The sequence below is a fragment of the Mucilaginibacter gracilis genome (assembly GCF_003633615.1).
Taxonomy (GTDB): Bacteria; Bacteroidota; Bacteroidia; order Sphingobacteriales; family Sphingobacteriaceae; genus Mucilaginibacter; species Mucilaginibacter gracilis.
The window spans coordinates 5,247,575-5,305,245 of record NZ_RBKU01000001.1 but is presented as its reverse complement, the minus strand read 5'-3'; the positions used below and the strand labels follow the sequence as shown (position 1 = coordinate 5,305,245).

39 protein-coding genes, 1 tRNA gene and 1 pseudogene (2 of these 41 running past the window's edge) are annotated in these 57,671 nt (G+C 42.6%); 21 read left to right on the top strand and 20 right to left on the bottom strand.

Translation table 11 applies throughout. The features are described 5' to 3' along the window. Nucleotides 1-854 carry the 3' portion of a beta-galactosidase GalA gene (galA, locus tag BDD43_RS23450; RefSeq protein WP_121200291.1) on the top strand. Its footprint begins 1,576 nt before the window's first position, so the window shows 854 of its 2,430 coding nt (coding positions 1,577-2,430); its start codon lies beyond the left edge, outside the window; the stop codon is at nt 852-854. Between the two features lie 226 nt (nt 855-1,080). On the opposite strand, the gene BDD43_RS23445 is transcribed toward galA, so the two are convergent. Continuing rightward, nucleotides 1,081-2,523 (bottom strand): glycoside hydrolase family 28 protein, encoded by a 1,443-nt coding sequence (locus tag BDD43_RS23445; protein WP_121200289.1) that lies wholly within the window; start codon nt 2,521-2,523, stop codon nt 1,081-1,083. Nucleotides 2,524-2,997: 474 nt separating this feature from the next. Between BDD43_RS23445 and BDD43_RS23440 the strand changes: the two genes are divergently transcribed. From BDD43_RS23440 to BDD43_RS23435, 3 genes are all read left to right on the top strand, one after another. Then, nucleotides 2,998-3,690: an OmpW/AlkL family protein gene (locus BDD43_RS23440; protein ID WP_121200287.1), complete on the top strand. Its 693-nt coding sequence runs from the start codon at nt 2,998-3,000 to the stop codon at nt 3,688-3,690. A 249-nt stretch (nt 3,691-3,939) separates the two neighbouring features. Beyond that, the gene (locus BDD43_RS30425) at nt 3,940-4,152 is read left to right on the top strand and encodes a hypothetical protein (protein WP_211339723.1); all 213 of its coding nucleotides are present in this window, start codon (nt 3,940-3,942) and stop codon (nt 4,150-4,152) included. A gap of 6 nt (nt 4,153-4,158) precedes the next feature. Beyond that, nucleotides 4,159-5,925, top strand: a complete 1,767-nt coding sequence (locus BDD43_RS23435; RefSeq protein WP_211339722.1) for an alpha-L-arabinofuranosidase C-terminal domain-containing protein — start codon at nt 4,159-4,161, stop codon at nt 5,923-5,925. Between the two features lie 147 nt (nt 5,926-6,072). Here the strand turns inward: BDD43_RS23435 and BDD43_RS23430 are convergent, their stop codons facing one another. The 4 genes from BDD43_RS23430 to BDD43_RS23415 form a co-directional block, all read right to left on the bottom strand. Beyond that, nucleotides 6,073-6,747: an SCO family protein gene (locus BDD43_RS23430; protein WP_246001760.1), complete on the bottom strand. Its 675-nt coding sequence runs from the start codon at nt 6,745-6,747 to the stop codon at nt 6,073-6,075. Then, nucleotides 6,704-7,264, bottom strand: coding sequence for a toxin-antitoxin system YwqK family antitoxin (locus BDD43_RS23425; RefSeq protein ID WP_121200285.1), 561 nt, complete (start codon nt 7,262-7,264; stop codon nt 6,704-6,706). The genes BDD43_RS23430 and BDD43_RS23425 overlap by 44 nt, the downstream gene beginning before the upstream one ends. Beyond that, complete coding sequence (locus BDD43_RS23420) at nt 7,264-8,739, bottom strand: multicopper oxidase family protein (protein ID WP_121200283.1); 1,476 nt, start codon at nt 8,737-8,739, stop codon at nt 7,264-7,266. The genes BDD43_RS23425 and BDD43_RS23420 overlap by 1 nt, the downstream gene beginning before the upstream one ends. A gap of 219 nt (nt 8,740-8,958) precedes the next feature. Further along, nucleotides 8,959-11,862, bottom strand: a complete 2,904-nt coding sequence (locus tag BDD43_RS23415; RefSeq protein WP_121200281.1) for a helix-turn-helix and ligand-binding sensor domain-containing protein — start codon at nt 11,860-11,862, stop codon at nt 8,959-8,961. A 570-nt stretch (nt 11,863-12,432) separates the two neighbouring features. Between BDD43_RS23415 and BDD43_RS23410 the strand changes: the two genes are divergently transcribed. The 6 genes from BDD43_RS23410 to bglX all read left to right on the top strand — a co-directional run bounded on the left by BDD43_RS23410 (nt 12,433) and on the right by bglX (nt 23,575). Further along, nucleotides 12,433-15,540: a SusC/RagA family TonB-linked outer membrane protein gene (locus BDD43_RS23410; protein WP_121200279.1), complete on the top strand. Its 3,108-nt coding sequence runs from the start codon at nt 12,433-12,435 to the stop codon at nt 15,538-15,540. Between the two features lie 24 nt (nt 15,541-15,564). Further along, nucleotides 15,565-17,082: a RagB/SusD family nutrient uptake outer membrane protein gene (locus BDD43_RS23405; protein ID WP_121200277.1), complete on the top strand. Its 1,518-nt coding sequence runs from the start codon at nt 15,565-15,567 to the stop codon at nt 17,080-17,082. Between the two features lie 21 nt (nt 17,083-17,103). Further along, the gene (locus tag BDD43_RS23400) at nt 17,104-19,215 is read left to right on the top strand and encodes a hypothetical protein (RefSeq protein ID WP_121200275.1); all 2,112 of its coding nucleotides are present in this window, start codon (nt 17,104-17,106) and stop codon (nt 19,213-19,215) included. 19 nt (nt 19,216-19,234) lie between these two features. Next, nucleotides 19,235-20,134, top strand: coding sequence for a hypothetical protein (locus BDD43_RS23395; protein WP_121200273.1), 900 nt, complete (start codon nt 19,235-19,237; stop codon nt 20,132-20,134). Nucleotides 20,135-20,202: 68 nt separating this feature from the next. Continuing rightward, complete coding sequence (locus BDD43_RS23390; protein ID WP_211339721.1) at nt 20,203-21,228, top strand: family 16 glycosylhydrolase; 1,026 nt, start codon at nt 20,203-20,205, stop codon at nt 21,226-21,228. Between the two features lie 76 nt (nt 21,229-21,304). Next, entirely contained in the window at nt 21,305-23,575 is a 2,271-nt protein-coding gene (gene bglX / locus BDD43_RS23385; RefSeq protein ID WP_121200270.1) for a beta-glucosidase BglX, read from the top strand. Nucleotides 23,576-23,602: 27 nt separating this feature from the next. Here the strand turns inward: bglX and BDD43_RS23380 are convergent, their stop codons facing one another. Both BDD43_RS23380 and BDD43_RS23375 read right to left on the bottom strand, forming a co-directional pair. Then, nucleotides 23,603-23,824: a DUF6965 family protein gene (locus BDD43_RS23380; RefSeq protein ID WP_121200268.1), complete on the bottom strand. Its 222-nt coding sequence runs from the start codon at nt 23,822-23,824 to the stop codon at nt 23,603-23,605. Between the two features lie 127 nt (nt 23,825-23,951). Continuing rightward, complete coding sequence (locus BDD43_RS23375) at nt 23,952-25,226, bottom strand: Hsp70 family protein (protein ID WP_121200266.1); 1,275 nt, start codon at nt 25,224-25,226, stop codon at nt 23,952-23,954. Nucleotides 25,227-25,722: 496 nt separating this feature from the next. Here BDD43_RS23375 and BDD43_RS23370 point away from each other — a divergent pair, with 496 nt between their 5' ends. Together BDD43_RS23370 and BDD43_RS23365 are read left to right on the top strand one after the other, a co-directional pair. Then, nucleotides 25,723-26,361, top strand: coding sequence for a redoxin domain-containing protein (locus BDD43_RS23370; RefSeq protein ID WP_121200264.1), 639 nt, complete (start codon nt 25,723-25,725; stop codon nt 26,359-26,361). 63 nt (nt 26,362-26,424) lie between these two features. After that, nucleotides 26,425-26,495: transfer RNA gene (locus BDD43_RS23365), tRNA-Cys, on the top strand. Nucleotides 26,496-26,553: 58 nt separating this feature from the next. On the opposite strand, the gene BDD43_RS23360 is transcribed toward BDD43_RS23365, so the two are convergent. Together BDD43_RS23360 and BDD43_RS23355 are read right to left on the bottom strand one after the other, a co-directional pair. After that, entirely contained in the window at nt 26,554-27,801 is a 1,248-nt protein-coding gene (locus BDD43_RS23360) for a sensor histidine kinase (RefSeq protein ID WP_121200262.1), read from the bottom strand. Continuing rightward, nucleotides 27,798-28,475 (bottom strand): response regulator transcription factor, encoded by a 678-nt coding sequence (locus BDD43_RS23355; RefSeq protein ID WP_121200260.1) that lies wholly within the window; start codon nt 28,473-28,475, stop codon nt 27,798-27,800. The genes BDD43_RS23360 and BDD43_RS23355 overlap by 4 nt, the downstream gene beginning before the upstream one ends. Before the next feature lie 152 nt (nt 28,476-28,627). Here BDD43_RS23355 and BDD43_RS23350 point away from each other — a divergent pair, with 152 nt between their 5' ends. Then, nucleotides 28,628-29,305: a cytochrome b/b6 domain-containing protein gene (locus tag BDD43_RS23350; RefSeq protein ID WP_121200257.1), complete on the top strand. Its 678-nt coding sequence runs from the start codon at nt 28,628-28,630 to the stop codon at nt 29,303-29,305. A 69-nt stretch (nt 29,306-29,374) separates the two neighbouring features. Here BDD43_RS23350 and BDD43_RS23345 read toward each other — a convergent pair whose 3' ends face one another. After that, complete coding sequence (locus tag BDD43_RS23345; RefSeq protein WP_211339720.1) at nt 29,375-30,064, bottom strand: VIT1/CCC1 transporter family protein; 690 nt, start codon at nt 30,062-30,064, stop codon at nt 29,375-29,377. Between the two features lie 403 nt (nt 30,065-30,467). Here BDD43_RS23345 and BDD43_RS23340 point away from each other — a divergent pair, with 403 nt between their 5' ends. The 7 genes from BDD43_RS23340 to BDD43_RS23310 are packed head-to-tail and all read left to right on the top strand — an operon-like array spanning nt 30,468 to nt 39,011. Then, complete coding sequence (locus BDD43_RS23340) at nt 30,468-31,715, top strand: efflux RND transporter periplasmic adaptor subunit (protein WP_121200253.1); 1,248 nt, start codon at nt 30,468-30,470, stop codon at nt 31,713-31,715. A 1-nt stretch (nt 31,716) separates the two neighbouring features. Next, nucleotides 31,717-33,192, top strand: coding sequence for a TolC family protein (locus BDD43_RS23335; protein ID WP_121200251.1), 1,476 nt, complete (start codon nt 31,717-31,719; stop codon nt 33,190-33,192). Nucleotides 33,193-33,202: 10 nt separating this feature from the next. Next, nucleotides 33,203-33,868, top strand: coding sequence for an ABC transporter ATP-binding protein (locus tag BDD43_RS23330; RefSeq protein WP_121200249.1), 666 nt, complete (start codon nt 33,203-33,205; stop codon nt 33,866-33,868). Nucleotides 33,869-33,876: 8 nt separating this feature from the next. Next, nucleotides 33,877-35,112: an ABC transporter permease gene (locus tag BDD43_RS23325; protein ID WP_121200247.1), complete on the top strand. Its 1,236-nt coding sequence runs from the start codon at nt 33,877-33,879 to the stop codon at nt 35,110-35,112. Nucleotides 35,113-35,143: 31 nt separating this feature from the next. Beyond that, nucleotides 35,144-36,331, top strand: a complete 1,188-nt coding sequence (locus BDD43_RS23320; RefSeq protein ID WP_121200245.1) for an ABC transporter permease — start codon at nt 35,144-35,146, stop codon at nt 36,329-36,331. Between the two features lie 24 nt (nt 36,332-36,355). Continuing rightward, nucleotides 36,356-37,729, top strand: a complete 1,374-nt coding sequence (locus BDD43_RS23315; RefSeq protein ID WP_121200243.1) for a sigma-54-dependent transcriptional regulator — start codon at nt 36,356-36,358, stop codon at nt 37,727-37,729. Continuing rightward, nucleotides 37,710-39,011, top strand: coding sequence for a sensor histidine kinase (locus tag BDD43_RS23310; protein ID WP_246001758.1), 1,302 nt, complete (start codon nt 37,710-37,712; stop codon nt 39,009-39,011). The genes BDD43_RS23315 and BDD43_RS23310 overlap by 20 nt, the downstream gene beginning before the upstream one ends. Before the next feature lie 208 nt (nt 39,012-39,219). On the opposite strand, the gene BDD43_RS23305 is transcribed toward BDD43_RS23310, so the two are convergent. Further along, entirely contained in the window at nt 39,220-40,266 is a 1,047-nt protein-coding gene (locus tag BDD43_RS23305) for a glycoside hydrolase family 43 protein (RefSeq protein WP_121200239.1), read from the bottom strand. A 60-nt stretch (nt 40,267-40,326) separates the two neighbouring features. Next, on the bottom strand, nt 40,327-42,279 hold the full coding sequence (locus tag BDD43_RS23300; RefSeq protein ID WP_121200237.1) for a sialate O-acetylesterase: 1,953 nt from the start codon (nt 42,277-42,279) through the stop codon (nt 40,327-40,329). Nucleotides 42,280-42,721: 442 nt separating this feature from the next. Here BDD43_RS23300 and BDD43_RS23295 point away from each other — a divergent pair, with 442 nt between their 5' ends. After that, a complete protein-coding gene (locus BDD43_RS23295) occupies nt 42,722-43,564 on the top strand; it encodes a hypothetical protein (protein WP_246001756.1) in 843 nt (280 codons plus the stop codon). Here BDD43_RS23295 and BDD43_RS23290 read toward each other — a convergent pair. The 8 genes and pseudogenes from BDD43_RS23290 to BDD43_RS23255 form a co-directional block, all read right to left on the bottom strand. Further along, a complete protein-coding gene (locus BDD43_RS23290; RefSeq protein WP_121200235.1) occupies nt 43,547-44,782 on the bottom strand; it encodes an exo-alpha-sialidase in 1,236 nt (411 codons plus the stop codon). The two genes, BDD43_RS23295 and BDD43_RS23290, sit on opposite strands and share 18 nt — an antisense overlap. Before the next feature lie 6 nt (nt 44,783-44,788). Further along, nucleotides 44,789-46,900, bottom strand: a complete 2,112-nt coding sequence (locus tag BDD43_RS23285) for an alpha-L-fucosidase (protein ID WP_121200233.1) — start codon at nt 46,898-46,900, stop codon at nt 44,789-44,791. 2 nt (nt 46,901-46,902) lie between these two features. After that, nucleotides 46,903-49,209, bottom strand: a complete 2,307-nt coding sequence (locus tag BDD43_RS23280) for a family 20 glycosylhydrolase (RefSeq protein ID WP_246001754.1) — start codon at nt 49,207-49,209, stop codon at nt 46,903-46,905. Then, complete coding sequence (locus BDD43_RS23275) at nt 49,206-51,050, bottom strand: glycoside hydrolase family 35 protein (RefSeq protein ID WP_121202093.1); 1,845 nt, start codon at nt 51,048-51,050, stop codon at nt 49,206-49,208. Before BDD43_RS23275 ends, BDD43_RS23280 begins: the two co-directional genes overlap by 4 nt. A gap of 10 nt (nt 51,051-51,060) precedes the next feature. Next, on the bottom strand, nt 51,061-52,482 hold the full coding sequence (locus tag BDD43_RS23270; protein ID WP_121200231.1) for a glycoside hydrolase family 125 protein: 1,422 nt from the start codon (nt 52,480-52,482) through the stop codon (nt 51,061-51,063). 39 nt (nt 52,483-52,521) lie between these two features. Then, nucleotides 52,522-54,441: pseudogene (gene nagB / locus BDD43_RS23265) on the bottom strand (glucosamine-6-phosphate deaminase); the annotation flags it as partial. A 28-nt stretch (nt 54,442-54,469) separates the two neighbouring features. Continuing rightward, nucleotides 54,470-57,136 (bottom strand): glycoside hydrolase family 2 protein, encoded by a 2,667-nt coding sequence (locus tag BDD43_RS23260; RefSeq protein WP_121200227.1) that lies wholly within the window; start codon nt 57,134-57,136, stop codon nt 54,470-54,472. A 48-nt stretch (nt 57,137-57,184) separates the two neighbouring features. Beyond that, nucleotides 57,185-57,671 carry the end of an ROK family protein gene (locus BDD43_RS23255; RefSeq protein WP_121200225.1) on the bottom strand. It continues 743 nt past the right edge of the window, so only the last 487 of its 1,230 coding nucleotides appear in the window; the start codon falls outside the window, past its right edge; the stop codon is at nt 57,185-57,187.

Genomic DNA, 57,671 nt, shown 5'->3' with positions numbered 1-57,671 from the left:
GCATTTATGTTAAAGATACGGTGCGCGCTTACGTGCCCGATTATGATGTTACCTTCCCCTCGTGGGCATCAACAGCCGAAACCTGGTGGAAAATTGCTGATGCAAGGCCGTGGTTTATGGGCGGTTTTGCCTGGACCGGTTTTGATTACCGCGGCGAGCCAACACCATACCGTTGGCCCAACATCAATTCGCATTTTGGGATTATGGATATGTGCGGTTTTCCTAAAAACGTTTATTACTACTATCAATCCTGGTGGACAGATAAAGACATACTGCATATTGCACCACATTGGAACTGGAAAGGAAAAGAGGGCAAACCAATTGATGTTTGGGTAAATACCAACGCCGATGATGTGGAGCTTTACCTTAATGGCAAAAGCCTCGGGAAAAAAGAAATGCCCCGTAACAGCCATTTAGTTTGGACGGTTAATTATGAGCCCGGTAAACTTGTTGCCGTTGCACATAAAAAAGGAAAGGTAATTACCGCTAAAGTTGAAACTACCGGGGCACCTTACAGCATTGTGCTTTCGCCATCTAAAAAGATATTAACCGCCAATGGCGAAGATGCAGTGGTTATTAATGCGAGCGTGGTTGATAAAAACGGACGCGAAGTACCCGATGCCCTGAATATGCTGCATTTTGACATTAAGGGTGATGCGCAGATTATTGGCGTTGGCAATGGCGACCCGAGCAGCCATGAGGCCGATAAATGTTTACCGGGCCAATGGCAACGCAGTTTATTTGGTGGTAAGGCGCAGCTAATAGTACTATCGGGCATGCAAGCCGGTAGCTTTACTGTGGTTGCTTCGGGCGCGGGTATCAAATCTAACCAATTGCCGATAATCCAAAAATAAAAGCATTGCTGTAAATACTTTTGGTATTAACATCACTTTTGAGGTTAATTAATTTATAGGTGCCCCGTTGGGCATGCAGCGCAAACCCCAGTCAAACTGCGCACATTGTGGCGCAATATCCGGACTGGGGTTTTCATCTGTTTGTGGTGGGCACAGCAGTTATTACCTTGTTGCACCAGGTAGCAACAATATTAAAATAAGGTAACAAAAACGCATATTTGAATAGCTATTTTAAAATTTGAACATCTGTTTTTCCGCTAAAGGCTGCAACGGCGTTTACGCCGGTTAATTTTAATTGTTTAACGCCGTGGCTTTCTATGCCATGAACAAAGTAAGGCGCACGGTTTGTACCCCAGTTTACCGAACAGTTATTTATAAAAATGCCTGTAGCATTGTCCAGGTAAAAGCCTGCGGTGTTGGCTTTTACCAAGCCCTCCACGTTGCTTGGTCGCCTGTCGTTAACGCCACCTGCAAAGCCGGTAGTTTTGTTTATTTCCACATCAATATTATCCAAATAAATATGCGAGATTTTATTGGCTGTCTCGGCACTAATATAAACCCCGTTTTCGCTGCGGCACTTAATGTTGTTAAAATATATGCGCTCTACAACACCTACCTTGCCTTCTTTTTGCCCCGTTGGTAACCGCCAGCCCGCATCTTTGTTATTGGCTGTAGCGCGGCGGTAGGCAGTTACGTAAATTGGCTCGGCCTTACCCCACCAAACATCCGAGAAAAAGTGCGAATCGATGAGGATATTTGAAAACACAACATCGCTTACTGTGCCCTCGTCGCGGTTTTGAATGCCCAGCCCCCGGTTACTGTTTTTTATAATACAGTTGGTTACCACAACATGGCTTATCCGGTCCATATTTTCCGATCCTATTTTAAAGGCGCATGAACTCGATGTCATAATACAGTTGCTTACCGTAATGTTTTCACAAGCGCCAAATTCCTCATATTCGCGCCTGTTTTTCAGGCAAATACAATCATCGCCCGATTCGATATAACAATTATTTATCCTTACGTTTTTGCTATGATCTAAATCAATTCCGTCACTATTTCTAACTTTTACGCTGTTAAGTAAAGTTATGTCGGTTATCGCAACATCGTTACAGCCTACTAAATGCACCGTCCAATAAGCAGAGTTTTGTATTTTTACACCGCTTATGCGCACCTGTTTACAATTAATGAGCGTTAGTAAATGTGGTCGCGGGTCGGTTTTATCAAAGGGTTTTAATTCATAGGAGTCTTGTAGTTCCTTACCCATAAAGGCAATTCCATTGCCGTCAATTATTCCGTGGCCGCTTATACTTACCTGTTGCAGGTTTTCGCCGCCAATCCATATGGTGCCCTCGCCCTTATTGGCTCTAAATGCGCTTTCTGTATATAGTTCTTCGTTGCTGCTGGCCAATATTTTTGCACCGGGCTCCACATGTAACTCCACAAACGACCGCAGTTTGAAAGGCCCGCTAACAAATATTCCGCCAGCCGGAATAATAACCCGGCCACCACCCGCCGCCGAGCAGGCATCAATTGCTTTTTGAATAAACGGCGCGTTATTGGTTTGGTTATCATTAATAGCGCCATAAGCGGCAATATTATAGCTGTTTAGCTGGGCGTTTGCCGCAGTAAACTGGAGGAGGAACGGAATTATGATTAGATATCTCATCGTTAATTATTGTTGTGCAATTAAATGGTAACTCAAGCCTTTCTGAGCCTTAAAAGTAAGCCGGTACATAGGGCCAACCTTTACATATTTTACATTTAATATTTGTATGGCCAATTTATTTTTAGAACTAACCTGGCATAAATTAATCCGGCACATTTTATTGAGCTTTTTTGTTAACGGAATGAGATGTGACAAGCCGGAATTATAAGTTTAAACCCAGGCACCATTTTGCTTTTAAGTGTTAAATATAAAGTAAAAACCAATAGCGCAAAACAGCGCAATATAATGTTAGGGAAATCGCCTTAAAAATGTGATGTGCGCACATATGCGGTTGTGATCCTCATCACACTTCAATTAATCCTTGGTTATTTTTGCCAATCTCGCAATGATAAATATCAATTATTGCGCTGTTTATTGTCATTTCAACCGGCTTAGCGCCCGGATATATTTGTGCCATAATTAAAAAATGATAGTATGAAAAATTTAAAACTCTTTGTATTAGCGCTATGTTTATTTAGTGGCGTAACCAGCTTCGCACAAGAAAAAAATGAATGGGATATCCGCCTTAGGGCGATTGGGGTACTACCGCAGGAAAGCGCGACCATCGGCGTAATCGGCGGAGGTATTAATATCAGCAATGCTTATATACCTGAACTGGATATTACCTACTTCTTTGCCAAAAACTTTTCGGCAGAACTTATACTCGGCACCTCTAAGCATAACATAAAAACCAAGGGGTCAAACTTATCAGCCATTGGTGGCGGCACTTCTGCCGATGTTGATCTGGGTTCGGTTTGGTTGTTACCGCCAACGCTTACCTTACAGTATCACTTGCCCACAGGCACGGCATTTAAACCATACATTGGCACTGGTGTAAACTACACTATTTTCTACAATGCAAGCCAGGGCCCGGTTGTAGCCAGTGTAGCCTACAAAAACAAGTTTGCATTTGCCGCGCAGGCGGGGATAGATTATGATATCAGTGAAAAGTTTTTCCTGAATGTGGATCTTAAAAAGCTATTGTTATCCACCACCGCTACTGTTGATGCTTCCAACCTCACCCCGGCAAGCAGTCCCGATTTGGCTCCGGTGTTAAAAAGCATCAATGCAGAAACCAAGATCAACCCGTGGATAATTGGTATTGGAGTTGGTTACCGGATAAAATAATTAAATGCCCGGCTGGTTAATGTTAATTGGTTGAAACAATTGCAACGCCAAATAACAAATCCGTATTCTTTAACACTAATATTCTTACAACCTTTTTAAAAGCTGCCACCTCTTAAAATATAGGGGTGGCAGCTTTTTTTTTAAGCGGCAATTATTAACTTTAATATTGCAACTGCAATGCGCCGCTTGTATATTTGATTCGTAATTGCGGCTTCAAAATAATAACTATCCAAAAATAAACCCTTTAAAATGTTAAAGAAATACATTGTCCTTTTATCACTTTCAATATGCTGTAAAATAAGTGTAGCTCAGGTTATCAACAATAAGCAAACCTATACCATTAGTGCCAATGTTGTTAAGGCCCATGTTGAGCCTACCATGTATGGGATATTTTTTGAAGATATTAATTTGGCTGCCGATGGAGGGGTTTATGCCGAACTGATTAAAAACCGTTCGTTTTAGTTTAACATGCCGTTAGCCGCCTGGACAGAGCATAAAAAAGATGGTGTAGAGGGTAGGATAGAAGTGATAAACCGAGCTGTTGAGCGGCCCGAAAATGCGCATTTTATTAAAGCAAATATAACAACGGATGGTGGCGCGTATGGGCTATCAAACGAAGGGTTTCGTGGAATGGGCATTACCGCTAACGAGGACTACAATTTTAGTGTAATGGCCAGGCAAACTGCCGGGAGCCCAGTAAAAATGGTTATTGAACTGCATGGCGATAACGGCAATGTAATAGCCAAGACCGAGATTACACCAACCGGAAATGAATGGACAAGGTATGCAGCAAAATTTACAGCCACAGCCACGGCAAAAAAAGCACAGCTATATGTTTGGCTGAGCGGTAAAGGGGTTATAGATATAGATATGGTATCGCTTTTTCCGCAACATACCTGGAAAAACAGGCCAGGCGGCTTACGGGCAGACCTTGTGCAGAAACTGGCCGATATGAAACCGGGTTTTTTGCGTTTCCCCGGCGGTTGTATTGTGGAGGGCCGCGAATTAAATAACCGCTACCAGTGGAAAAAAAGTATAGGTGATATTGATAAGCGCGAAACTATTATTAACCGCTGGAACACGGAGTTTAAGCACCGCCTTACGCCCGATTATTACCAATCGTTTGGGTTGGGCTTTATGGAGTATTTTTTAACTGCCGAAGATATTGGCGCCTCGCCGCTGCCCATTTTAAATTGCGGTATGGCCTGCGAATTTAATACGGGAGAATTGGTGCCTTTAAACAGTCTGGATCCTTATGTTCAGGATGCGTTGGATTTGATAGAATTTGCCAATGGCGATAGCAACACCAAATGGGGTAAACTGCGTGCCGATTTGGGGCACCCGGCTCCGTTTAATTTAAAAATGATTGGGGTTGGCAACGAGCAATGGGGCGAGCAATATATTGATAGGTGGAAGGTTTTTACCAAGGCCATCAAAAGTAAATATCCTGCTATAAAAATCGTTTCGGCATTGGGGCCCGATCCGGGTGGCGAAAAATTTGATCTGCTTAACAAAACATTCCGAAGTTTAGGAGCCGATATTTTAGATGAGCATTACTACGCGGTGCCTAAATGGTTTAGAGATAATGCTACACGTTATGATAATTACGACCGCAAGGGGCCCAAGATATTTGCAGGCGAATATGCCGCCCAAAGCATATCAACCGGTAACCCCGACAATAAAAACACCTGGGAGTGCGCGCTTGCCGAAGCTGCCTTTATGACGGGCCTGGAGCGTAATGCCGATGTGGTTAACATGGCTTCGTATGCGCCGTTATTTGCCAGTGTTGATGGCTGGCAATGGACACCCGACCTGATTTGGTTTGATAATTTACGCTCATACGCCACGCCCGATTATTATGTGCAACAGCTGTACTCGTTAAACAAAGGTAACGATGTTGTGCCACTGCAATTAAACAAACAGCCTGTTACCGGCCAAAACGGAACCTTTGCAACGGCGGTAATTGATAGCCAAACCAAAGAATTGATTATAAAATTTGTTAATACCACACCAAAGCCATTAAACAGCGATTTTTTAATAAACGGCCAAAAGATAAAAAAGCAGGAGGGTGTTTTAACAACCCTGCAAAGTGATGATATTCAACAGGTTAATTCGCTGGATAACCCAGCTGCGTTAAGCCCTGTGCAACAGCAATTGCCAATTTTAGGTAATAACATAAGCCTGCTTATTAAGCCCTACTCGTTTACCATATTACGCATAAAAATGGCCAATTAACGTATTGAATAATAGGGTTTTTGATATTGAATTTGTTGAATTTGCCGGGCTGCTTTAGTTTGATATAGCTATTGTAGCTATGTTAAAGGTTGTTTTGCGTTATAAAATAACTTTAACTTTTGGGCCGTATTGAGAAAGCTTATTCGGCTATTTTTCTTTCAGCAAAATATAAATGTCGGCAATAACTCTTTTTATCTGGCCGGTATCTGTGGCGGTGTATATACCGCGGATGCGGCTCTTTTTGTCTATCAACAACATCGATTCGGTATGCAAAAAAGCACTATTATCTTTACCTAAGCCTGCTTTTTTTTCCGAAAAGTACGATCGGCGGCCCAGGTTGTATATTTGGTTTTGGTTGCCGGTTAGCAGGTACCACTGGTTGTTGTTTATATGATGTATGGAGGCATAGTCATGCAATTGCTTCACATCATCGCGCCAGGGCATCACGCTAAACGATACTAATTTCACTTCGGGGTTATCGGCAAACTGGTGCGATACCTGCTGTAGGTTACTCATCATTACAGGGCAAATACTGGGGCAGGTACTAAAAAAAAAATTAGCAACATACACATGCCCGGTAAGCGAATCTTTATTAATACCGTGGCCCAACTGGTTTTGGAGCGCAAAATTATCAATGGTATGTATGTTGGCGTATGCGGGGTCGCTTTTGCTTATCCATTCGGCTGTAAAGTCGGCCGTATTATAAAATGGCAGGGTATCGGTATTACTACGGCATCCGCATAAAAGCAGTAAAAACAATGCTGCAATTGGCGGCATATTAATGCCCCGTTGGTAAACAGCTTTTAACTTTAATAATTCCATATAGTGTACCGTTTTTTATGGTATAGTTTGATAATAGCGACCCATTGGCTGCCCACTGGCGTTGTATACCCTCTTCTTTACCATCTAAAAAATTACTTTCCTGCCTATGTTTCCCGTTTGGGTAAAAAACCATTTGCCGGCCATCCATTTTATCGCCTTTGTAATTAAATAAGTAGTGCAGGTTACCGTTGGGCCACCATTGCTCAAAAGAGCCCTCCTTTTTTCCGTCTTTAAAGTTTCGCAGCATCAGCTTTTCGCCGGTATTAAAGCGGCCAAATGCCTGGCCCTGCTCTTTGCCCTCAATAATAGGTAATTTGTATAGTATTGAGTTGTCGCGGTCAACCTCAATCATATAGCCGTTAAAGGCTTTGCCCTTGTAAAACCAGCCGCTATCGGTATGCAGCAGGTTGGGGTCAAAGTTTTTAACCAAAAGTTGGGGCGGCTTGTTGCCTGCCGGCGGTTTACAAGCGGCAAGCAACAAAATGCCCGCTATTAATAAAACAACAAAACGCGGCATTAAGGAGTTACTAAAAACTGGCCCATTAGCCCGGCATCCTCATGGTTTGGAAAATGGCAGTGGTACATATAAGGGTTAGTTCCATCGGCAAAATCATTAAATTTAGCAACTACCGAAACCGTTTCGCCGAGGTGCAAAAAGAACGAATCTTTCCAGCCCTGCTCGTAAGGTTGTATGGTGCCCGAACTTCTCGAAACAATTTTAAATTGTATATCATGAATATGGATGGAGTGCCCAAAAACATTGCTGTTAACAAAAGTCCATTTTACAACCGTATTTAAGGGTATGGTATGGTTAATGGTTATATAATTGTAATTATTATTATCAAACGCAAACTCCGAGCTGCCCTGGCCGGCAGTTATATTGGTTACAATGGTACTGGTTGCATCGCTTGCGGCCAGGTAGGTATTGGTGGTGAGTTTGGTTGGGATGGCAGTAACTGCACCGCTTGTGGCTGCGGCCACGTTGATGTTCAATACCTCGAAAGTGGTATTGTTAAGCAAACTGCCCAAAGCACCCGAGGTTGACGGCTCGCCACCCGGAAAACCAAAGGTTTGCCCGCTGTTATACGATTTAAACGAAACGTTTGAACCAACAGCATCGTTACTCAAATCAACCAATACTTCCGCTCTTTCGCCTACGCCCAACACCAGCCGGGTAACAGGTGCGGGAGCATCAAGCAGGCCACCATCGTTGCTTATCACATAAAAGGTGCGGTTATCGCCAAAGCCTAAATTATAAGCGCGTTCAATTTCGGCATTCAATATCCTAAACCGTACAAATTGCTTGGGTAAAGTAGCCTGCGGGTTAAGGGTGCCATTAGCCAGCAGGTAGTCGCCATAATCATTTACATTGGTATTAAAGGAGTTATCGGCGTTAAACCTGCGGCTGGTTAATACCAGTGGTATATCGTCTACACCGTAATTACGGGGCAGGTTCAACGCCGTTTCTATAGGGTCTCTCACTATAATTAAGCCACCTGCACCCATGGTTAACTGCTGGTAGGTTTTTTCGTGCAGGTGCGGGTGAAACCAATAGGTTGATGCACTATTCATCACCACAAAGTGCGGCGACCAGGTGGTGCCAGGTGCAATTTTTTGATGCGGGCCGCCATCCATTATCGGCGGGATATGGAACCCATGCCAGTGAACGGTAGTTGTATCTGTTAAGTTATTGGTAACGTTAAGTGTAATGTTATCGCCTTTGTTAAATATTAATGTTGGCCCCCAAAACGGTAACCCATTATAGCTGTAGGTTGGCGTATCTGCGCCTGTAGCGAAAAATTGTTTGCTTGATTTAGCTAACGAGATATTAAACGATGTGCCTGTTAATGTTGGCGGAATATATAACGCATTGTAAGTTGTGCTTGTGGTGTTTGTAGTGCCACCCGTTGAACCCGAGCCGCCGGAAGATTTATTACAGCTATATATAATAACGGCACCAAGCAGCACAATAGCAAACAATAGCTTTTTCATTTTAATTAGGTTTGGGTTGTAGAAAATTAAATTGGATAATACTTTTTTAGACGACAGCAAAACAAAAAACCTTCGCCCGGTAAGCTGTTTATTTTGAAATAATTTCGCCGGGTATTATAAGCGTGTTATCGGCAGTAAATTGCGCCAATTTGTAATAGGCTATTGGTGTACATTGATATGGCTATGTAAAAGAGCTTTATGTTAAAAAAGATGATTTTGTCACAATGTTTGGCTTGTTGCCTGTAGCAGGTAATCAAATAAATTTACATGCGATGGCAGGTCCAGCTTTTTGCGAAGCCTGTAACGGCTAACCTCAACCGCGCCCAGGGTAACGCTCATCAACTGGGCAATCTCTTTCGAACTTAAATTCATTTTCAAATAGGCACATATTTTAAGGTCGGTGCCACTTAAAGCCGGGAACTTGTTTTTTAAGGTTGCCAAAAAATCCGAGTGTACCTGGTCAAAGTGTACCGCAAAATGATCCCAGTCCGAATCATTTTTTTCTGCCTCGTTAATGAGCTTTAAAACTTTAACAAGTTCTGCGCTTTTAGCACCTTCGGGCGCATCCTGAATCCCCATTAAACCCTCTTTAATTTTCGACATCAATTTTCCCCGCTGTACCAGGTGCATTGTAGTAGTGGCAAGCTCCTTGTTTTTAAAGTTTACTTCGTTTTTGAGTTTTTCATTTTTTAGCGAAACAATCTCTTTTTCATTATGTTCCAGCTCAAGCTGGTGGATGTATTTTAAATTGAGCTCGGCTTTTTTATGCTTTTTTTGTTGGATGATAACAATAAGGTAAACCGAGCCCAAAAGCATCAGCGTATAAATAGCATAGCTTAATGGGGTTTGGTACCATGCCGGTTGGATAATGAAGGTATAGCATACCGAATTAGATTCGTTACCCAAGTTATTGCGGCTTTTTACCATGAAGGTATACGTGCCATAAGGTAAATTTGTGTACTCTTTTTCGCTTTTTGACGACCATGACGACCATTTTGTATCGTAGCCCGCCAATTGATAACTGAACTGGATGTTATTTTGTTGCTCAAACAAGGTTGACGAATATTCGAAATGGAAGGAATTAAAGCGCGAAGCCAAAGTTACTATTGCCCTCTTATCCTGCGCGGCCAGTATGTTGCCGCCGTGGTTAAAATATCCTCCAAATATTACGCTGTCTTTTTCGCCAATTATTTTTACCAGGCCCAGTAAAATATTGGGTTTTTGCAGGTTTGCTAAATATTTTTGATAATTGATATGGATTACGCCGCGGTTTGAGCCTATAAAAATGTTTTGCTTGTTGTAAGGATAAATGTTTTCGAAACCGGGTAGCACTTTATCCGTTAGTTCGGGAAAGTAATAAATTGAAAACGGCTTGCCTGGCACGGCTTTACTAAAATCAACCACACCTACTTTTTTGTTGCCTATAAACCAGATATTACCATCGTCATCTTCGTTAAGATATTGAATTTCGCTGTTTTTAAACATCGGGAAAAAATATGGGGCCAAGCCAAATTTATTTGTAGCTGCGTTATACTGGTAAATACCTTTTTCGGTAGAAACTATATCGCGCCCTTTTATTTTGAATACATAGTTATGGAGCGACGAAGGCAAACCGTATTTTTGATTATACAGTATACTGTTTGTTATTTGCTGGTGATTGGCCGATAAGCTTATTTTATAAACACCCCGATAAGGGTGCGAGGCCCATACCGTATTGTGCTCATAATCTACCGTTAAAAAACGTAACGACTCTTCAAGCCCATCGAGTATGCCTTTATCCAGGAAGCGATTGTTTTGATATTTTAATAAACGAAGCCCGTTGTAAGTTCCGGATATTACATCCGATGTATTGTTGTTTAACGACAGTGGCTTAAATAACCAGGTACCCGGAAAGGGGTAAATTTGTTGAACATCGCCCTGGTTTATAGTATAGGCGCCATCTTCGTTCCCTAATAGTAATTGTTTATTCACCAGGTTGAGGTTCCATACCTGCCCTTCGGTTTTTGGTATTTCGTTAAAAACACCGTTTGCATAACTTAAATCTTTTGTCGAATCGTTCACCGGTAATTTATAAACCGCGTCTGAAGTGCCGATAAACAAATTTTTATTGAACATTTTAACCGCGTAGGTAGAAGATTGCTTATTGGCGTCGGGGAAAATTTGTTTGATAGAACTGTTATAGGCAATAAAACTAATTCCATCGTCAAGCCCCAGCCATATATTTTTATCATGGTCGAGGTATAAACTGCGCACGTTGTTTTTTTGGAGCGTCTGCTTGTCCGAAAACACCTGTACCAGATTTCCAGAATGATCTATAATATAACAGCCTCCAAAAGCCGATCCGATGGCAAACCTTTGCGCGTCAATATACAGCGCGCTGTTGATACGGACGGCCGAGAACTGCTTGTCCATTGGGGTATTTAATTTTTTTAGCTGATGGCCATCAAGCAAAAAAAGCCCGTTTCTGAGTGTGGCTATGAGTAACTTATCTTTTTCGTAATGCACAATAGCGGTAATTAGTGCCTGGCCGGGTAACCTGCAAACCAAGTTCCATTTATCATTTGCAAATTCCATTAACTGATTGGTTCTTTCCTGCGCAAATAACCGGTTTTGGCACTTGCCCAAAAACAACCAGCCCGGGTTAGAATTGTAAGTGCTAATGGTTTTTTGATTCAATTTGAATATTTTTTCGTTGGTTCTGAAAAATATTTGATTGTTAAATTCAACAATGTTCCACACATCACTAAACGAGCTTTCCTTTTTAGGGATAAGATGTTTTAGGGAAAAATATTTAAGAATGCCTAACTGGTCTGGATAAAAATAGCCTATATCATCTTGCGCACCAATATAAATTTTCCCCTTGTTGTCGATGTGTACTGATCGCACCACGGTTTTACTCGGAATGCTGTATAGTTTCCAGTTTTGGCCGTTATAGGTTAACAACCCTTCGTTGTTGGCAAAATAAACAATACCGTTACCATCTTGCTGAATGTCCCAGTTTTGATTGCCACCCCTATAACTTGCACTCGGGAAATTAATAATTTGAGGCATTCCGATGGGGTTTTGCGCCTGAGCAAAAAACAAACTAAACAGCAAAAAGCTAAAAACGGAAAGGTGTTTCATACAAAAGGCGTACAATTAAGTATTAATAAAATTTATTAATCTGTTTAGCAGATATTATAATTGGTTTATAAATATATCAATGTTTTAAGCAAAGCCAGCAAAAATTTCGCAAACGCTCATACCTATAAAGGCAGTAATCCGGCTCATTTTTGCAATCCTAAATTGGGCTTTATCAGGTTTTAAAACAGCAGCTTTTCACGGTTTCGCCAAATAGGCATAACAACTTGCCGGGCCTTGTTTAACACAGGCTAATTTACCCATTAAAAACTGTTTGTTATAATGTGTATGGGTGTAGTGTGGTTTAAAATAAGCATTAGGGTACTTTTTATAGGCTTATGTATGGTTTATGTTGGGGTTTAAGTTTGATGGTTTGTATAATTAATTGCTCATGTTTGTGTCGTTCAATATCGCCGTTCTGGAAATTTGAACACCAAACCAATTAAAACATAATCGTATGAACTTTTTCATTAAAGCCTATGGGTAGCCCGTAGTACCCACTCTTCACAGTCAGCAAGCAGCGGATGTATAATTGCTCCGCCTATCATTAAACCAATTAAAAAATAAGTATCAATGAGAAGAAAAATTACTTTTATTATTTTGCTTTTACTGTTTTCAGTGTCTGCCGTTTTTGCACAAAGCGTAAAAATATCAGGCAAGGTTACAGATCAGTCGGGCCTTGGCTTGCCAGGAGTTACCGTGAGGGTAAAAGGCACTTCCAACGCGGTTTCAACTAATGCAGATGGTGTATATTCTATAACAGCCGCCGCTAATGCAACCCTGTCATTTTCGTTTATAGGCTATGTCGTTCAAGATAAACCGATAGGCAATCAAAACATTATCAACATTGTTTTATTGGAAGATTCTAAAGTATTAAACGATGTTGTGGTTGTGGGCTACGGTACACAAAAGGCCTCCAATGTTTCGGGCGCGGTATCGGTTATTAAAAGTGCCGATATTGAAAAGGTTAATGCGGTGCGGGTTGAAGATGCCATACAAGGCAGGGCATCGGGCGTTAACGTAATTCAAAGCGGCTCGCCGGGCACTACGCCTACTGTATTAATCAGGGGAATCCCTTCATACGCCGGCTCAGATCCGCTTGTTGTTATTGATGGTGTTCAGCAATCGCTTACCGATTTTAATTCGATAAGCCCTGCCGATGTTGAATCAATAACTGTTTTAAAAGATGCCGCCACAACGGCCATTTACGGTGTTAAAGGTGGTAACGGCGTTATTGTTATTACAACCAAGGGTGGTAAAAACAATCAAAAAACGCAGTTTAGCATAAGCAGCAACTACGGTGTGCAGCAGGTTGTTAAAACCATTGATGTGCTCAATGGATCGGAGTATGCGGCCATGATTAACGAAGGTAGCACACTATCGGGCGGCAGGGTGGTTTTCCCTAACCTGAGTACCATTGGTGTGGGAACCAACTGGCAGGATCAGATATTTAAGAACGCGCCATTGCAATCTCATTCAGTTTCGGCAACTGGCGGTTCCGACAAGGTAACTTATTTTTTATCTGCCGGTTACGTAGATCAGGCTGGTATTGTGGGCGGTATTGATAAATCAAACTACGTACGCGGAAATTTTAGGGCTAACCTTAGTTTTCAACTCACACCCAAACTTAAGTTTATTGTTAATACAAACGCTGTATTACTAAACTCTAAAGGGGTTAAAGAAAACGCCTTTAACAGCATTATTGGCGACGCTTTAAACTTTGACCCAACTGTGCCTCTACAAAATACGGTAGCCAATACAGTTGGCCAGTATGGTTATAGCAATTTGTTGCTGCAAGAAGTACATAACCCTTTAACAGATTTGGCCAACACCTATAACAAAGACGCTGGCAATAAATTAGACGGTAAGTTTGAGTTTCAATACGATGTTGTTAAAAACTTAAAACTCACTAGCCGTTTTGGTTATACCGATTATAATGATAATTCCAAATCATTCAATCCTTTAGCTTTTTACGGCCCCTTAAACGTTGATAATACCATGAACGCCGACGGCAGTACTGTTACCGGCGATCATAATTCGGTAACGTCGGTAAAAAGCAGCAATTTCAATTGGAGGTGGGAGTCGTTTGCTAATTATAACTTCAATATTAAAAAAGATAACCATTTTGAAACGGTGCTGGGTATAACCTTGTTAGAAAACACAGGCAACCAAGCCGGTGTATCGCGCCAGGATGTTCCCTTCAACTCGTGGACATTTGCCGATTATACTGCCGCTACCGGTGTTAATACAGCCACAAATACCAACGCCCAAACCGGTTACTATTACGAATATACTGCCAAAAATATATCGTACTTCGGCCGCCTTAATTACGACTATAAAGAGCGGTACTTATTATCGGGCAGTTTGCGCCGTGATGGTTCGTACGCTTTTGGCGCCGACAAGAAATTTGGTACCTTTTATGCAGGCTCTGCCGGCTGGATAATTTCTAACGAAGATTTTTTTCATTCTAAATTTGTTAACTTTTTAAAAATCCGGATCAGCTACGGCAGCACCGGTAACGATGGTAACACCAGCCCTCAAACCACGGCAATTGTTACCGGCGGCCCCTATAACAATATTGGCAATAGCAACGGGTATAACTTTGGTAACGTGTTTACGCCCGGCTCAACTGTAGGTTCGCAGGCTAACCCTAATTTGGCTTGGGAAGTGCAAAAGCAATTTGACGCCGGTTTTGATGTTAATTTCTTTAAAAACAAGTTCTCGTTAACGGCAGATTATTTTCAAAAAAACGTTAACGGTTTGCTGTTTACCCCATCGCAATCGTTATATCTGGGTACAGTACCTGCGCCGTTGGCTAATATTGGCTCAACAAGCAGTAAAGGCATTGATGCTACTTTTGGTTATAAAGATAACCTGAGCAAAAATTTAAGAATTAATACTTCGGCTACTTTTACTACCTCTAAAAACAAGGTGGTATCAACCAATTCTGATAATACTGCGCGCATTATTGGCGGATCCTATTTTAACGGCCAATCGCAATCGGTAACTGTTTTTGAAGCCGGCCAAACACCGGGTTACTTTTACGGCTATAAAACGGATGGCTTGTTTCAAACCGCCGCTCAAATAGCGGCATCGCCCACACAAGCGGGTGCGCAACCTGGCGATATTAAATACAAGGATATTAATGGCGACGGCGTAATTGACAGTAAAGATCAAACTAAAATTGGTGATCCTTTCCCTAAGTTTACCCTCGGCTGGAACCTTAACCTAACCTACAAAAATTTCGATTTCTCGGCATTTGTTTATGCTTCAATAGGTAATGATATTTACATAGCTTACCTGCGCAATGGTAATTATACCAACAATGTGCGTGCCGTTTTAGGCAGATGGACGGGCCCCGGCACCACCAATGATGCCCGTTACCCCCGTTACAGCTTTACCGATGCCAACAACAATGCCCGCGTATCCGACAGGTATGTAGAGGATGGTTCATTCGCCAAAGTTAAAAACCTGCAATTAGGGTATACCTTCCCTCAGTCTATCACAGGCAAGGTGTTTAATACTGTGCGTGTTTATGGCCAGGTAAAAAATGCCTATACGTTAACCAAGTACACAGGTTACGATCCGGAAATTTCGGGTGGTATTTTAAACTCCGGTGTTGATTATGGTGCTTACCCGCAAGCCCGAACTTTTTCTTTTGGACTTGATCTTAAATTTTAATCATCATTAAATCGAAAATAGAAAATGAAAAAATATTTAAAAATGGTGAGTGTTTTTAGTTTGATAACTATTACAACAGCCTGCCAAAAATTTGTAGACTACAATCCGCACGATTCATATCAGGTTACCGCTCTGGATTATTTGCAAACCGAATCTGACTATCGTACCATGGAAGTTAGCGCTTACACCCCGCTGCAATGGATCAATCAGGTAGTTCCTATTGGCGATATCGCGTCAGACAATGCAGTAACCGGTGGCGAAAGCGCATCGGATGTGCTTGATTTACAACAGATAGATGATTATACTACCAACCCCGTTAATGGCACATTGGCCGGCATTTGGCAATATGCCTACGAAGGTATTAACCGCGCCAATTATTTAACACAATACAAAGCCACCAATCCGGCTGGTACAGCGGTTAATTTTGCAGGTAAGGATGCCATGTATGGCGAGGTTTATTTTTTACGCGCCTATTACTACTTTACCCTGGTAAAAATGTTTGGTGATGTGCCGTTGTTTATCGATAAAAGGCTCGACCCATCCAGCTCAGGTAAATTAACCAGAGCCGCCAAATCTGCAGTTTACGCGCAAATTGAGGCAGACCTTAATAACGCCATTTCTGTTTTGCCTACCGTGCAGTTGCAACAGGGCCGCATAACCAAGTACGCCGCGCAAGCGTTATTAGGTAAAATTTACCTGTACGAAAAAAAATACGACCAGGCAGCAACCATGTTGCAAAATGTAATTAATGCCAATGCGTTTGTATTGGTAAGCGATTTTGCATCGATATTTTTGGCTACCGGCGAAAACGGGCCCGAATCGGTTTTCGAAATACAATACACCAATACATCGCCTTATTATCAATGGTCAAACGTGTTGCAGGGCCAGGGCAATTACGCTGTACAGCAATGCGGGGTGCGCAACATCAACGGCAATTCGCCAATGCCGTATGCTGCGGGGTGGAGTACTAACTTGCCAACGCAAAACCTTGCCGCGGCCTACAGCGCCGGCGATCAGCGTAAAGCAGTCACCGTGTTAGATATTGAAGCTTACAAAGCTGCCAACCCATCATATAACATCAGTTACCAGCTTGCGCCGTATAAAAACACGGGTTTATATAACCAAAAATACCTGCCACGCAAAGGCGAAACCAGTGGCCAGCAGGAGCTAAACTATTTAAACAATTTCAGGACAATACGCTATGCCGATGTGTTGCTGATGGCCGCCGAAGCCTATAATAAAAGCTCGTCGCCAAATGATACCAAAGCACAGCAATACTTAAACCAGGTTAGGCGCAGGGCTTTCCAGGTATCAGATGCTTCGCACGATGTAACATCAACCGGAACAACGCTATACGCGGCTATTTTAATTGAGCGCAGGTTAGAGTTGGCAATGGAAGGCGAACGCTTTTTTGATTTGGTACGAACCGGGCAGGCAGCTACAGTTTTAGCAGGCACTTTTAAGGCCGGTAAAAACGAAGTATTCCCTATTCCGCAGCAAGAAATTGCAATATCGGGCCTTACACAAAATCCAGGTTATTAATCTCAAATTAAATAAAGTATTATGAAACTTTTTAAACGGCTATTACTCCTTATCCTGCCGCTTTGTATGGCCCTGGGGTGTAAAAAAGACAATCAATTTACCGATACTTCATTTGTATCGGGTGCTGCTAGTGCCAGCAATCTTTCGGTAATGTTTAACATCACGCATGATAATACAGGGTTGGTAACCATTACGCCAAATGGCAGCGCGGCAGTTACTTATGATGTTTATTTTGGCGATGCTACAGCCAACCCAAGCAGTATAGCATCGGGCAAAAGTATCGATCATACTTATGCCGAGGGTAACTATCAGGTTAAAATTGTTGCCCACGATATTAAAGGGGGCGTGGCAACTATAACCCAGCCGCTTGTGGTATCGTTTGCTGCACCGCAAAATATGGCAGTGAGCCTCAGTAAAACCAATTTAACGGTAAGCCTTTCGGCAACAGCCAAATACGCTACCTTTTTTAAGGTTTACTACGGCGATTCTACTACATTTAAGCCGGTGCCTTTTACTTCGGTATTACCTGGTACAACAATAAACCACACGTATTTAAATGCCGGCACTTACGTAATTACCGTTATTGCGCTCAGCGGCGGATCTAAAACTACCCAGATATTAGATACCGTTAAGGTTGGTAAACAAATTAGCCTCCCTGTAACTTTTGACGATGCATCGGTAGATTATACAACTGTTGATTTTGGTGGCAATGTGTCGTCATTAAGTGTCGATCCTGTTAATAGCAGTAACCATGTAATGAAAGCCATTAAAACCGCAGGTGCTCAAACCTATGCAGGTACAACGCTGGGTAACGGCTTTGCATTGCCGGTGCCGTTAACACCAAACTCGTTAAAAATGACGGTTATGGTTTATTCGCCTGCGGCCGGGCTTGATGTAAAGTTAAAGCTGGATAACCATACCAACCCAAACACCGGTTTATCTGTAGAAACTGATGTGAAAACAACATTAAGCAGGCAATGGGAAACCCTTACGTTTGATTTTAGCAAACAGGCAACCGGAACACCGGCATACAGTTCGGCAAATACTTACGATTTGGCATCTATCTTTTTCGATTTCGGTAATAACGGAACAGGATCAACCTTCTACTTCGATAATTTGATGATGATGCCCGTTGCCCTTACACAAATTAACCTGCCGGTTAGTTTTGAATCGACCACGACAGACTATACCATGACCGATTTTGGCGGTAACGTTTCCTCGTTTGCAACCGACCCAGCCAACAGCAGCAATCACGTTATGAAGGCTGTAAAAACAACAGGTGCGCAGGTATGGGCGGGTACAACCGTTGGTACAGCAACGGGCTTCTCGCAAGTAATACCACTAACAGCCTCATCGCTTAAAATGACGGTAATGGTTTATTCGCCTGCGGCGGGTTTAGATGTTAAGTTAAAAGTTGAAGACCATAACGATGGTACAAAATCTGTTGAAACGGATGTGAAAACCACCCTTGCAAACCAATGGGAAACTTTAACATTCGATTTGAGCCAGCCAGCTTCGGGCACATCGGCATGGAGTGCGGCAAATAAATACGATAAGGCATCCCTGTTTTTTGATTTTGGAAATGCAGGTACCGGCTCGACATTTTATTTCGACAACCTAAAAATGGCAGCCGCCGGATTGGCCCAGGTTAGCGTACCCGTAACTTTTGACGACCCCACAGTTGACTACACCGTAACCGATTTTGGCGGCAACAGCTCGGCACTGGTTGTTGATCCTGCAAATAGCAGCAACCATGTTATAAAAACCATCAAAACATCGGGCGCACAAACATGGGCAGGTACCACGGTTGGCAACGGGTTAGGTTTTTCATCATTATTGCCTTTTAGTGCAGGGCATACCAGCATGAGTGTTAAGGTTTACTCGCCAGCCGCAGGCCTACACATCAGGCTGAAGGTGGAAGACCATACCGACAATACCAAATCGGTAGAAACCGAAGCTTTAACAACCGTTGCGGGCCAATGGGAAACCTTAACCTTTAACTTTAGTAACCAGGCCAACGGCACTGCTACGCTTAATATGGGTTATCATTACGATATGGCATCCATATTTTTCGATTTTAACAACAGTGGCACCGGGGCAGTTTTCTATTGGGATAACATGATGTTTTTATAGACCGATAAATATTTAAGACATGAAAAAACAAATTAATTACCTTTTATTGCTGTTAGCGATTGCAGCCTTTATTGCCGCCTGTAAAAAAACCGACTATTCTTTCGGGAAAATTATTACGCCGGATAATATTGCCCTTACTGCTACCATACAGGGAGCCACAGCGGCTACACCAACCGGCGATGGATCGGGAAATATTACCATAAAGGCAAGTGCCAACAATGCCCTGAGTTATAAAATATATTTCGGCACCGGCGATTCGGTACTTGCCCCAACCGGTACTTGTACCTATAAGTATACCAAACTGGATACCAATACCTATACAATTACAGTAAATGCTATTGGTACGGGCGGCTCGGTTTCAACGTTAAGCAAGCAAATTAAAATTTTGTATAAGTACCAAATACCGGCAAACATTGTAAGCTTGTTAACCAATGGTTCGTCAAAAAACTGGGCTGTTGCTAAAGATACCTTAGGGCATTTTGGTGTTGGCCCGGCAGCCACCTTTAGCCCCGACTATTACAAAGCTGCCCCTAACGAAAAATCGGCTACTGCTTGTGCCTACGCCGGTACCATTACATTTACCCAGGCCAGCGCCAACTCTATCACCATGAACGACAATAATTTGGGTTCGTCATTTATTATTGGTGCAGCAACTGGTTTTTATGGCCAGGCAGGCGGCGATGGTTGTTATGCAATTAATATTGGCGGAGCTAAAACCCTTGGTTTCTCGGCAGCTAACAGCGGTTCCAGCGCAAGCAATTCAACCGGGGTGCAATTTGCGGTACCTGGTTTTGGCCTTGTAAATTTTGGAACAGGCGGCACTACTTACGAAATTATTTCGCTTAGTGCTACCGTTATGGTGCTGCGTAGTATTGGTATCGACGGAAATGCATGGTACCAAATTTTAAGAGCCAAATAATAATAACACTTAACCCGGCGGTAAACTTTATTTATTGCCGGGTTTGCATACCTAATACAAACTTAACCATGAAAATATTTTTGAACGGATGTATCATCCTCAGTTTTTTTTTAATAGCCTGTAGCAAAGGCGGCCAAAGCGCCGGCAGTACCGATTTGCCTCCAACAAACCTTACGGTAAGTGCTACCGCCGTGCCCGATAGCAGCGGCAATGTTAACATTACCGCCAGCGCAAGCAATGCCGTTACTTACGATATTGATTTGGGCAACGGGGTTATACAAACTTCGGCAACGGGCTTGCTTACTTATAAATATTCGGCAACGGGTAATTATACTATTAATGTGGTAGCCAAAAGTTCGTCGGGGCAAACTGCTTCTGCCAATACCACCATAGCCGTTGGCATTAAACGGAATTTGATCTGGTCGGACGAATTTAATACCGATGGCGCACCCGATCCCAATAAATGGGGTTATGACTTAGGCGGTGGCGGCTGGGGCAACTCCGAACAGGAATATTATACAAACCGTAGCCAAAACGCTGTTGTACAAAACGGAGTACTTAAAATTACGGTTTTAAAAGAAAGTTATAACGGCAGCTCCTATACTTCGGCCAGGCTGCTTTCAAAAAATAAATTCGCGTTCACGTATGGTCATGTTGATATTCGTGCGCAGTTACCATCGGGCCAGGGCCCTTGGCCGGCATTATGGATGCTTGGCAGTAATGTTGATACCATGATCTGGCCTGCCTGTGGCGAAATAGACATTATGGAGCAAAACGGCAGCAATTCCAATAAAATTTATGGCACTCTTCATTATCCCGGCCACTCGGGTGCTAACGGTAACGGTAATACAACCATAATTGCCAATGCAACCACCAGTTTCCATATTTACTCGCTCGATTGGTCGCCTTCGGCAATAAAAATTTATGTTGATGGTAATTTGTTTCAAACAGTTGCCAACTCAAGCAGCATTCCCTTCAATCACGATTTCTTTGTTATTTTAAACGTGGCTATGGGTGGCACTTTTGGCGGCTCTGTTGACCCTGCCATAACCAGCGCCACCATGCAGGTTGACTATATTAGAGTTTACCAATAAATCTATCTTTTTTTAACTGACCCCTTTTTTTCCTGCTCCGGCTTTTGCGCCGGGGCAGGTTTTTAAACAAATTACGATGCTGCTATTTCGTTCCAATTATCGCAAATGTTTCCTGCTGCTTATTTTACTTGCTTATGTAACCGGCTTAAACGCTCAAACATTTAAATCCGAGGCTAAAATTGCTATTCAACAAAAAGTTAACAAACTTTTAGCTAAAATGACGTTGGAAGAGAAAATTGGGCAGTTAAACCAATATGCCAGTTATAAAAATGCCACCGGGCCCATTAGCAGCACCGGTAACATGATTGACGAAATTAAACAAGGCAGAGTAGGCTCTATTTTGAAGGTAAACGGCGTTGCCGATACCCGTATTTATCAACAAGCCGCCATGCAGTCGCGCTTAAAAATACCGCTGCTATTTGGCGAAGATGTAATTCACGGCTACCGGATTACTTTTCCTATACCACTGGCCGAAGCCGCGAGCTGGGATATGGATGCAATAGGCTTCTCGGCAAGGCTTGCAGCTACCGAAGCAGCAGCATCCGGAATACAATGGGCGTTTGCACCAATGGTAGACATTAGCCGCGACCCCCGCTGGGGCAGGGTAATGGAAGGCGCAGGCGAAGACCCATACTTAGGGTCGCGAATAGCTATTGCGCGGGTTAAAGGTTTTCAGGGTAACGGCCTGGGCAGCCTTGATGCCGTTATGGCTTGTGCAAAACACTTTGCAGCTTATGGTGCAGCCATAGCTGGCCGCGATTACAATGCGGTTGATATGAGCGACAGAACACTTTGGGAAGTTTACCTGCCACCGTTTAAGGCGGCAGTTGACGCCGGGGCTGCAACTTTTATGAATAGTTTTAACGAGCTGAACGGCATACCGGCCACAGGTAATTCATACCTGCAGCGCAATATATTGAAGGGAAAGTGGGGTTTTGGCGGTTTTGTGGTGAGCGATTGGGGCTCGATACCCGAAATGGTAAACCATGGCTTTGTTAAAAATAACAGCGAAGCTGCACGGGTTGCTTTAAACGCCGGCAGCGATATGGATATGGAGGGCCGCAGTTATATCAACAATCTGCCAATACTGGTTAAAAGCGGCAGGGTATCAATAGCAACGGTAAACGATGCGGTGAAACGAATTTTAACTAAAAAGTTTGAGTTGGGTTTGTTTGCCGATCCTTTTCGTTTTTGTAACCAACAACGGGAAGCGGCTATAGTTAATTCGCCGTCTATCCGCAATGCGGCCAGGGCAGTTGCGCAAAAAAGTATGGTATTGTTAAAAAACGAAGGTAGCTTATTGCCGCTTGCAAAAAACTTAAAAACTATAGCTTTAATTGGTCCGCTGGTAAAAGCAAAAAAAGATATGAACGGCTTTTGGGCACTACCCTGGGGAGTTGCCCATGAAACCGAACCGGTTTCGCTTTTTGAGGGTGTACAAAATAAACTTGGCGGCCAAACTAAATTGCTATTTGCAAAAGGCTGCAATATTAACGATACATCGAAGGTTGATTTTGCTGAAGCCATAGCCACCGCTAAAAATGCCGATGTGGTTATTATGGCCATCGGCGAAAGCTATGATATGAGCGGAGAGGCCAAGAGCCGGTCAAACATTCATATACCCGGCGTGCAGGAAGAACTGGTTAAAGCCATACAAGCTACCGGCAAACCTGTTGTGGTATTGGTAATGGGAGGTAGGCCGCTGATATTTAACCAAACTGCCGATTGTGTGCCCGCTATACTATATACCTGGTGGCTGGGCGTTGAAGCAGGTAACGCTATGGCCGATGTTTTATTTGGTGACTATAACCCTTCTGGCAAATTGCCGATAACTTTCCCACAGTCTGAAGGGCAGATCCCGATTTATTACGCCACTAAAAATACAGGCCGACCATTGATAAACGATAATGACCGTGCTTACAAATCGGCTTATTTGGATGTATCAAACACGCCGAAATTTGCTTTCGGCTACGGCTTGAGTTACACAACCTTTAAATACAGTAACTTAAAATTAAGTGCAAAGGCTATCAATAATTTGCAATCAATAATTGCGTCGTTTACGGTAACCAATACCGGTAATTATGCAGGAGAAGAAGTTGCGCAGCTATACCTTCGTAACCGGGTAGCCAGTGTAACAAGGCCCGTTAAGGAGCTAAAAGACTTTTGTAAAATTAAACTCATGCCTTCGGAAAGTAAAACAATAACTTTTGTTATCAACAAGCAAAAGCTATCACTCTACAACCAACAAATGCAATGGGTTACCGAGCCCGGTATGTTTGGCGTGATGATAGGCAGTGCGTCGGACGATATCAGGTTGGTTGATGAATTTGAACTATTGAAAAGGTAAAGCAGCTTAGGCTTCACAGGCAACAATTTAAAAACGGGGTACCTCCTGGCCGCTAAAAGGTTTATCCAATGCTTTTTTTATCCTTAATAACCAAAAGCGGGCATTTTTATCGTCGGGGTTTTGTTTAAGCAGGTCAATATGCTGTTTAGCGTAGCGGGGTAATTCGTACTGTTTGGTGGCACGGTCTACCCTTAACATTTCGGGGAGGGTGGCATTTTCAAAATAAGCAATCAGTTCGGTATCAGTCATGCAGCAAAAGTAAAAAATAGTGGCTTTACCACCCTTGTTTATCCTATATCATTTATCAACGTTGGCGGGGGCGGGTAATTGCCAGGCGTAAAAGGTTTGGTTTTTACGTAAGCCCCGGTGCCAACTTTTAGTCTTCAAATAAATAGCTGCTGTAGGCCAGCCCTTTGGCTACGCTTTTGAAATTATCGCCCGAATTGAGGCTCACATGCGGAAACCTGTTTTTAAATAGTTTTTGAATGCTACCTACCATAGATGTGCCGCCTGTTAAAAAAAGGCTATCTATGTTTTTGGCATCAATGTTGTTTTGCAGCATAAAATCATCTAAATAGTTGGCAATGCGGTCAACGTCTTTAGCAATAATTTGCTCGTAAACATCAAGGGGTATTTCTTCCTCAATTTCAACCCCCATGTTATGGTAGCTAAAATTGGCAGTAACTGCGTTTGATAGTGTTATTTTAGCTTTTTCGATAGATTGAAAAACCGAATAGCCCAGGTTATTTTCGATAAGCGTAATGAGGTTTTTAAAGAGCCTGTTATTGCCCGAAAAATAATAGTAATCTTCAATATCTTTCTGGATGCGCAGCCCGTTAAAAAAATTCATTTGTTCCCACGAACAAATGTTGGCAAAAAGCGATTTGGGTACCGTAAGCACCTTGCCGGGAGTTGCTTCATACTGGGTGTGTTTGCCAAAATAGGGTGTTCCTTTTTCCCACATAAAAGCCGAGTCAAAACTATCTCCACCTATATAAATGCCGCCATTGGCCATCATATCATTTTTACGGTCTTTACTACCTACTTTTTCCGGGTCTAACACCAGGTAAGTAAAATCTGTTGTGCCTCCGCCCAAATCGGCTACCAATACGTTTTCTTTTTTAGCCAGGCTTTTTTCGTAGGCAAAGGCCGCGCCAATAGGCTCAAACTGGAAGCGCACGTTTTCGAAACCCGCAATAGCCGCCGCTTTATTAAGGCGGGTTTGTGCCAGGGTATCTTTTTGCACATTGTCGTCATCAAAAAAAACCGGGCGGCCAATAACTGCTTTGCGGCAGTCTTCACCCGTTAATATATCTGCCCGCTCTTTCAGTTCTTTTAAAATGAGGGCCACCAGGTCTGCAGCGTTGTAGCGCTTGTTGTGTATACGGGTTTCGGTAAAGCTGGTGCGCGATAATATTTGTTTTATTGATTTGATAAAGCGGCCTTTCATACCATCGTTAAGGTATGCCGCAATGGCCTCTTCGCCTACAACATAATTTTTTTCGCTTTTGGCGTCAAATTGGTGGAAGAAATAGATAAGCGAAGGGATGATGATGGTGCTGTGAATCTCTTTAGTTTCCTCGTCAAAAATAGCGAGGGCCGAGTTAGTTGTTCCAAAATCAATACCGTATAAAAACCTGTTATTAGCCATTGTGCGCAAACGTTAAATTTGAGGGGCGGCGAAAGTAAAAAAAAATAGCCTCAAAACGAAATTTTACTTGATTAGAACCAGCACAAAACGCATTTTATCATTGAGTACCATTTATATAACAGGCAAAAAAACTATCCTGTTGGATGGTTTTTTTGGTTGAAAAGAAAAAGCTGAAAAAATATTTTAAATAAAAACTATAAAGTCTACCTATTTTATAGAATATATATTATATTTGTAACATCATGTTTAAGCGAATAACAAATACAATTTATAAATCACCCGGAAACGGGGGATATATGTGTTGCTGTTGAGTTTCACCCGTCGCTTGTTTTCTGTTTCACTAACAAAAAGTTACATGTACCCATTTTATAAATTTCTAACAAACTATCCGTATTGGCAAAGTGAATATTACAAAGTAGTATTACGGCTAGCTGTATGTGGTGCTTAATTCTAATATCGCTATTAATCAATTATTGTAAATTTTTAATTATCCAAAATGTCATCTAAAACTAAATACCCATATTTTGATTCGCTCGAAATTTTGCTCGAAAACGATTTCGTATTTAAACCCTTTAAACCGCTTGTACCGGTAAAAGCAGGTAATATTGTTCCCGATTTTGCATTTTCAAAAGATTTTGGCCGGTGGCATCAATTTACCAACGGGGCAGATTCGCACGCGCTCATCCCTTTTGCTAAACTTAAAACTAAACCTGTTGTTATTGCCTTTTACTCGCAGCATTGGGGGCAACTGGCCATCGAGCAGCTTTTACGCCTAAACGAATTAAATAACGAAGTAAAAGCAATTGGCGGTAACCTGGTTGTTATTAGTCCTCAAAAAGAATCGCTTTTAAATAAATTGGCCTGGGAGCATAACCTGTCGTTAACGTTTTACTTTGACCCCAAAAATGAGATTGCCCAACACTTTAGGGTGTATAATGAGGATAGCCCTGTGTGGACTTTATTTTCGGGTGTTGACGAAAACGTGCCTTTATTGGCCACTTACGTAATTAACCCGTTAAAGCAAGTGGTTTACCATCACCTTGATCTTGATCTGGTAGAGAGTTTTTCAACAAATGATGTTTTAACATCTGTTTACGAGGCCGCAAATTACAGTAACGATCGTAAATCGGCTTAGGTTTACGGTATTGTTGAGATGGCACCACTTTACCATTGGTAATTTGAGTATTGTTTTTTTAATGGTCACATGGCCGAGCGGTTAGGCAAAGGTCTGCAAAACCTTCTACGGCGGTTCAAATCCGCCTGTGACCTCTGTGGCATTCTTTTTACGTTATCAGCAATTGTTACTTTACCCGTTAAAAGTAAAGTTTTAAAACACAATTTTAAACGAGTGCATAGCGTTTTGAAACGAATAGCTGATGGCCCAATGGTTTGAGCTGCAAATATTTTGCACAATGGTTAAGCCTAAACCGGTACCTTCGGAGTGTTTGCCTTTTTGAAAACGTAGAAATACATTTTCGGCATCAAGCGCTTGCAAACCACTATTCCTGAAAATTAGATACGTATCTGATAGATGAATATTAATTTCGCCATGATTAGCACTATGGCGTATGCTGTTACTAAACAAATTATTTAAAAGCATATCTATTAAATACTTGCTGGCCCTTATTTCTTTCCTTTTCAGGTCGGTTACAATGGTGAGTTGTTTTGAGGATATAAGTTCTTGAAATTGCCGCCCTTTTTCAATAAGTAGTTTTTCTAAATTAATAAGTTCTACATCATCTAGCAGGTTGTTTTCAATTTTAACTATCAGCAGCAACGATTGGTTTAAGCGGGATAGCTTATTGGTGGCTGCGTAAATATCGTTAATTTGTTTGTAGTGGGATGGTCTAAGGGTTTCGTCCTGGATGAGGGTATCGAGCTTAGAGGTAATAACGGCAAGGGGCGTCAGCATTTCGTGCGACGCGTTTTCGGTAAAATTTTTAAGATGCTGAAAGTCGGTTTTTACCCTGGATGCCATAATTTGAATGGCGTTATTAAGTTCGTTAAACTCATCAACATTGCTGTTTATCAGTTTAATATCAGTTGTTTCGGATACCTTAAACAGTTTGATTTGGTTGAGTAAAATATAAAATGGTTTCCATAAACCATTCAGCACAAATCGGTTTGTTAAAAACAAAATGATGAGCAGCACCGTCATTAACCCGAGGGTAATTGCGGCAATTATTTGTATTAAGTACTCTGTACTTTCTCTGGATATGGTTATGGTAACCTTGTAATACTCCTCATTTAACTTAATTAAGGCAGCAATAGTGCGCCCTGCCTCGTTTCGGTTCTCTTTTGGGTTTTTATAAACCGAATCGTAAAATTGGGTTTTGAAGCTTTTTTGTGTTGTTTTAAAAAAAAACGTTTGGTCTTCATCAAAGTCAACAGATTTAGGAAGTTGATGGTGCGCGTTTACATAGTCAATAACCTCTTCAAGTTCTTCAGATAAATCCTGGTCTATTTGGTTTTTAGAGATATAGCTTATTGCAAAAAAATACACTATTGCACCAAAAATTAAAACGGTAACTGTAGCAATTATACTGGCTTTGTTATAATGAGCAGAGAGTTTCATTCGGCACTAAATTTATAGCCAATACCATATACCGATTTCATGTAGTCTTTAGCGTTGGCCTCCAGTAACTTTTTCCGCAGGTTTTTTATGTGTGTGTAAATAAAATCGAAGTTATCGTGCATATCCATTTCATCGCCCCAAAGATGTTCGGCAATGGCTGTTTTAGAAATCACTTTACCTTTGTTGGCGATAAAATAAATTAACATATCGTATTCTTTTCGGGTAACATTTACCGGCATTTTATTAACTTCAATAACCCTGCCTAACAAATCAATTGATATTTCGTTGAATATTAAATGATTGCTTACCGCCAGGTTTTTTCTCCTAAAAATTGCCATTACCCTGGCTTTGAGTTCGGCTAAATGGAAAGGTTTGGTTAAATAATCGTCTGCGCCAATGTTAAGGCCCCTAATTTTGTCGTCTACCGAGTTTCTGGCCGATATAATTAGTACAGATTCTTCCTTTTTGTGAAGCTTTAAAAAATCTAACACAGCAAAGCCTTCACCGTCTGGCAGGCCAATATCCAGTAATATACAGTCATAATTATATAAGTGTAATTTGGCAATGGCATCTTTCAGGTTACTGCAGCTTTCACAAATATTTCCGTCTCCGCTAAAATACGAAGCGATATTTTCGTTAAGTGCTTTTTCGTCTTCTATGATTAGTATTTTCAATTTTTTTTAACAAATATATTATTCTAATTTGAAGTAATTCTGAAGCAGTTAATTGTTGCTTTTAGTTAAAAAAAACAAAACTTCAACATTGCTTCAACTTTGGTGTTTAGCTTAGTAACTAAAAGTTAAAATAAAAACCCTCACATAAAATTATGACCCTTATAGAACCTGTAAAACATGAAGATGCTGGTTATACCAAAGCAAAAAGTTATTCGGCCACTCTACGTTTATGGCACTGGGCCAATTTAATTGTCATAAGCGGCTCGTTAATTACAGTTTTAATAAATTCTACATTAACTAACAAGCATGCCAATGCTAAATTAATAAAAGCAGAATTTGCCCAATCGGGCGTAACGGTTAGCGATGGGCAGGCCCGCTCGGTTGCTCACGCCTTGGGTGATAAAACGTGGGAAATACATACCTATTTTGGCTATGGTTTAGCAGCTCTTTTTTTATTCCGTTTAATACTCGAGTTTTTTCAGGTTGCCGATCAAAAACTAATCAGAAAGCTAAAAATGGCCTACGCACAATTTAATACAATCAAAAAAAACAGGGAGCTGGCCAGGCACGATATTACCGTAAAATTTATTTATCTGCTTTTTTATGGGGTGCTTGCCGTTATGGTTATAACGGGGTTGTTTTTAGCGTTTGAAGACTTACTTGCACCTTATAAAGCCATAAGACATTCGGTTAAAGAGGTTCACGGCTTTTGTATGTACCTGGTGTTAGCCTTTATAGCAGTACATTTAATAGGTGTTTTTTTAGCAGAACGGAAAGAAGGAAAGGGAATAGTATCGGATATGATTAACGGAGGAGCCGTAAACCAATAAGTAAAAGCAAAGTGCTTTTACTTATTGGTTTAGCAGCATACTACAGTATTTTCGTTTTGTAAATTATCCTTATTTCCCGTTAATTAATTTGGCCATCATAAAGGCTGCTCCGGCGGCCAGGGCACCTATAATTACTACTTTAAATGCACCGCTAAAAGCAGGCTGCCCTGTCATTTTACTTTTAAAATAGCCGAATATAAAAAGGCATATCAGGGTGATACCGCACGAATAGTATAATGCAATTTGCGAATTGCTTTCTATTAAATAAGGCGATAATGGAATTATGCCGCCAATAATATAAGATAAGCCTATGGTAATTGCACTTTTGGTTGCGCGGTTAGCGTGAGGCTCTTCTAAGCCAAGTTCGTACCTCATCATAAAATCAACCCACTTTTTTTTATCCTTGCTCATCTCGTCGGCAATTTGCTGTTGCAAGGGTGCTGATAATCCAAAGTCGGCAAATACTTCCATCACCTCAATTTTTTCTTGTTCGGGTACTCTCTCAACCTCATCATATTCGCGTTTTAATTCCGATTGATAATGGTCTACCTCCGTTCTGCCGGCTAAAAAGCCGCCTAAACCCATGGCTATTGAGCCTGCCACTATTTCGGCAATGCCCGCCGTAACAACGATGCCCGACGAACTGATGGCTCCGCTTAAACCGGCAGCCAATGCAAATGGCACGGTTAGCCCATCGGACATGCCTATTACAATATCTCTAATAGTTTCTGAACTGGTAACGTGCTGCTCGTTGTGCATAGGTATTTAGGGAATGATTATTTAATAATTAGGCTTAATCTATTCTTTGTTATCAATATATGTATTTCCAAAATGCAAATTAAAAATCGAAAGTACCTCCCAAATCTAAAGTAAATCTGAAGATTATGGTATCTGATTTGGTAATAAAACAGATAGCTGTTTACCTCAATTTACTATTTTAAATTGGAGTGATAAGTTTTGATTACAAAGGTTTATAATTGATAGCCATCCAAAAGGTTATTGATGATAAGATAGCTTGGGATGTATTAAAACACGGCTGTGCTATATCGAAATATTTGTCCGGTATCGAACACTTTTTTAAAAGTTAAAAATCTTAACTGTCTTATTTTTAAGTAAATAACTCTGGTACGGCCATTGTAATTACTTGTTCAAAAAAACATCAATGGACAAGGAACTTTCGGCAGATATTGTAGCGAAAAGAAAGCATAAAAACATATTCATTATACTTACCTGCGGTGCCGTTGTGGTACTTGGCGTGTTGCTGTTACGCAGTTATTTAAAATCGACGGTAACCAAGGCCGAGATTATTACCGCCACGGTTGAAACAGGTAATATAGAAAACACCATTAATGCATCGGGCGAGGTATTGCCCGAGTTTGAAGAAATATTAACCAGCCCCATCAACGCGTCTATTAAAAGTGCCCTGATGGATGCCGGCAACAAAGTAAACTCAGGCCAGTCCATCCTTACGCTCGATAAATCGGTAAGCCAGGCCGAGTTTGAAAAGCTCAGGTTTCAGCTCGAATCCAAACAGAACGAGATCAGCAAATCAAAGCTCGATCTTAATAAAAGCTTCTTCGATATTAAATCCAATAATGATATTAAGCAACTGCACATCAGCAACCTTACCGATGCCGTTGAAAATGCCAAGCGCTTATTTAAAGCAGGCGGCGGCACCCGCGAAGGCATAGAGCAGGCTGAGTTAAACCTTAAAGTAGCGCAACTGGAAAAAAAGCAGCTCGAAAACGAAATAAAAAGTAAGCAGCAAACCATGCAAATTGAGATAAAGGAGGCCGAGATAGCAGCGGATATTCAACGCAACGATTTAAAGGCCCTGCAACGCAAGCTCAATTTGGCCAACATTGTGGCAACACGCAACGGAGTAATTACTTACGTTAATAAAAATATAGGTGCAAATATTAAAGAAGGCGAAACGCTGGCCCGCATTGCCGATTTAAGCAGCTTTAAAGTGGCCGGCAGTGTTGCCGATAACGCTATAGATGAACTACATGCCGGTACGCCCATTATTGTACGTATAAACGATGCGCAGTTGCGCGGCCATGTTACCAATGTATCGCCATCGGTGCAAAACGGTATTGTTTCTTTTGATATTCAGTTGGACGATCGTAATAACAAATTATTGCGCCCCAACATGAAGGTTGATGTTTACCTGGTTACCGCAACCCGTACAAAAATAATGCGGGTAGCTAACGGAGCCGCATTTAAGGGCCCCAGCGTACAGGATATTTTTGTGGTACACAATAACAAAGCCGAGAGGCGCACCGTACACATTGGCCTTGCCAATTTTGATTATGTTGAACTGCTTGACGGCGTTAAACCCGGCGATGTGGTAATCACGTCGGACATGAGCGCGTATAAGAACTCCCCCGAACTCACTATCGATAATTGATATGCAACCACTATACAAACGCTATATTTTTATTTTTTTACAGGTATTGTTGTTATGCGTAGGCGCAAAAGCCGCCCCGCTTACCGATACCGTGCGCCTCACCCTGCAACAAGTGGTTGAACTGGCAAAGCGGAATGCCATTGCCGCCAAGCAGGCCACCACCGTTCGCGAAACCAAATATTGGGAATGGCGTACTTTTAAATCAAACTATCAGCCGCAGTTGGCACTAAGCGGCACATTGCCGGGTTACAATAAAACCTACACCCAAATTGTGCAGCCCAACGGCAGCATCCTTTTTCAGCCGGTACATAACGATAACTCGTCGTTGGCACTAAACTTCAGCCAAAGCTTAACGGCAACCGGCGGCACCATTTACGGCACCACGCAATTGCAGCGTTTTGACGATTTTGACCGTAACAGCGTGCTTTACAATGGCGTGCCCTACGGCATTGGCTTTAGCCAGCCCTTGTTTCAGTTTAACAGTTTAAAGTGGGATAAAAAAATAGAACCCTTAAAGTACAACGAAAGCAAGCAGGCCTATATTGAGGCGCAGGAGCAAATATCCATCACGGTAACGGGTTATTTTTTCGATTTGCTGCTGGCGCAGGTAAACCAGCACCTTGCCGAGTTAAATTTAAACAATACCAATAACATATTACGTGTAGCCAATTTAAAGTTTGAATTGGGCAAAATATCTAAAAACGAGATACTACAGTTACAGTTAGAGCAGCTTAACGCTAAAAAGGCCGTAGGCACCGCTTTGCGCGATATGGAAATAGCCGCCCTAAACCTGCGCAGCTACACCGGCCAGGAAGGTACCGAAAAAATAGCGTTAGACGTGCCATCAACCTTTAGCGACATTAATGTATCGGCCGATAAGGTATTGGCCGAAGCTTTCGAAAACCGGTCGGACGCTATTGCTTTTGTTAGGCGTTTGGCCGAGGCCAGGCGCGATGTGGCCAAAGCCAAGGGCCAGAGCGGTTTAATAGCTACCCTATCGGCAAACATTGGCTTCTCAAACAGCGCAGCAACTATACCCGATTTGTACCGCTCGCCGCAAGACCAGCAGGTGGTACAGCTACAGTTTTCGGTGCCTATACTGGATTGGGGGCGGTCAAAATCTCGTACTAAAACTGCCGAGGCCATCGAGCAATTTACAACCTATGCCGTTGAGCAGGATAAGCAAACCTTTAAGCAGCAAATTATAACACAAGTTACCCTGTTTAACATGATGAAAGAACAGCTAACCTTAACTGCAAAAGCCGATAGCATTGCCAGCGAAAAATACCAGATAGCCCGCGAACGCTATGTGTTGGGCGATTTAAGTATTACCGACCTAAGCATTGCCTTTAAAGAGAACGACCAGGCCAAGCGCGATTATGTGGCATCCCTGCGCGATTTTTGGGGTGCTTATTACCAATTGCGCTACCTTTCGCTTTACGATTTTGAAAAACAACAAAAAATAACTTATAAATAAACTAAAACCGATGATACAATTAAAAAACATTGAAAAGGTGTACCGCACCAGCACCATAGAAACCCTGGCACTCAACAGCATTAGTATGGATATTGCCAAAGGCGAATTTTTATCTATTATGGGCCCTTCGGGCTGTGGTAAAAGCACGCTGCTTAATATTATGGGGCTGCTGGATGCGCCATCAAAAGGCGAGGTTAAAATTGCCGAGCAAACCATAGAGAGTTTTGGCGATAAGCAACTGGCGCAGTTTCGTAACACCAAGCTGGGTTTTATTTTTCAAAGCTACCATTTAATTAACGATTTGCATGTGCTTGATAATGTGGAACTACCCTTGTTATACCGCTCGTTATCAGCCTCCGAGCGGCGCCAACTGGCCAAAGAGGCATTGGAGAAAGTTGGCCTCAGCAACCGCATGAAACACTTCCCTACACAATTATCGGGTGGGCAAAAACAGCGTGTAGCTATAGCCCGCGCCATTGTGGGTAAACCCGAAATTATACTGGCCGACGAGCCAACCGGTAACCTGGATAGCGCAATGGGAAACGAGATTATGGAGATACTGATTAACCTAAACCGTAACGAAGGCACCACCATTGTAATGGTAACGCACGACGAAAATATGGCTAAAAAAACACACCGTTTGGTACGCTTATTTGATGGTTCACAAGTTCAATAATTAAAATTATGCTTAAAAATTATTTCAAAATAGCCATTGCGGTATTAAGGCGAAGAAAGTTTTTCACCTTTATTAGCCTGTTTGGCATCAGCTTTACGCTAACCATATTAATGGTTGCCACCGCTTTTATAAACAACCTGGTTAGCCCCGGCTACCCCGATACCAAGAGAGACCGCTCATTGTATATTACCCTTATCGAATTTACTTCAAATAAAGGCTGGCTTAACCGTAGCGGATCATCTTATTACTTTCTTACCCATTATGCAGGCACCCTAAAAACTGCCGAGAAGATTGGCATTGCATCGAGGGCGCATTCGTCAAACGCGTATGTGAACAATAAAAAGCTGGTGATAGATATTAAATACACCAACCAGGCCTATTGGGACATTGCCGAATTTCAATTTACAGAAGGCAAGCCCTACAACCAGGCTCAAATTAACCAGGCCCAGCGTGTAGCCGTAATTAGCGAGCGTACCAAGCTTGATTATTTTGGCGATGTACCCACCGTTGTGGGTAAATACATTGAGGCCGATAATATTCAGTACCGCGTAATAGGCGTGGTAAAAAGCGTGCCGGTAAGTTCGGAGGTGTTTTATGGCAACATGTATTTGCCCTATACAGTATCAAAGTCCGACTATCGCGATCATGGATATCAAGGCCCTTACTCGGCAATTTTGCTGGCGCCTACCGTTGCCGATGTACCCAAAATGCGCAACGAATACCAACAAATGGTACCTAAAATACCCATACCCGATAAAGATTTTGACCACATATACAGCAACGCCGATACCTATTTTGGCGGCCAGGTGAGGCAGTTAGCCGGGTCGGGCAGTAAATCTGGAATGGGTGTATTTATTGCCGGTGCCGGTTTGCTAACACTGCTGTTTTTGCTGTTGCCCACCATTAACCTGGTAAACATTAACATTACCCGCATTATGGAGCGCTCCAGCGAAATTGGGGTACGTAAAGCCTTTGGTGCATCGTCAAAAACGTTAGTGTACCAGTTTATTGTCGAAAACATTATCCTAACCGCTATTGGCGGGCTAATAGGCGTAATTTTATCAATACTGGTACTCCATTTTATAAACAGCCTTGCATTAATAAAAGACCTCACCCTTAGCCTTAACCTCACCGTTTTGTTTTACAGTTTGTTGGCATGCTTGTTTTTTGGTTTGCTATCCGGCGTTTACCCGGCCTGGCGCATGTCGCGCTTAAATGTGGTTACAGCTTTAAAGGCACAATAAAAATTATTCATTTTTTTAAAATCAACAAGCCATGTTTAAACACTTATTTAAACTAATCTGGAATAAAAAGAAACAAAACTCGCTACTCATAACCGAGATGCTTATCTCGTTTATGGTAATGTTTGCCGTGTTTACATTAATTGTAAACTATTACAGAAACTATAACACCCCGATGGGCTTTACATACAACCATGTATGGGCCGTAAATTATGACGATCACCAGCAATTTAAAAATACAGATTCGCTAACCCTTTATTACGAAACGCTGCGCAAAACCATCAAATCAATGCCACAAATAGTTGAGGTTAGTTTTGCCGGGGGTAACATACCTTTTTCCGATAACACCAATAGCACCGGTTTTACCTACAAGGGCCATCAAATTAGCCGCATTAATAACTACAAGGTAGGGGCAGGCTATAAGGATGTATTTGATATGAATGTATTGGAGGGCAGGTGGTTTAACAGCGGCGACAAGGCTGCCGCCCACCGCCCAGTTGTAATAAACGAAACCTTAAAAAACGAATTGTTTGGCAACGGCAGGGCCCTGGGCCAAATTATTGGCGATAGGGATAAAGAGAAAGGCAAATTGCAAATAATTGGCGTGGTGCAGGATATGAAAGACAAAGGCGATTACTATAAAGCGGGCCGGGCCATATTTAACCCAATTGATACCGGGGCTTTCCGCTATATCGGTCAAATGGTTATTAAAGTAACCCCTAATGCCGATGCCGCCTTTGAGAGCCGCCTGTATAAAACCTTAACCAATTACATGAAAACTGCGTCGGTAGAAATTGTACACCTGCCTTCCATGCGCCAGGATGTCAACAAATCCACCGTAATACCTATGGTTATTTTATTAACGGTGGCCGGTTTCCTCATCATTAACGTGGCATTAGGCTTGTTTGGCGTGCTTTGGTATAACATCAATAAACGCAAAGGCGAAATTGGCCTTCGCCGCGCAATAGGCGCCAGCGGCAATGCGGTATCGGGGCAAATAGTGGCCGAATCATTGGTGCTGGCTTCGCTATCCTTAATAGTAGGCGCATTTTTTGCTGTGCAGTTTCCGCTACTGCATGTGTTTGATTTGGCCGCCGGGGTATATATTACCGCTATAATACTGGCCATTGTATTTATTTATTTGCTGGTGCTGGTTTGCTCGCTTTATCCGGGTAGGCAGGCTGCGGCAATTTATCCGGCTGTTGCCTTGCACGAGGAATAATTTTACGATCTTGAGCCGAAATTTATGATACTGATAATTGACGATGATATAGCGGTACGCACCTCGCTGGTGCTGTTGTTTGAAAGCAACGGTTACGGTGTTTGCGTAGCAAGTGGCCCCGCCGAAGCTTTAAAAATTGTTAACCGGCAAACCGTTGAACTTATCATTCTCGACCTCAATTACTCGGCTGATACATCTGGTAAAGAGGGGATGGCACTGCTGTTTAAGCTTAAACAACAGTATGCCGCCATCCCTGTTATATTGATAACCGGCTGGGGCAGTATTGAACTGGCCGTGCAGGGCATGAAAGCCGGAGCCAATGATTTTATTAATAAACCCTGGAACAACGAGCATTTGTTGCAATCGGTAAAAACATTGCTGGATCTGCAAGATAAAAAAGCGGAGCACCGCACCCGTCGCGAACTGGATAAAACCTATAATTTTAAACATATTGTTGGCCAAGATGCGCAAATATTGAATATACTGGAAACTATTGGCCGTGTGGCCGATACCGGCGCATCCATTTTGATAATGGGCGAAAGTGGCACCGGTAAAGAGTTAATTGCCGAAGCTATTCATCAAAACAGTGCGCGCCGTAATAAACCCTTTGTTAAAGTTAACCTTGGCGGTATATCAACCTCCCTGTTTGAAAGTGAGATGTTTGGGCACATGCGCGGCGCATTTACCGACGCCCGTTTTGATAGGGTTGGTCGTTTTGAAATGGCTAACAAAGGAACTATTTTTTTAGATGAGATAGGCGACCTGGATGCCAGCAGCCAGGTTAAACTATTACGTGTTTTGCAAGACAGAACTTACGAAGTATTGGGAAGCAGCCGCACCAAAGCTGTAGATATACGCGTGGTTTGCGCCACCAATAAAAACCTTGACGAAATGGTAAACCGCGGCACATTTAGGGAAGACCTTTTATACCGCATTAACCTCATCACCATTAATTTGCCGCCCCTGCGTAAACGGCCCGCAGATATACCTTTGCTGGTAAGCTTTTTTGTAGATAATTTAAAAGAAATTTACAACCGCCCTTTACTTAGTGTTAACCGTAATGCCATCAAATGGTTGCAGCAATTACCTTTACCGGGTAATATACGCCAGTTAAAAAACCTGGTTGAACGCACCATTTTGATAAGTAAAAAAGATGAGTTGAATATTGAGGATTTTCAAACACAACTGGAAAGCTCACCGGTAAAAAGAGGAGATACACAGTTGCCCGGCGTTGGCACATTAACTTTAGAAGAAGTTGAGGTAGCAATGATAAAGCGCGCTATGGAATATCATAAAAATAAAATATCGCGGGCGGCGGCATCATTGGGCATAACCCGCAGTGCGTTATACCGCCGATTGGATAAATACCAAATTCCTTATGATGAAACTGAGGACTAAGTATATTTTGTTTGTTGCTATTTTGCACTTAGTTACCCTGGTACTTACTTGGTTTATTTTTACCGAAAAAAAGATATACTTTATCGCATCGGAAGCACTTATCATTGTTTCTTTGGTGATTGCTACCCAACTTTACAGCCAACTCATTAAACCGCTTAAATACCTGATGCAAGGCATCGAAGCCATTAAAGACCGCGACTTTAATGTTAAGTTTTTAACTACCGGGAAACACGAGGTAGACCAACTGATAACAGTATACAACCAAATGATAGATGAGTTGCGGGTTGAGCGCACGCGGCAGGAGCAACAGCATTTTTTTTTAGAAAAGCTTATCTATACATCGCCAACGGGTATTATAATTTTAAACCATGACCACGGGATTGAACATCTTAACCCAAAAGCTTTAGAAATATTAGGTGCCGATGCTGCTCAATTACAGGGTTTTTTAATTGACCAATTGCCCCAGCCCTTGTTTAAAAATATCCGGAATTTGCCTGTAGGCGAAGCCCGGGTTGTAAAGCCGGATGGCATGAGCACCTTTAAATTGCAAAAAGCACATTTTATTGACCGGGGTTTTTCGAGGCAATTTATAATGATAGAAGAACTAACGGCGGAGATTTTGGCTGCCGAAAAAAATGTGTATGGCAAAGTAATACGGATGATGGCTCACGAAGTAAATAATACCATTGGGCCGGTAAATTCTATCATGCAATCGGCGCTTATTACGCACCAGCTTTGGGCAAATCATCAGTTTAATTCGATTAAGGATGCCTTGCAGGTTGCTGTCGATCGTAACCAAAACCTCAATTTATTTATGCGCAATTTTGCCGAACTGGTTAAACTGCCATTGCCCAATAAACAACGCATTAATTTAAATACACTTTTAAGTAACGTAGTTAATTTAATGAGTTTGCAGGCAGGGGCCAAAAATATTGAGTTGATATTTAACCTGCCCGCCCAACCCATTTACATTATGGCCGACGAACAGCTATTGGAGCAGGCCATTATAAACATTGTTAAAAACAGTATTGAAGCAATTGATGAGATTGGAACTATTGAGCTTAGTGTAAATGAAGTTGAAAAAACCGTAACGATAACAGATACAGGCAGCGGTATATTTGATGATGATGTTGCCAATTTGTTTTCGCCTTTTTACAGTACCAAAAAAGACGGACAAGGCATAGGCCTTACCCTGGTTAGGGAAATTTTGTTAAGCCATGGCTGGCAGTTTTCGCTCAAAACCGTTGGTTTCCGGCAAACGGTATTTTCTATCAGTTATTAACCAAAGCCTTTTTTAATACAGAGTTTGTAAACAGGCAACCTTAATGGCCGGATTGGTATTTAAAATAGCACTTTGGTTGCCAGGTGCTATTTTTTGGCTCGCTCAATAGCGTAAAGTTTTAACAATTTGTTTGCATAAATAACAAAGCACCTTCTGGTTAACAGATAGGTGCTTTGTTACATGTTTAACTTTTTACGGGTTAACCTTATTACGGGTTTATCATTTTAATGGTACCGTTGGCGTTGTGGTATAATTGTGTAACCTTAACATTCCTGAGGTGTGTTTTTCCGGATAGTTGGGTATCGTGGTAAAAAATGTACCATTTGCCCTTAAATTTAATAATAGAGTGGTGGGTTGTCCAGCCTTGTACGGGTTGCATAAAGTGGCCGGCATATACAAACGGACCCATTGGCGTTTTACCTATGGCGTAGGCCAGGTAATGCGTGTCGCCGGTTGAATAGGTTAAGTAATATTTGCCATTAAATTTATGCATCCACGAGCCTTCAAAAAAGCGGCGGTCGTGATCTTTTCCGGTAAGTTGTTTGCCTGCGCTATCAACAATTAAAGCATTTTTTACAGTGCCGCTAAACTCAAGCATATTGCCATTTAATTTAGCTACCTGGCAGCTAATTGCCGGTGCATCATCTTTCTGCCAATCGGTTTTAGATCCGTTAGCATCATATTTTCCATTTTTCCATCGCTGTAACTGGCCGCCCCATATACCACCAAAATACATGTATGTGCTGCCATCATCGTCAACAAATACAGCCGGATCAATACTAAAGCTGCCTGCAATGGGTTTTGGCTGTGCCTTAAACGGCCCGGCCGGATTTTTTGAAGTGGCTACACCAATATGAAAAACGTCGCTTTTATCTTTAACCGGGAAGTATAAAAAATAGGTTCCGTTTTTATAAGCTGCATCTGGCGCCCAAAGTTGCCTGCCTGCCCAGGGTATGTTTTTAATATCCAGTGCCACGCCATGGTCGGTCACCGGGCCGCCAATACGGTCTAACGATAAAATGTGGTAATCGCGCATGTTAAAATGGTCGCCGTTATCGTTCTCCGGTATGCCCGATTCAATATCGTGCGATGGATAAATGTAAATTTTTCCATTAAAAACGTGGGCAGATGGATCGGCCGTGTAAATGGTTGAAATGAGCGGTTGGGCAAGGTACTTTGGTTTTTGCTGTGCCGAAACAGATACACTCGCAAGCAGCGAGGTACACAACAATAGTGCTGATGTAGTTTTAAACATGAGTTTACTTATTGGTTTATAAATATGGATTTAGTTTTTAATGTTGTTGCTTATCAAAAGTTAAAGTTCATCGGTACTAAAGGGCGAAGCGGGCAAACCTTCGTTGTTATACAGGTTGGCACCTTCGGGGTTGTCGGCCCAGGCATAGCGCACGTAAGCAGGGGAGGGTACTTGCTCGCTCCAAACCATAACTTTATCGCCCTGTATTTTAGCTTTGGCCCATACAAACCTTTTATCTGCACCGGCAATGGCAAATTGCGAAAGCTCGCCGCCACCGTTAACTGCAAGGCCGCTGCCCACGTTGGTAAAACTGATAACTATGGCAGAACCTTCCTTTTTTGAAGATTGATACAATGGCCCGCCCGAAACCAGGCTGGCATCGCCATAAGCTAATTTTTGAGCCAATAGTGCAAGCCTGTCGCCAACTACTTTTTTATTGAGGGGGTGTATGTCGTTCCATTCGCCGCCATCAATTGTTACAGCCATTGCGGTATTGGGTACATCAAGCGTTTGCCTTTGGGCCTCCCGTAATTGCGCCCATTGGCTCTCTGACGGGGAGTACTGCACTTCCATAAAGTTGGGTAGTTGGGCGTATAAAAACGGCGAGTTTGGTACGCCCCATTTTTCGCGCCAATTGGCTATTAAAGCAGGTAGTAACTGTTTGTACTCTTTTGGGTTTGATGTGTTTGCTTCGCCCTGGTACCACACAAAGCCCTTTATGGCGTAGTTTATAGCCGGAGCAACCATGGTGTTGTATAGGCCAGAAGGCTCGTTTTGTGCCGAAAAAGGTGGCGGCTGCATAGTGCCGGGTACCGGTGGCGGGTAAACAAGGCCAACCTGGTATTTCCAATCGCCACGTAAATCAATGTTTGTTTCGCCGCAGCTAAGTTGGTAGGTTTTATCGGGTACAAAACCGCCTTTTCCGCTTGTATTTATTAAGCGCACCACAATAATGTTTTTTCCTGGTTTTAATATCCCTTCGGCAACGGTGTAGCGGCGGGGCGGGTATTGGTAAGTAATATTGCCAACTTTTATACCGTTAACGTAAGTTTCGTCGGCATCAACTATACGGCCCAAAAATAGTTTAGCGGCCTTGCCTGCCAGGTTTGCGGGTAAATCAATTTCTTTTCTAAACCATACCACGCCATTTAACCCTTTTACACCCTCATCTGCCCAGTAGCCTGGCAGCCAAAAGTTATGCCAGCCCTTAGGTTGGTAAGCGGTATCAAACCATTTAATTGGCCCGGTTAAGCCTTGGTCGGTAAGGGTAGGTTGCGGTGCGCCGCTATAAGTTTTATTTGGCGGATGTATGAGGTTGTTTAAAAATGCGGTGTCTTTTAGCTGTTTGAGCCTGCCAGCGTAGGGCTGGATGTTTTTTATCCCTTCGGCACTTATCCATGCCTGAATAGGTGTACCCCCAACACTCGAATTGATAATACCTATTGGCACATGATATTTTAGATACAGTTGTTTAGCAAAAAAATAAGACGCGGCACCAAAAGCAAGCACATTTTGCGGGTCGGCCTTCATCCATTTTCCAGGAGGTAAATCGGCGTGTATATTGCTTACGTCTGACAAGGTAGGAACGAAAAAGTTGCGGATATCTGGAAAGTTAGCCGTCGCTATCTCGTCAGGGTATTTTTCTTTTACCCGCTCCATAGGCACCGCCATGTTTGATTGGCCCGAACAAAACCAAACATCGCCAACCATAACATCGCTAAGCTGTATATGGTTTGTGCCCTGTATATCTAACATATAAGGGCCACCGGCTTTTAGTGCAGGCAATTTAATAGTCCATGTACCACTTAGGGCTGTTGTTGTGTGGTAGGTTTTATTTAACAATTTTATTGTTACTTTTTCGCCGGCATTTGCCCATCCCCATAGGGTAATTTCGCGGTCGCGCTGTAGCACCATACCGTTGGCAACAAGCTGCGGTAAGCGAATTTGGCATTCACTTTTAAAACCAGCGCATAGTAAAAAGGCTATTAAAAGTAATTTAGGATGATTTTTCATGTTGTAATCGGTTGCATAAATATAATACAAATTGATGATTGTTCATAATAGTGCATTTTTTTTAAGCTTTTAAACAATAATGGAGGTAATGAAGAGGTGCGTTTTTTGCTTTAAATTTCTGCAATCGATTACTAGAAGTGCATGTTTTTAGCATTCAAAAAGGAGTGTTTTTATAATGAGACAAGAGGTTTCGTTTCTAAGTTTTAAATAACAAAAAATGGATGGTAAAATAATAAAACATGCAGTTAAACGCATGCTGTTATATTTAACTGCACAGTTAACAAGTTAAGCTGCTAAGCCATCAAAATTAGCCCTTGTCACAGTTAACTGGTAAAAGCTCAATCAAAGCGTTTTGATATTCTAAACAGCTTTTTAAAGCAGATAGTCAATCCAAAATATTATATTTAGAACAAATTCCCCTATTAATTTAAAACAATCGATATTGATACGTAAAAATATTGTAATAGCGCCGTGCGGTAATAAAACGCCTGTTTTTAAAGATTATTGGTTAAGTGGCGGCCACGAACGCAATTTTGATTTGTGTTTGTTGTTCTATCATGCTGATATTGATGAACCTGACCTGTATGCTGAGGCTGATTATTTTTTTCATTTAAAAAACTTTAAGTTTAAAATGATCCACGAGCTACTAACGGTTATCAAACCGGAGTGGCTGGGCCAATACGAATATTTTTATTTTATTGACGATGATATTGCTATCGACACCCTGAGCATTAACAAAATGTTTGATACCGCCCGGGCGTTAGATTTATGGATAGCACAGGCATCGTTAACAAGTGACTCGCATTGTAGCTGGCCCATTTTAATGCACAACCCCGATTGCTATTTGCGTTTTATGGGTCAGGTTGAAGTTATGGCACCTTTATTTAACCGTTTTGCTCTTGAAAAATGTATGCCGTCGTTCATTGTAAATGAATCGTCGTGGGGTTTAGATTCTGTTTGGAGTAAAATGTTAGATTACCCAACCAACAAATTAGCCGTTATAGATGCCATACAAATGAAACATCTAAACCCGGTGGGTGGCGGTGAGCTTTATAAAAAAATAAATGAAGACCCGCACGAATCATGGGATGCTGTTGTAGAAGAGTTTGGTGCCACAAAAAACTCGTTTACGGAACACGGTAGATTTTTGATAGTTGACCGGAAAAGAAACCGTGTTTTAAGAATGTTTAATAAAATGAGCGAAAAAATAGATAAAACAAAGCAAGCCTACCTGGATTACGGTCTATCATACAGAATAAAGAACAGGTTAGGGATAAAAATATAACCTGGTAGCCGCGTTATGCAAGTTTTGCATTGATGCAACCGTTAATATATACGCCGTTAGCCGGATTTGCCTGGTTATCTGATTGATTTTGAAACGGATAACCTCGATAGATTCTTTTTGGCGCGAAACGATAACGTACATATAACCATTGCTGATGATGGTATGCGGATAACCATACTGGCCGCCTTTCCATAAACCGGGCTGTTTAAGCTGGTATAATTGGTTTGCTATAATATAATGGTGGTTAAATAGTTTTCCATCATCGGCAATGCTCAAAACCAATGGGTTACGGTTGTAATGGTGCAGGGTATCTGGTATGCCTACGTAATACTTACGGCCATCGGGCAGGGTGCCGAAATGAAATTTGCTATCATTATCGCTAAAGGCTGTTTCTATGGGTTTGCTCCAGGTTTGGGCATTGTCGGTACTTTCGGTTAGCCATAAGCGGCCTTTCCAGCCTTTGCCTGTTACGCGGAGTAGCATGTGTATCACGTTATCGCTTGTTTGATAAAAAGAACCTTCGCATAATGGCGGGTATCCATTTTTAACCGAGGGTGCGTAAAACGCCGATGAGTTATCCTGAGTATAAAGCGAATCGGCATAAAAGCTGCTTAATTTCCATCCGGAAATGCCGCGTGGGTCGTCGGTGTATGGAAATAAAAAGTTACCGCTGATGAGCAGCCTTCCACTTTTTAAAGCCTGCGGACCGTGGTTGGGTATCAGGGGAACATGCAAATCAATGGGCTCGCTCCAGTGTTCGCCATCGGTGGTGGTTTTGGCCCATAGTTTTGTGTTTTTACGATGTTTCGTGTATTCGCCAAAGTAGGCCACTAAAGTACCTTTGTACTGGTATAAACCTGCTGCGGTAAGCACGTTTAAAGTATCGTTAGTTTTGGCTGGATTTGCCAATACTTTAATGGGCGACCAATGCACAAAATCGGCACTAACGGCATATACTACTCTTTGCCCCGGCGAATCCTCGTCTTTTATTCCGTTTGACCATAAAGCGTAATACTTATGATTAAAATAACTGATAGCGGGGTGGTGATTATACAACCAGCTATTACCCGGCGTGTAAATCATACTACGCTCAATTTGCAACTGCGGCAAACCTGCATCACTAATATAATTATTACGTATAGCGCCTTGCTGTGCAAAAGCAGTTAAACTTTGCAAGCCTGCAAAAATACAGAAAGCTAATTTGGCGGCCTTTATCATAATCTTTTATTGTTGAGTAGTTATGCCTATTTCGGCGGCGGTTATGCCATTGCCGCTAACAACATGCAGAGCCTTAAAAGCAAAATACCGTGCGTTAACGGGTTGTGCTAACTTAACCTGCTGCTCAATAGGGTTCGATTTGATATTGGCAAATTCGCCACCGGCAACTTGTTGCCAGGTTGCACCATCAGTGCTAACCAAAAACACAAACTGATCGACCACGCCAGCCGATTTTTTATCCTGCCTTGGTAAATAACTGAAGGCTGCAATATTTTGTGCCGTGCCCATATCAACGCGTAATTCTGCAGGTACAAAACTGCTAACGCTGTCGGTAGGTAATGTACTCCATAACGAATTATTATTTTCGTCGATGGCGTTTTTCGGGTTGTTGCCCGTAGTGCCGGGTAGCACAGTCCAGTTTTGTTTGCTTACACCAAATTGCGCCATTGCCTGTTCGCTGGTTTGTTTGCCATCAATAGCTATTGCCTTAATTAAACCACCATTAGCCAAAACTATAGGCGCGTTATATATTGGCGATTTAATGGTAACATCGCTACCATCTACGGTGTAGCGAATGGCCTCAACAGGTGCATCGGTAGCAATGGTAACCTGACCGGCTTTATTGCGCGTAATTATTGGTACGGTTACGTGTGTTGGTTCCTTATATAAAGCAAAATCGCTTAAAGCAATGCAAACCGGCGATTTTGTAATGCGCAACCTCACTTTGCCGGTAGTTATATTTTGAGGCAGCCTAATCAATCTGTTTGCGCCTATACTGGTAACCGAAGCAATTTTTACCCATTCGCCCGCTAAAAATGCATCTACTTCGGCGGCTTCTATGCGCTGGCCCAGTTTAATATTTTCGCGTAAGCGTATCACATTAAAGCTTTTTAAGGTGCCTAAGTTTAAAGTTAATACGGGCGTTGTTACCTTATCATCGGTGGCCCAATAGGTGTAACGGTTATTATCCAGCAAAAACTCGGGGCCATATTTTGCTGCGTTGTTTCCGCGAATGTTGCTTGCTGTGAGTTTGGCACTTTTAGCCAAATCAACCGCAAACGTTTGATTTAAAATTTTGCCGAATTGTTTAAGTGATGCTACGTCTTCGGTATCAAGCAACCCGTTGCGGTTAGGGGAGAGGCCCAGATCGAGATTGGCACCACGGCCAACACTTTTATAATACAGGTTAAGTAATGTATATGGCGATTTTACCTGGTTATTTTGACTGGCGTGATAAAACCAACCCGGCCTTAACGATACATCGCACTCGGCAGGCATCCAATGTGTACCGTGCAGAGTACCCTCGGTACCTTCTTCATCTTTAACGTAGCCGTTTGCCGGAATTTTGCCTGCATCGGGGGCTTGCGGGTTGTAGGTTGCCCAGCAGGTTTCTCCGGCATGGCCCTCTTCGTTACCAACCCAACGCACATCGGGGCCAACATCCCCAAAAATAACTGCCGAAGGCTGCATTTTACGGGTAATGGCCCAGGTGTTTGGCCAATCGTAATAAGTGGAGCGGTCTATGGTGCGGATCTCTCTCGCGCCACCATAAAAGCCGTCGCCGCCGTTGGCACCATCGTGCCACGATACAAACAGCGTACCGTAATTTTGGTAAAGTTCCCTAAGCTGATTTTGGTAAATGGCTAAATATCCGGGTTTGCCATAATTGGGATTGTTTCTGTCCCACGGTGAGCAATAAACACCCATTTGCATGTTAAGTTTAAGGCAGGCTAACTGATACTCTTTAACCATATCGCCCTTGCCGTTTTTCCAGGCTGTGTTTGATATGTTGTGTTCCGTGGTTTTGCTTGGCCACAGGCATAAACCATCGTGGTGTTTGGCTACAATTACTACGCCTTTAAAACCTCCGGCTTTAGCTGCACCAACAATTTGTGCCGCATTAAATTTTACCGGATTTAATATTTTAAGATCTTCATCGCCAAAGCCCCATTCCTTATCTGTATAGGTATCTACCCCAAAATGGATGATGCAATACATTTCCATTTGGTGCCAGTTAAGCTGCGCCTTTGATGGCAGCGCGCCAAAGGGCTTTGGTGCAGGTTGCGTAAAACCCAATGTTGCCTTTACAAGAAATAAAATAAGGATAAACTTTTTCATATTCAATGTTTTAACCATGCGGCAGGAATATCCTGCGGTGCCGAACCATTTTTACTGTATTTTAATTTAAGTGTATAGCCACCGCCGCCTTCAATAAAGTTGAGCGCAATGGGTTGTAAACCTTGTTGCAAAGCAACCTGGCCGTCTTTCTCAATTGCCGAATGCAGGCCATCGTTATCAACCACCAAACGGTTGGCTATATTTAAAATTCCCCCATCATCGCAGGTGAGGTAAAAGGTGTAAATGCCTGTTTCGGGAATATCTAAATAGCCGGTGTACCGTAAACCAAATTGCGGTGCTGCAGCCTCAGCAGGTACCACAACGGTGTTTACAATGTATTGTCCGGTTGGTTTTTCGGTGGGTATCAGGGCGGTTTTTTTATAAAACGCTCCGTAGTAATCGCATGTTAAACCAGGTTGTGTATTGGCCTTTATTATTGGCTCGGCCAGGTTTTGCTGTTTGTAGTTAATGTTGTAAACATCGCTATGTAGCCCGTTAGGCATAAAGGCTGTAAGTTTAATTGTTGCCGACTGTGTTATTTTTAGCGGCCCGCTTAATACCGTTGATTTTAGATTGGGCACCGAACCATCCGTTGTATAACGCATTACCATTTGCGGTAGCGGTGCGGTAATGTTTAATGTGGCTTGGTTTGTAAATACATTGTTTTGGGCAACATTTTGCAAATCGGGCAAACGGTAATGCACATTTAAAGCATCCAGGCGCGGGTAGTTTTGCTGTAACCGTGCAAGGTAGCCCTGATAATCATTCTTTCCGGTCCACAAAACTTCGGCAAGGGCCGTTAATCGTGGGAATATCATATAATCGCCTCGGTTTTCGGTAGGTATGCGCTCAGTCCAAACGTTGGCTTGTGCGCCAATTATATTTTTAGCTTCGGTGGCGTTTAGTTTTTCGGGAACGGGGTTAAAATGGTACACATTGTAAACCGAGTTTTTATCGGGCTCGTTATCAAAGTAAAGCGGGCTGCCGGGCGTCATGATGACCTTATTGCCGTTTTTAGCTGCGGTAACCGGGGCGTTTGGTTTCCAGCTTCGCCAATACATTACAATGGCTGTGGGGCTAATGCCGCCTTCCAAAACATCGTCCCATCCAATTAACTTGCGGCCATTTTTGTTAAAAAACTTTTCCATCCGGTTAATAAAATAGCTTTGCAGTTGGGCTGCGGTGGTAATGCCTTCTTTAACCATCAAAGCCTTACAGGCACCAGACTTTGCCCAGCCCGAACCGTCAACCTCGTCTCCGCCAATGTGGATATATTTACTTGGGAATATCTCAAATATCTCTTTATAAACGTTTTCGGCAAAGGTAAATGTACTCTCGTTACAGGGGCATATCGGGGTGGTAAATACCTCGCCCCACTTGCTGCCGCCATCGCACGATAGATACGGATAGTTATTAATGGCCGCCATCATGTGGCCGGGCATATCAACTTCGGGGATAATATCAATATGGCGTTGAGCCGCGTAGGCAACTATACCCTTCATTTGCTGCTGCGTGTAAAAGCCGCCGTAAAGGGTTTTACCATTGCGGGTAATGATGTGTTTAGGATCGATAGCAAAATCGGGATTGGTTTTAGCTTTTTCCATACAAACCGAATCCTGGTTGTTAAAGGTGCGCCACGCGCCTTGTTCGGTAAGTTTGGGATATTTTTTGATCTCGATACGCCAACCCTGGTCGTCGGTTAAATGCAAATGCAACGTGTTGAATTTGTAAAGTGCCAACAGATCGATGTATTTTTTGATGTATGCGATAGAAAAGAAATGCCTCGAAACATCAAGATGCATACCGCGCCAGGTGTAGGTTGAATAATCTTCAATATTTACCGACGGAAGTACCAGTTGTTTGAGTTTAGTACCGTTTGCCAATTCAACATTATCCGGCATTAATTGCCTAATGGTTTCGATACCGCGCACCATACCCGCACCGCTTTTAGCCGACAGGATAATTTTTTTTGGCGTGATACTTAATATATAACCTTCGTTGGCAGTTACAGAAGCATCGGTAACCAACTTAATTACGTTAGTACCTGCACCTGTACCATATTTTAAGTAAGTGCCTAAGCCGTTAGCTACCATGTTGTTTAACAGGGTGGCTTCCTGATGGGATTGCTGGCCTGACGGAAGTGCGATAACTGTTTGCCTGTTGATGTTAAACGACCCACTTGCCATTGTTACTTTTTGCGGATAGGGAATTAACGGCAATGATTGATTTTGCGCCTGACCCCGCCAGGGTAATACCATACCGGCGGTTAATAGTATTACGGTGGCTGTTTTTTTAACGGTATTTATCATTGAGCTGCGGCAGTTATTTGGTTATCTAAAATGGATTGAGCAAGGGTGCTGATGCTGGTATGACCGTTTTTTAATTCATCGAAAACTACGATTTGATTTTTGCCTTTATTTAACCAAACTGCGGGTATGTAAATGGTTTGCTGCGGGCCAATGTTCCAATATTTACCCAGGTTGTGGCCGTTTAAATAAACAAAGCCTTTGCCAAAAGGGCGCATATCTAAATAGGTATCGCCAACGTGGGTTAACTCAAAAGTGCCTTTGTACAATGCAGGTGCATCGCCGGTAATGGCTTCATTTGAAAACTGGAAGCCGTTTAAGCTGGCAAACGGCAGTTTATACATTTGCCAGTCGAAAAGTTTAGTGCCTTGTAAGGTTACCTGCCTGGTAATACCCTGGCGGTTATCGGTTAAAAAGGGGCCGTAGTTTATGCGGCCATTGTTCTCTACCAAAATATCTAAAACGGCATCTTTTGCTACGTTTTGCAGCACTACCGAATCTTGTTTTAAACGCCTGTCTAACGTGGTTATTTTAACTCCGTTTAGGTAAACAATGGCAAAGTCGCGCATTTCGGATATTTTTAACAAGCCGCTGTTTGAAATTTTGGTACGATATAAAACAAAGCCATAACCCTGATCCAGATCCTCAAAACACAACGGTATTTTTAATAAAACAGGCTGTGGCAGATTTTTAAATACATTGGAATACGACGTTAACCGAATATTGCTAATGGCAATTGTTGGTTTTTTTGCAGGCACCGCAGGTAACTTTACGTTAGCAGGTAAATGCTTTTCAATAACTTCCCTTAGTTTAAAAAACTTATCGGTAGGGTTTCCGGCTTCGTCAAGCGGGGCATCGTAATCATAGCTTGATACCTGGGGCGAGTAGGGTTCTTTCCGGCTCATGTTGGCTCCGTTCATAAAATCGCGCGTGGTACCACCATGAAACATGTACATATTTACCGAAATACCTGCGGCTAAAATTTTGTCCAGTTTATCAGCCGCGTCTTTCACGTCGGTTTTTGCGTGTGTGCCGCCCCAGTTATCAAACCAGCCGGGGTACCATTCGGCAATGTAATACGGTCCCTTACCATCATGGTATTTGTTAATCAGTTTTTTTACCTCAACCGGGTTTTCAAGGCCATTAACTGCGGGTAAATAGCCCGGCAAATAACCTCTGGGCATTTGGGTTTCGCCATCGCAGGTAAACAACACGCCATCAAAACCGGCTTCCCTAAATATTTTACGGTTCATATCCAGGTAACTCTTATCGTTGCTGTACGAACCATATTCGTTTTCAAACTGTACCATTAATACATTGCCGCCGTGCGTAACCTGTAGGGGCACCAGTTGCTTTGCCAACTGGGTAATGTATTTTTTATAGGCACCAATAAATTTAGGGTCGAGGCTGCGCACTTTCATGGTGCTATCTTTAAGCAGCCACCAGGGGTAACCGCCAAACTCCCATTCGGCGCAGGCATAAGGGCTTGGCCGTAAAACTACCCAAAGGCCCTCTTGTTGTGCTGTTTTTATAAATTCGGCAATGTTATTATTGCCGCTAAAATCATATTTACCTTGTACGGCTTCGTGGGCGTTCCAAAAAACATAGGTGCCTATGGTGTTGAGGCCCATTGCTTTTGCCATTTTCATGCGGTCGCGCCAATACTCTTTAGGTATGCGAGCGCAGTGCATCTCGCCCGATATCATTTGCAGCGGTTTACCGTCTAACAAAAAAGTGGTATCGCCCAGGGCAAAGGTGTGCTTGCTTTGCGCTTGCAGGTGCCCGGTTAGCAAACAAAATACAGAAGCAGTTAACAGGATTAAATAGGATAGCGTTTTTTTCATGATAGGATGATCAGGCATTTAACAGATAGGGTTTTTCTTGATAAACCTTCCATAAAAACTCGCCGAAAATGGTGTTTGCCCAGGCAAACCAGCTACGGGTGTATAACGATGGGTTATCTTTATTAAAGGATTCGTGCATAAAGCCTTTACCTGCGTGGGTGTTTTTTAACATGCTGATGCATAGCTTAATTTCATCGTCGCTCTGGCTGGTTAAACCACGACTGATAATGCTCAGGGGCCATATCATATCGGCTTTGCCAACATGTGGGCCGCCAACACCTGCTGCGGCCTTGCCCTTGTAATAAAACGGATTACTATCCGACAGTACAAATTTGCGCGTATTTTGATAAACGGCATCGTTAACTGCTACCGAGCCTAAGTAGGGCAGCGAAAGCAAACCAGGGACGTTGGCATCGTCCATCATGTTGATGTTGCCGAAACCATCAATTTCAAAGGCATAAATTTTGCCAAATTTGGGGTGGTTAACAATGGCGTTATCCTTTAACGCTTTATCAACTTCGGCGGCAAGGGCATTTAAGTTGTCGGCAAGGGGCTGGTCGTGATGAATGGCTTTTACCATTTCGGCAGCTTGTTTGAGGCTTACTAATGCAAAAAAGTTAGATGGTATTAAAAACGAATACGTAGTAGCATCATCGCTGGGGCGGAAGCTGGAGCAAATGAGCCCCGTTGGTTTTACGGGGAAGCCATAACCATCCATAGGTAAGGTATCGGTAGGCTTTGAAGTTTCGCGCTGAAAGTGGTAGCTGCCGTTATTGCTTTTACGCTGTTGCTCGGTAAACGTTTTTAAGGTTAGCTCAATGGCACTTTTCCAGTTAGCATCAAAAGGGGAGGTGTCGCCGGTTTTTTTCCAATAGTTATAAGCCAGCCTGATAGGGTAACATAACGAGTCAATTTCCCATTTCCGCTCATGGATGCCGGGTTTCATATCCGTGTTATCGCTTTTCCATTCGCTAACCTTGGTGGCATCTTTATAAAAGGCGTTAGCAAATGGGTCTTTCAATACGCAATTTGCCTGCCTGTGGATAAGACCGGCAACCATTTTTTTTAATTTTTCGTCCTTCTGTAAAAACGTAAGATAAGGCCAAACCTGCGCCGAACTATCGCGCAGCCACATGGCATCAATATCGCCTGTAATTACATAAGTATCGGGTTTGCCGTTATCTTCGGTATAAAAAACCGTTGTATCGAGCGTGTTAGGGAAGCAGTTTTCGAAAAGCCAGGCCAACTCTTTGTCGTTTACTTTGGCCTTAAATTGCTCAATGGCGGCATCAACGCTGCTACTGCTAAAATTACGTTTGCCAGGTGCAGGCCTTAAACTATTAAACTCCACACCCGACGCAAATAAATTTTGGCGAAACAATAATCCAGCAGACAGTAAACCTGCCTTTTGCAGAAAAACACTTCTTTTCATACTCTATATTGGTTTGCGGTTATAAATTACACCGCTAATTTAATCTATTTTATAGCGTACAAAAGCTTCCATCGCTTCATATTCGGCTAAACCTAAACGGTCGTAGGCGCAGGCTGTTTCGCGGGTACGGTCTTCGGCTCTAACCCAAAACTCTCGCGCATCATCACCGGGGAATACGGGCAAATCTTTTTGCGACTGGTGTTTAAAAATGGCCAAACGTTTACGCAGCACTTCTTGTGGCGATAATGGTACGGCCATTTCAATTTCGTGTGTTTCAAACTCTTGCCATGCTCCCCGGTATAACCATATCCAGCAGTCTTTTGTCCATGCCTCATGCTGCAACCTTTTAAAGGCATTGATGATAATGTCAAAACAAACTTTATGGGTGCCGTTTGGGTCGGCAAAATCGCCCGCTGTAAATATCTGGTGAGGTTTTATCTCGTTAAGCAATTGCATGGTTTGCACAATATCATCCTCAAAATCCACATTTTTACTCACTTTTAAGCGATCGTAAAAAGGAAGATCCTGTAAATGTATCTGGTTATCGGGTAAACCGGCAAAACGTGCCCCGGCTATTGCCTCGCCCTTGCGGATGAGCCCCTTTACGGTTTTAATTTCCGGCGTGTCGGCCTGATTAGGCTGTTTGGCAGTTAAAAACTGCCTCATACTCTGATACAAGGTTTTTAGTTTTGTGTTATCCTGGCCCTGGCTCTCGGCAAAATCAATGGCAAACTCCACGTACCGCAAAGCATCATCATCCCAAACGGCGGTATTGCCCGATGTTTGGTAGGCTACATGTACCTCATGACCTTGGTCTACCAGGCGGATAAATGTTCCGCCCATCGAGATCACATCGTCATCAGGGTGTGGCGAAAAAATAACCGACCGCTTTTTGGCGGGATTAGCGCGCTCTGGCCGTTGGCTGTCGTCGGCATCGGGTTTGCCACCGGGCCAGCCGGTAATGGTATGTTGTACTTTGTTGAAAATGTTGATGTTAATGTTGTAAACCGGCCCTTTTTCGGTGGCAAGCTGGGCCATGCCGTGGTTGTTGTAATCTTCTTCGGTTAGTTTAAGCACGGGTTTGTTAAGTGCCGTAGCGAGCCATATTACCGCTTTTTTAATCAGCAAATCCTTCCACACGCAATCTTTTACCAGCCATGGTGTATCAAACCTGGTTAGGGATGATGCTGCACCCTCGTCTAATATAAATTCTACATTATCTGATAGTTGCAGGTATGTAGCAGGCACATCCGAAGATATTTCGCCTTCTACCGCTTTTTTGATGATGGAGGCCTTTTTTTGGCTCCAGGCCATCAATATAATTTCTTTGGCCTTAAATATGGTGCCAATACCCATTGTAATGGCCTTTACAGGTACGTTTTCTTTACCACCAAAATCGTGCGATGCATCACGGCGCGTTAAGTCGTCAAGCGTAACTAAACGGGTGCCCGAATTTGGTGCCGAGCCTGGTTCGTTAAAACCGATGTGCCCGGTGCGACCAATGCCGAGTATTTGCAAATCAAGGCCGCCAAGGCGGGTTATTTTTTGTTCGTATTCGTAGCAGTAAGCTTGCAGGTAATCCGCGTCAAGCGTTCCGTCGGGTATATTGATGTTTTTCCATTCAATATCAACATGGTCAAATAAATTCTCCTTCATAAAAGCCACATAGCTTTGGGCGGCTAAGGGTTTCATGGGGTAATACTCGTCCAGGTTAAAGGTTATTACGTTTTTAAAACTCAAACCTTCTTCGCGGTGTAAACGCACCAGTTCGGCATATACTTTTACCGGTGTTGCCCCGGTTGCTAAACCTAAAACGGTTTTTTCACCGTCGCTTTTAGATTTAATGATATCCGCAATTCGTCTCGCTACACTTATCGACGCTGAATTTGCCGTCGGGAATACGGTTACAGGCAGCTTTTCGTAACGCGTTTCTTCTAATAAATTTAACCTTGCCATAGTTTTGTTGTTGCTCTGGGGTGTTTATATGTTATTTGATATTGAATGTTTTTTCGTTAAAGTTCCAGCCGCTTATGCTCACCAACGGCAGGTTTTTGTATTTTCTCGCGTCATAATCCATCATAATTACCTGGTTTGCGCCGGGTAAAACCGAGATGTAATTATCACTATAAAACACGGGTAGCAGGCGGTTATTGGTTTGCGCATCAACCAACGATAAGCGGTTGAAAAACGCAACCGGAGCATTGGTCGGGTTGGTTAAAGTAACCTGTATTTTACCCGCCGATACTTGCGTGGCTTTTACATTAAGCTGTGAAGGTGCCATTTTTTGCAAACCCGAGTAAACACCGGCAGCATTGGGTAGCCAATAAAGGTTATTGCTTACCACCTTTTGCTGTACATTTAATAGCTGTAGCGATAAAAATGTGCCTTCGTTTTGTGCAATATCTGCAATGGCTTTTTTTATAGGCGCGTAACCTTTGGCCGATGATGGTTGTATTTCTTCAAAAACCTGTGTTATTACGTTCTCTTTTCCGTTTATGTCAATGGTTTTTATCACCAGCATTAAATCGCGTTTGGTTTCAAACGTGTTGTTAACTATGGTAACCATGCCGTTTAAAGGGTTGTACATTACATGCAAAGGTTCTGCACCGTTTTTTAAGCCGTAAAGGCAGGCATTAGGGTCCAGGTAGTAATCATACATTTGGCCGCGCATGGCAGTCCATGGGTTTTGTGTTTTCCATATTATAAAACCGGTGTACCAATCCCACATGTGGTTGCTAAAGCCTTCGGCAAGGGCACGGTACTGGTTGTAGTTTACCAACTGCGCTTTGGCAGCAAAATCTTTAGTATCGGTTGGTTTGCCGTAGGCATCAACCGAGGCATCGTAACCAATATACTTGTGGTAATCCCAAACAGAATCAATTTGTGTTGTTTTGCTCGCCGCAGAAAAATTTGGCATCACCAGGTTTTGAGCCGGAATAAACCGTTTTAAGGATTCGTAATCGTTAAGGCCAACCGAACCAATTTCGGAGTTGAAAGGGTAGGTGCGCACTTTCCAGAAAGACGAATCGGCTTGAATGGTATAAGGGCCGTCGCCGTTACCACCCATGGTATTTAACGACATCTTATCCGAATTAGAGTACTCAACAAACCATCGCGTGTTATCCAGTTTGGGTAGGATAGAATCGCGAACGGCCAATAAAATATCTTCGGGAGGGGTTATCTCGTTTCCGCCGCACCAAATAGCCAACGATGGGTGGTTACGCACCAGCTTTACCTGGTCTGCAACCGAAGCAATATACAGTTGATGGTCGTCGGGGTATTTTCTACGGGTCCACTGGTCGTCTTTTTTCATGGGGTCAACCCATCTCCCGTTGGCATCGCCCGAGATCCAGAAATCCTGAAAAACCAGCATTCCGTATTTATCACAGGTATCATAAAACTCAGGGCGCTCCACTAATGCGCCACCCCAAACCCGTATGGTATTGAGGTTCATATCGCGGTGAAAGCGTATCTCGGCATCGTAACGGGCATCGCTAAAGCGCAGCATCGCATCCGAGATAATCCAGTTGCCGCCTTTAATAAATATTTTTTGACCGTTAACCTCAATTTGTCTGCTTTGCGTTTGGCTGTTCCAACTGGTTTGCAGTTCGCGCACGCCAATATCAATAACTTTCATGTCGGAAACCCGGCTCGCGCCTGTTAAAAACCTAATTGTGCTTTTATACAAATAAGTTGTGCCATAGCCATTTGGCCACCAAAGTTTAGGGTTGTTTAAAATAAAATCGTTCAGTTTAACATCTAACGCTGTGTGTGGTTTTACAGCTACGTTTTGCGATACGGTTTGGCCGTTTAAAGTATATTGCAAAACACCCTGCACCATTTTATTGGTAGGGTTTGTTACCGTGGTGGTTACCTTTATAATTGCGGGTGCTTGCTTGCCCTCAACCTGCCGCACACCCGGAACCAATGTAACCACATGCGTGTCCGAAATTTTTATGGCTCCTGTATTGTCGATATTAACTTTATCCCAAATACCCGTATTTCGGTCGCGCATGGGTTGTATCCAGTCCCACCCGGCGGTATATTGCAGACCCACGTTTTTGGCAATTTGCCCGTCGCCGCCCTGGCCGCCATTGGGGTCGCCAACGGGGTTTGGCGGATAAACTAATACAGCTAAACGGTTTTTACCCGTTTTGTTAATGAAAGCCGTAATGTTATAGCATTGGCGCAAAAACATGCCATAATGCGTTTTATTATTTAACTTTTTACCGTTTAAATAAACCTCGCAGCTGTAATTTACACCTCGCAAATTAAGGTATACCTGCTCATCGCCGGTAGGTAAATTGTGGTTAAAATCGTTTACAAACCAGTAGGTGTAATAATCGCGGCCGGTATTGAAAATATCTTTAATGTGGGCGTTGTTCATGCCCCAAAAAGGGTCGGCAATTTGTTGGTTATCCAGTAAGGTAGTTAAAACTGTTCCGGGTACGGTGGCTTTTATCCATGAATTAACGAGGAAATCAATTTTCGATATTTGGTTTCCGTCGGCAGTAACGTTGCCTTTCTTTTCGCATTTCCAACCGTTGTTTAGTTCGTGGCTATTTTGGGCAAAGCCCTCGCTAATGGCTGCGACTAAAAGCACAGTTAGTATAATGGATAAGAACCTTTTTTTGAATAGTTTTATTTTAGTCATTACCGATATTTAATTCTTTTTTTTGATAGTTAATTAAAGTTTCTCATTTTAATATGAACTCTCTAAGGCTGTTTGCTGATTATGAATTGCCGTAAGCTTACTTTGAAAAAGCTTGCCCAGGCTTTCAACCACCAGGGCTGCGCTGCCAATTAACTGGGCCTTTGAGTTGAGGTTTGAAATAAGCAGCGCGGTTTGATCTGTAAGTTTGGGTATGCAGTGCTCGTTAATGGCTTGTTGTATTGGTGCCATCCATAATTTGCCAACAATGCTGCCTTTCCCGCTCAAAACTATAGCCGCAGGGTTCATTAAATGGATAAGGATTGCCAGGCCCTGCCCTACCAGGTAGGCAGCTTCGGATAATAACTTTACCGAAAAAATGTCGCCCTTAATGGCTTCCTTTATAATTGCATCGGCATCAATAACATCGTAACCCGCCAAACTGCTTGCAAAACCTTGCTTAATACCCTCGGTTGCTTTTGCTGCAACTGCTATAAACGAAGCTTCGGTTTCTAAACAGCCGTGTTTGCCGCAGGTA

Excerpts from the sequence above, each read along its gene's own strand:
- BDD43_RS23380 (WP_121200268.1), bottom strand. The coding sequence starts at position 23,824 with ATGACTGATACCGAACTGATTGCTTATTTTGAAAATGCCACCCTCCCC.
- BDD43_RS30425 (WP_211339723.1), top strand. The coding sequence starts at position 3,940 with ATGTTAAAGAAATACATTGTCCTTTTATCACTTTCAATATGCTGTAAA.
- BDD43_RS23275 (WP_121202093.1), bottom strand. The coding sequence starts at position 51,050 with ATGAAAAAAACGCTATCCTATTTAATCCTGTTAACTGCTTCTGTATTT.
- BDD43_RS23420 (WP_121200283.1), bottom strand. The coding sequence starts at position 8,739 with ATGAAAAAGCTATTGTTTGCTATTGTGCTGCTTGGTGCCGTTATTATA.
- BDD43_RS23315 (WP_121200243.1), top strand. The coding sequence starts at position 36,356 with ATGATACTGATAATTGACGATGATATAGCGGTACGCACCTCGCTGGTG.
- BDD43_RS23350 (WP_121200257.1), top strand. The coding sequence starts at position 28,628 with ATGACCCTTATAGAACCTGTAAAACATGAAGATGCTGGTTATACCAAA.
- BDD43_RS23400 (WP_121200275.1), top strand. The coding sequence starts at position 17,104 with ATGAAACTTTTTAAACGGCTATTACTCCTTATCCTGCCGCTTTGTATG.
- BDD43_RS23405 (WP_121200277.1), top strand. The coding sequence starts at position 15,565 with ATGAAAAAATATTTAAAAATGGTGAGTGTTTTTAGTTTGATAACTATT.
- BDD43_RS23285 (WP_121200233.1), bottom strand. The coding sequence starts at position 46,900 with ATGAAAAAGTTTATCCTTATTTTATTTCTTGTAAAGGCAACATTGGGT.
- BDD43_RS23320 (WP_121200245.1), top strand. The coding sequence starts at position 35,144 with ATGTTTAAACACTTATTTAAACTAATCTGGAATAAAAAGAAACAAAAC.
- BDD43_RS23345 (WP_211339720.1), bottom strand. The coding sequence starts at position 30,064 with ATGCACAACGAGCAGCACGTTACCAGTTCAGAAACTATTAGAGATATT.
- BDD43_RS23310 (WP_246001758.1), top strand. The coding sequence starts at position 37,710 with ATGATGAAACTGAGGACTAAGTATATTTTGTTTGTTGCTATTTTGCAC.
- BDD43_RS23410 (WP_121200279.1), top strand. The coding sequence starts at position 12,433 with ATGAGAAGAAAAATTACTTTTATTATTTTGCTTTTACTGTTTTCAGTG.
- BDD43_RS23300 (WP_121200237.1), bottom strand. The coding sequence starts at position 42,279 with ATGAAAAATCATCCTAAATTACTTTTAATAGCCTTTTTACTATGCGCT.
- BDD43_RS23360 (WP_121200262.1), bottom strand. The coding sequence starts at position 27,801 with ATGAAACTCTCTGCTCATTATAACAAAGCCAGTATAATTGCTACAGTT.
- BDD43_RS23415 (WP_121200281.1), bottom strand. The coding sequence starts at position 11,862 with ATGAAACACCTTTCCGTTTTTAGCTTTTTGCTGTTTAGTTTGTTTTTT.
- BDD43_RS23430 (WP_246001760.1), bottom strand. The coding sequence starts at position 6,747 with ATGGAATTATTAAAGTTAAAAGCTGTTTACCAACGGGGCATTAATATG.
- BDD43_RS23305 (WP_121200239.1), bottom strand. The coding sequence starts at position 40,266 with ATGTTTAAAACTACATCAGCACTATTGTTGTGTACCTCGCTGCTTGCG.
- BDD43_RS23325 (WP_121200247.1), top strand. The coding sequence starts at position 33,877 with ATGCTTAAAAATTATTTCAAAATAGCCATTGCGGTATTAAGGCGAAGA.
- BDD43_RS23290 (WP_121200235.1), bottom strand. The coding sequence starts at position 44,782 with ATGATAAAGGCCGCCAAATTAGCTTTCTGTATTTTTGCAGGCTTGCAA.
- BDD43_RS23435 (WP_211339722.1), top strand. The coding sequence starts at position 4,159 with ATGCCGTTAGCCGCCTGGACAGAGCATAAAAAAGATGGTGTAGAGGGT.
- BDD43_RS23390 (WP_211339721.1), top strand. The coding sequence starts at position 20,203 with ATGAAAATATTTTTGAACGGATGTATCATCCTCAGTTTTTTTTTAATA.
- BDD43_RS23270 (WP_121200231.1), bottom strand. The coding sequence starts at position 52,482 with ATGAAAAGAAGTGTTTTTCTGCAAAAGGCAGGTTTACTGTCTGCTGGA.
- BDD43_RS23335 (WP_121200251.1), top strand. The coding sequence starts at position 31,717 with ATGCAACCACTATACAAACGCTATATTTTTATTTTTTTACAGGTATTG.
- BDD43_RS23370 (WP_121200264.1), top strand. The coding sequence starts at position 25,723 with ATGTCATCTAAAACTAAATACCCATATTTTGATTCGCTCGAAATTTTG.
- BDD43_RS23375 (WP_121200266.1), bottom strand. The coding sequence starts at position 25,226 with ATGGCTAATAACAGGTTTTTATACGGTATTGATTTTGGAACAACTAAC.
- BDD43_RS23425 (WP_121200285.1), bottom strand. The coding sequence starts at position 7,264 with ATGCCGCGTTTTGTTGTTTTATTAATAGCGGGCATTTTGTTGCTTGCC.
- BDD43_RS23445 (WP_121200289.1), bottom strand. The coding sequence starts at position 2,523 with ATGAGATATCTAATCATAATTCCGTTCCTCCTCCAGTTTACTGCGGCA.
- BDD43_RS23330 (WP_121200249.1), top strand. The coding sequence starts at position 33,203 with ATGATACAATTAAAAAACATTGAAAAGGTGTACCGCACCAGCACCATA.
- bglX (WP_121200270.1), top strand. The coding sequence starts at position 21,305 with ATGCTGCTATTTCGTTCCAATTATCGCAAATGTTTCCTGCTGCTTATT.
- BDD43_RS23395 (WP_121200273.1), top strand. The coding sequence starts at position 19,235 with ATGAAAAAACAAATTAATTACCTTTTATTGCTGTTAGCGATTGCAGCC.
- BDD43_RS23260 (WP_121200227.1), bottom strand. The coding sequence starts at position 57,136 with ATGACTAAAATAAAACTATTCAAAAAAAGGTTCTTATCCATTATACTA.
- BDD43_RS23280 (WP_246001754.1), bottom strand. The coding sequence starts at position 49,209 with ATGATAAATACCGTTAAAAAAACAGCCACCGTAATACTATTAACCGCC.
- BDD43_RS23440 (WP_121200287.1), top strand. The coding sequence starts at position 2,998 with ATGAAAAATTTAAAACTCTTTGTATTAGCGCTATGTTTATTTAGTGGC.
- BDD43_RS23340 (WP_121200253.1), top strand. The coding sequence starts at position 30,468 with ATGGACAAGGAACTTTCGGCAGATATTGTAGCGAAAAGAAAGCATAAA.